Source organism: Methanomassiliicoccales archaeon, assembly GCA_013415695.1.
Classification (GTDB): domain Archaea; phylum Thermoplasmatota; class Thermoplasmata; order Methanomassiliicoccales; family JAAEEP01; genus JAAEEP01.
The window spans coordinates 57,672-114,133 of the sequence record JAAEEP010000011.1 but is presented as its reverse complement, the minus strand read 5'-3'; the positions used below and the strand labels follow the sequence as shown (position 1 = coordinate 114,133).

Here is a 56,462-nt window from a genome sequence, read left to right as displayed (position 1 = left end):
TGAGCACGATCAGGCCCGGTAGAAGTTCTAGGGTGCCGGTCATGTATCCGAGCGTGATACCAGCTAGAAGATCGGCAAGTGAGGATATGGTGAGAGCTGCCAGGCCGAGTCTGAAGACGCTCTTGTTCCTTGAGACGAACTCCCTAACCCGCCTCCTGGCAGCCATCCTTCCACACTCCGTCATGCGGAGAAGGGTTCCCACATATTAGTAGATTGACTGACCCTTCCTGGTGGATATTATTGGTAAAATCAATAAAATCTTTGACCATATCACTCTGTATCATTAGGTTCAATTGTGCTTCTGGAGGGGCACATAGGCAACTGATATATATGCAGGATGAGGATAAAGAGGGTGCCCGTAAGGCTGGCGACCAGGGTTATCGCTTGATGTGGTGGATATCGAATTGAACAGCGATTCTGACGACCCAGGCAATAGAGGTTCTTTCCAATCAGATGGATTATTGTATCCCATGACTAGCACTGATGAGATGATGCCTGCGTCTTTTTCTTACTTTGGAGGAAGGAGATTTGACCGATTCTGGTAGGGAGTACGAATTCGAGAAGATTGAGAACGTTCCTAAGACTGTCCGCGAGCTGTTGACCGAGATGAAGGACATATCGGAGGTAATTGTCGATCTTGCTTATGCCGCTCTCATGTTCGACAGCAAGGAGATTGGCGAGGAGGTCAAGCATCTGGAGAGCACCATGGACACCCTCAATTACGAGATCAGAATCAAGGCGATGCTCGCTTCAAGGACTCCAGATGATGCGATCCAGCTCTCAGGGCTTTTGCAAGTGGCGAGTGCTGCAGAGGCGATCTCCAATGCCGCGGGCGACGTGGTCGATCTACTCAGCACTGAGATAGAGAAGAGGCCATTTCTTACCTTCATTCTTCGAGATGCTGAGGAGAAAATCAGAATGTTGATCCTCTCGGATAGGTCCGACATGGTCTCCAGGACCATCGAGGATCTGAGTGTGGAGTCGGAGACGGGAATGAGGATCATTGCCATCAAGAGAGGAAAGCGCTGGATCTATGACCCCGAGGACGAGACCAAGCTGAAGGGAGGAGATCTCCTGATAGTGAGGGGGACAGAAGATGGTTTCGAGACCCTGAGGCGATACACCAGTGCCAAAGAGAAATGGCCCGCTGAAGAGGAGGGCAGTTGATGGATGAGATCGAGAAGATGCTGCTGGAGGTCAAAGACACCTCCGAACTGATGATCGACCTCGCGTATTCATCACTGTTGTACAACAACCACGAAATTGCTGAAGAGGTCCTCTTCATGGAAGAGATGGTGGACGAGATGGTCCGCAACATACAAGAGAGGGCCATCGGTCGAGTCCTGGAAGATAGGAACGCATCAAAGGCGATGGTGGTAATCTCTCTCGCGAACAGTCTTGAAGCGATTTCCGACGCTGCAATGCAGATAGCGGATGTGGTGTTGAGGGATGTCACCCCCCACCCTGTTTTCCAGATGAGCGTGAGGGACTCTGATTCGATAATATCGACAGCCATAGTGGGCGAGGAGTCAGACCTTGCCAACAAGAGCATCGGAGCGGTGAAGCTCTCGTCCAATTGCGGTATGAGGGCCATTGCCATCAAGCGGGGTAATAGGTTCATATTCGGCCCCGACAAGTTCACGGTAATGGAACCTGGTGATATCCTGATTGTTCGCGGTCCCGAAGATGGAGAGGAATATTTCCGGGACCTGGCATCCGGAAAAGAAAGAATAGAGGATCTAGCCTGATCCTTACACCTATCTCGTTTTCCCAACGAGGGGGCAGAATGGAAGTAGCCCCGGGCAGATTCGAACTGCCGTCGCAGGATCCAGAGTCCCACATGATTGACCGCTACACTACGGGGCTGTCAGGTCTCGGTAAAATGTTCACTCTTCTTAATAGTTTACGCTCTACTCTTCCCACTTCCGAGCGTCATTGCAGAGGGTGCTGGAGATTTACATCATGGGCTCAAGGGCTTTCATGATCGAGTAGAACACCTCGCCGATGTCCTTGCCACCATCGATATTGAGAAGATTCCCCTTCGATTGATAGTACTCAACAAGGGGCAGGGTGCTCTTTCTGTAGGTCCTGAGCCTCTCCTTAACAGTCACCTCGGTATCGTCACTCCTTTGATAGAGTTCACCTCCACACCTGTCGCACTTTCCATCTTCCTTTGGAGGGTTGAACAGTAGGTGATAAACTCCGCCACAGTCCTTGCAAGACCTTCTCTTCGTAAGCCTTTCAACCAGAATATCTTCGTCCACCTCGAGGTTGATGACGGTATCAATCTCGGATATCTCCTCGAGCTTCTTGGCCTGCTCGATGGTCCGGGGGAATCCATCAAGCAGAAATCCGCCTTCCAGTGAGGAAATCTTCTCCCGAACCAGGGCTATCACCAAATCATCTGGGACAAGTTTACCGGCGTTCATGAACTCTTTTGCCTTCTTTCCCAACTCCGATTGGGCCTTCACCGCTTCCCGGAGAAGGTCGCCAGTTGAGATATGAGCGACCTTCAGCTCCTCCATAAGGCGCTTAGCCTGGGTACCTTTCCCTGAACCAGGCGGACCCAGGAGTACTATCCTAAGGTACATGGGTGTAGGAATATGATCGTCATTTATACCCTTTTTCACCAATGATTCAAAGGCAATGTTCTTCCATTGGCAGCCAGGGAAAACGATATCAGCCCCTAGCTATCATAATTACATACAGGAGGGGCGTCTTTGAAGATTAAGATAGGACCCAAGAATTGTCTATATCCCATGCCTACCACGGTAGTGGGGACCAAGGTCGATGGTAAACCGAACTACATAACCATCGCTCACGTGGGAATTCTAGACTTCGAGACGGTATCGCTTGGATCTGCCAAGAGTCATTACTCCAACAAGGGCATCAAGGACAACTGCACCTTCAGTATTAACATCCCTTCCGCCGAGCAGGTTGAAAAGACCGATTATGTGGGAATAGTGTCAGGGAAGAAAGTGGACAAATCCTCCATATTTCGTGCCTTCTACGGCAAATTGAGGACCGCGCCAATGATCGAGGAGTTCCCGATCAACATGGAATGTGAGTTGATCCAAACGCTGGATCTTCCGAAGCATGATATCTTCATTGGGAGAATAGTTGAAACCTACTGTGATGATAGCGTGATGACTGAGGGAACACTGGATTTCGAGAAGCTTGACCCAATACTATACACCCATTTCGACCGGGGGTACTGGAGACTGGGTGACAAGCTGGCAAATGCCTGGAACGTAGGTAAAAGATTAGAGGAGAAGCGATCGTGAAGGGTCGACCCTGATCGAATGAGAAGATTTGTGGCTCAATAATTGAGGGTTTGCTGATGGGAGCCCGAAAGGAGGAGAACTACCTGGGGGGACAGAAAAGGTAAAGTGGCTCGCGGGCCCCCATCTTTGCTCCGGAATGTGGTTATTATATTTAAAACAAACCCTTTTTTCGTTCCGAATACCTACGATTCTTAGCACTTTTTTTCGTTAAATAGAGCATTTTGCTAGTTTTTTGGGATATAATCAGCTAATTTGATAGCCAAACCAGTTACTTAGTGAATCGGGCAATCTCAGTTCTGACGGTTCCGGGTCGCGTAGCATTATTCCATCATAAAGACGATCTTTTACTCCAGCGGGAAGGGGGAAGTGCCATGCATTCATCTTGCTTCACATTCCAGGATGATAAAGGTATCGAAATCTTTGTCTACAGATGGTTGCCCGATGAATGGCGATCACCGAAGGCCAATGTTCAGATCTCGCATGGCACTGGAGAACACGCAGCAATGTGTTCGAGATTCGCAGGATTCACGTCAGAGAATGGATATTTCGTCCACGCGAATGACTATAGGGGTCATGGCAGGACATTAAGGGAGCTCTGCAACTCGGGTCTCCTTGGTCCAGGGGGTTGGAATGCGGCGGCGAAAGACCTTAGTAACCTATCTATCATCGTCGAGGGAGAACCCTGCTCCCCCTTTCCCCTTAGATCACAGTTGGGGATCATTCCTTGTCCAGGATTATATCCACAGATGTCATCGGACCATTCAGGTGGTAATAATATCTGGCACTAATGGGAAGGAATCATTGCTGAGTGTGGTTCTCTTCATAGCTACCAGATCTTTTGAGAGACATTCCAGGAGTACCAGCCCATAGGCCATGTAAAACCCGTATTACCAAATGGAATGAGCAGTTCCGGCCGAATTGGACCTAGTTCGATTGGTAAACCAGGGATGAGCATGAGGTGGATAAATGCTTTCAAGACCTAGGTGTGGATGGACTATCCCCAATGAGTTCTACTTCGAACTTGTCAAGTGGTTCAGGCACATATGGGTTGATGCGGATGATGGAGATATTCCATAGGATCTTCGGTTGTTCATATCCTCCGGCTCTTAAGATACCGTGGGTAATAGTACCAAATGGGTAAACGCTCTATCGAAACACTATAAGACACGTGGTATCATGGATCCTGAGTATGAATTCTTCAATGGGGGAAAGCACGAGATGCTGAACGAGGTCAACCGCGATGAGGTACATCGCGATGTTCTTATCTGGCTTGAGTCCCATCTCCCTCAGATGAGGTGAGATTCTGATAATGGGAGAGAGGTTGGGTCTGCGCCCCCTTCAATCGGAGGACGCTCAATTCCTTTTCAAATGGCACAATGATTCGAGGGTGTTGAGACGATTCAGATGCCCTCAGGCCAAATTCTGCATATCGATGGAGGACGAGCGCACGAACGTCATTGAGATGATCGGGCAAAAGGACGCGCAGCACTTCATCGTAGTGGAACTCAAGGGCAACGAGCCCGTCGGACTGGTTGGTCTTTCTAGCATTGACCGAAGAAACGCCTCTAGCGAGATCCAGGTGGTCATGGGAGAGGTGGATCGATGGGGCAATGGATATTGCACGGATGCGTTGAACCTGTTGGTAAAATACGCCTTCAGGGTGCTTAATCTTCACAGGATATATGCGAAGGTACCGGAGCTATGTGAAGAGCTTCTCAGATGCTTCGATGAATGCGGTTTCAACATGGAGGGAAGGCTCCGACACGATCATTTCTCCATGGGAGAATGGAGAGACACTCTGATCATGGCCATACTGGTCCACGAATTCGGAGGTGATTGAATGCTTCAAGGCGAGAAGGTTAGGCTTCGCGCACCGGAACGCATTGACATCCCCGCTTTCCTGAGATGGATAAACGACCAGGAGGTGACCGAATTCCTAGACATCGAACCACCAATGGGAATGGAACAGGAGGAAGCCTGGTTCGAATCACTGCGTAACTCGGATATAGAGGTCTTTTCCATCGAAACCAAGGAAGGCGAGCTCATAGGGAACATAGGGTTGATGAAGTTCGATTGGGTATCCAGAAAGGTCACGATGGGGATAGTCATCGGCGAGAAAGTCCATTGGGGAAGCGGATACGGTTCTGACGCCATCATGACCCTTCTGAGCTATCTGTTCGAGGAGTTGAATATTAATCGCGTCCACCTTGAGGTAGACACCGCGAATCAGAGGGCCGTACACTGCTACGAGAAATGCGGCTTCGTCAAAGAGGGAATCCTCAGGCAGGTAAGGTGGAAACGGGGAAGATTCAAGGATAACTACATAATGTCCATTCTTAGGGAGGAATGGGAGTCCAAACATTCGAATCGGCGTTAATCGTGGACCAATTATTAATTCAGTGCGAATAACATTCTTCCATTTTGGTTATTCACAATTATTATTTGGTACTATTCACATTTCAGAAATGCCCTCCGAATAGCGTCAAATTCTTCCAAGGAAGTTCATCATTTTCGTTGGGTCAATCCATAAGTTTTTTAAACCGCATCCGACAATCGGTGGCTGGTGTGAAAAATGGAAGCTGAGGTGCTAGACCATATTGCCGCTATCGTAGGCAAGGAGAACATGTCGACCAGGATAGCTGATCTTTATACCTACGGATTTGACGCATCAATCCATCACAATTCACCTGACCTAGTGGTGAGGCCCTCCTCCGCGGAGGAGATCTCTGAGATAGTGAAGATCGCTAATGAAAAGGAGATACCCGTCATGCCCCGAGGGGCAGGGACTGGCCTTTGCGGTTCGGCCGTTCCATTAAAGGGTGGAATTCTTCTGGATATGGCCCGGATGAACAATATCAAGGATATCCGTGTGGAAGATCTCAATTGCGCCGTGGAGGCGGGTGTGGTCTATGATCAGCTCAACAAGGCCCTCGCTACTAGGGGTTTCTTCTTCCCCCCCACCCCCGGTAGTGGAGAGGTGTGCACCATCGGTGGAATGATAGCCGCCAATGCCAGCGGGATGAGGGCTATCAAATACGGGGCAACCAGAGATTATGTCCTTGGCCTCAGGGTAGTTCTCGCGAACGGAGACATCATAGATGTGGGAACCAACACTCTCAAGAATTCTTCCGGTTACCAGCTGGAACGACTCTTTGTTGGGAGTGAGGGCACCCTGGGAATAATCACAGATGTTGTCCTCAGAATCTCTCCCAAGCCCAAGAAATCCGCCATGGCGGTGGCCGCCTTCGATGATGTCAGGAAGGCAGGAGAGTGCGTGTCGGCGATCATTGCACATCCCCTGATCCCCTCAGCCATCGAGCTCATGGACAGCATCTGCATAAACGCGGTCAACAAGACCATGAATGTAGGATTTCCAGATTGTGAGGCGCTCTGCCTGGTTGAGGTGGATGGTGACCCCCTAGTGGTTGAGAAGGAGGTCAAGCAGGTCCACGAAATCTGTCAGAAGGTAGGTGCGATCAGCGTGGAGTTCTCTTCAGACCCCAAGCAGATGGCATCATGGACCGCGGGTAGGAAAGCTGTCCTCCCTGCATTGAGCAGGCTGGGCGAGGGGTCGGTCTCTGTTTCCCTGGCTGATGATATGGGGGTGCCAATATCCAAGATACCGGATGCGGTGGTTGCCTTCCAGGAGATAGCTAAGCGCAACGGTGTCCTCGTGGGAACTTACGGTCACGCGGCCGATGGGAACCTGCACACCAAAATGCTTCTTGATGCCGAGGATCCAGAGGCCTGGAGGAATGGCGAGAAGGCCGTGGGAGAGATCTTTGACAAGTGCATAGAGCTCGGTGGAACGGTCACTGGAGAGCATGGGGTAGGCATCTCTAAGGCCCCTTGGATGCAGAAGGAGCGTGCAAGTGCCCTGAATACGATGAAGGCCATTAAGCAGGCTCTCGATCCCAAAAACATACTCAACCCCGGCAAGCTCCAGCAGTGGGAAGGTAGCATCATAACCAAGCTTAGGTACCCCTGCCCTGAATATCGGGATAAGTAATCAGATGGGATAGCCCAAGATAAAGGGAATGGCCACGAATACGATCGAAGTGACGAGGGCACACACATAGATGATCGGGTTCCATCTGAATATCTTGGACCCATCCAATGGCGGTATTGGCAGCATGTTGAAGAATGCCAAGAAGATATTGATGTAGCCCATTAGAAAGATGAAGATTCCTAGGATCCCTCCGATATCGAATAGGAACGCGGCCGCCATGAAGGGAACGCCAAGAATCAGGTTGACGGCTGGTCCGGCAAAGCTGATGATTCCGTTCTGCCTGCTGTCCTTTACCCCCTGAATGTAGACCGCTCCCGGTGCGGCGAAGATCAGGCCCATGAATGAGAATACGAACGCCATAATCAGACCGAGTGGAAACATCCTGAATTCGGCCCACGAGCCCTGTCTTTGGGCTATCAACTTGTGAGCCATTTCATGGGTCAAGAAAGCTGCGGTGACCACTACGAAAGAGATAAGAAGGGCGTACAGGTAGATCGTCACAATATCTCCTTGGATCTTGTCGTCCACCAGTGGTGCCAAGACATTTGTGAAAGCTATGGTGAGGACTGCCAACGCTATTGCGATGTGCCGTATCTCCGTCTTTCCGAATCTTATCTTCCCTTGAGGGACGGGGTTGTAAATGTAGTGGTCCTCGTACATCGGATGCCCCCTTCCACCTTAACTTTCGTATAAAAGCTTTGACCTAGTACTTCCGCTCAATATCGATGAAAACACCTCTCAGTCATTGGATCTCCAACCACCTGTTCAAGTTGCGAAGCAAAGTTTTTCACTAGATCATGTTGTACGTGTTCTAATCGGAGCCTCACCAAAATGTGAGATTCCCTCGGAGATTGAGGATTATGACCTACAAGGGAACTTTGGGCTTGATTGGATGCCCGATTCTAGAGGACGAGATGGCGTATGTACTCACCAAGGACAATGATATCTCCAGCATCTGTTTCGTCGATACCGAGGACTGCAAGAACCTTGTGAAGAAGGTGAAGAGGCTGAACCCAAAAAAGAGCTTGTGCTTTTTGGAAGAGGAAGATATTGATACATACACTTCCGAAAACGGGGGATTCTCAGTCCTTGTATGGATCAAACCATCAGCCCTTCATGAGGACCCTGATAACCTGAGGGATAAGGTCGTCGATACGATGGCCAAGATCGACAACAAATGTGATTCCATACTCCTGTTCTATGGCCTTTGTGGCAATGCCTTCAAGAATATCGACAAGATCTCCGATAGATTCACGAGTCCGGTCACTATCATGAAGGATCTGAAAGGGCAGATTGTTGACGACTGCATAGCCGTTCCCCTGGGGGGGACAGAGGGGTACCTATCGCTGCTCAAGAAGTACCCAGGGGTATTCTACATGACCCCAGCTTGGGCCGAAAATTGGAAGGAACTGATCAGGAAGGCAGAGATGTTCCGCGGGATGGGCGAGGCAAGTTGGGACGATCTCAAATTCATTTTCGAGATGGCCAACTACACCAAGGTGCTCAAGATCCGAACTGGCCTAGGGGATAATCAGATGCAAGATGAGAAGACCAAGGAGTTCGCTGAGATATTCAACTTCGAGGAGTACATCCTGGAGGATGGTTGGTGCTCTCTGGATGTCACGGAGGAATCATACGACAAAGCCAAGGGTTTCTTGTCAGGGGATGAGCCCTGAATCATAGATAGTCCCTGGTCATCTCCTCCAGTTGATCCATTTCGTTTCTGGATAGTACGACTTTCAACGCCCCTATGTTCTCCTGGGCATGCGTGGGTTTCGATGCCCCGGGAATCGCGACCACAGTATCTCCATGGTAGTTGATCAACCAGCTCAGTGCGACCTGCGAGCTGGTGGCCTCGTGCTCTTCCGCAATTTCCTGTATGGCGTCGATGATGGGTCGACTCTTTTCCATCTTACCCTTTCCGAATGAGAACATCCTCTTGCGGATGAAGCCCACTCTGTCGAGAAGAGCTGGGTTCCGGTGGAACTTACCCGTAAGAATGCCTTGCTCAAGAGGGGAGTACGCTATTATCGTGATACCCAGCTCCTTAGCCGATTCCATAATCCCGTTGTTCTCAATTTTCCGTTGGATGAGGTTGTAGTGCACCTGATTCGAGAGCAGTTTCAGACCTCTGGATTCCAGGGCTTCATGGGCCTTGATCATCTGACCGTTTGAGAAATTACTGACGCCTACCCCCTTTATCTTGCCCTTGCCCACAAGATCTGTCATCGCATCCATCTGAGCCTTGATGCTCGATATGGAAAAGGGCTGATGCACTTGATAGAGGTCGATGGGAAATCCCTCCAAGAAGCGCATTCGATCCCCGATGGTCTTTCTAATGTTGGCAGCGGTCTTGAGCAACGGCCACCATTTCGTGGCGATGACCACATCACCAGGCTCCCTTCCGTTCTCCCTAAGAGACCTCACCAGGTTCTTTTCCGAGTTCCCGTTACCATAGACCTGGGCGGTATCGAACCAATTGATGCCGCCCTCCAGGCTGGTGTTAACAATTCGGACCATGCTCTCGAAAGGGATTTCTGGCCAGTATCCTCCAGCGAGACCTCCCCCCTTGTTGGCGAATTGCCATACTCCCAGTCCCAAAGGGCTGATCATTATATTCGATGAACCAAGCCTTCTTGTGTTGGATTCTGACTCCAAATCTATGCTCCCCCTCAAGTATGAAATCAGAATGTAACGTAGTTATACGTGGCGGGTAGAATTCATAGGAATTGAAGCGATCACTCTTTCTTGAGAAAGATGCCTTCAGGATCAACCCTGTCCCTCAGAATGAGGAGCTCCTCTTCTGTGGGCGCAGGGGCCTCTCCAGCTCGGGAGACGTCGATATCAAACCCTGTATTCTCCTTCACCATCTCTCGCGTCACACCCGGATGACAGGCTGAAAGATACATCCTCTTGGTCTGATCATCAAACCTCATGACTCCAAGATCCGTGATCACGACCTCTGGGCCCCCGCCCTGAATTCCAGCAGATTCCCGACCGCCCGGTCCATCTATCCACCCTGGACTGGTAAGGTAATCGCAACGCTCAGGAAAACGCCTCCTCTCATGCCTCGCGATGACTATGGTCCTCTTTGAAAGACAAGCTATATCACAGGCCCCGCCACTTCCTGGGAGTCTCACCTTGGGCTTCTGGTAATCGCCCAAGCATGTTGAGTTAATGTTGCCATAGACATCCACCTGTGCTCCCGAGAGGAAGCCCACATCGATATAGCCCCTCTGCAGCACGGTGGAGAACACGTCAAATAGGCCTGTCAGGGTCGACGCCTTCCTAGCGGCCCGGGAGTCTCCAACGGACATGGGGAGTTGTGATAGCCTGCAGTCTATTGCCCCAGCCTCGAAGACTATCACACAATCTGGGGCGTGGGTTAGTTGTGCCAGCATTGCTGCCAGCATCGGAAGTCCGGTTCCCACGAAGGCAATTTCCTTGTCATGAATCTCCCTGGCGGCGATCACGGTCATGAGCTCCATCAGTGAGTATCTATCTTCCAAGCTAGCACCTCTTGAGTTCCGGCGAGTACCCCAAATGGCTATCTGCCCTGAGCCGCTCTAAGCGTTCCTTGCCAACCTTCTCCAGGTATTCGTCCCACGATCCTACCCCAAGAATATACTCATCCAGGAATTCCCGGAATCCATCGTCCGTCCTTGCCATGGAATGGTACATACGAAGGAACTCGGGATCATAATCATAGCATCGGTGGCATGCGTACGGATGTGAGCCAAAAGGTACCTCGACTATCGCGTCCACGCAGAAGTGCGGTATGCTGTTGTGCTCTGGAAATTCCCTGAGGGCTCCGTGTTCATACACCCGCTCGCAGGTGACTATGAGTTTCTTGGCGCATTTGGCCTGCTCCCTGTCGCCGTAGTTCTGCCCATAGATTCGGATCGTTCCTTCGCGATCCACAACCTGTGCGTGGATGATGGTGAAGTCAGTTTGAATTGCGGGCAGCAGAACCACCTTTTCGTCGGTGAACGGGCACTCCATGACCGCGTACTTGCTGCGAGCTATTTTGGAATCTTCCTTTCTTATCACAGGATCGAAGCCCTCTTCCTTCAGAAGGTCCGATCCCAGCATCGTCCTGGTGGGCATGAAGGGTACGCCCATGGCACCTGCAGCGAACCGCTGGATCATGGCGAAGTTGGTGTAATCCTCCCATTCCACCAATCCTCGCTCGATCGCGTTCCTGAAACGGGGACCAATTGTGGCAAAAGCCTCGTCAGCCTCATAGGCCATCTCCACCCTTCTGACGCAACCCGCGCCGATAAGAAGATCCCAGTCACCTCCGGGGGAGGTGCCGTAGAGGTGAAGATCGCTCTTGCCTTGACGGATCATCTCATGTATGAACGCCATTGGGTGCCTTTGAGTGGTGAATCCTCCTATAGATATGTGGGCTTCATCAGGAACCATCGAGACCGCTTCTTCAATGGTCATCACCTTGTCCACAGTATCGGTTCTCAATAGGACACCTCAACCCGGATACGTCCTCATTATATAAATGGAGGGTCAGAAAAAGGTCGATTTATTTGGGGTTTTTATAATTCTTGAATATTTTCACGCTCAACTAACTAATCGACGAGGAGTAATAGATATCTTATGTCAAAGGAATATATGAAGGGGTGAAGGTCCAGTGACATTTGGCAAGAACGATTCAATCGTGATTTTGATACTGATCGCCTGCGTTTGCGCTATCATCCCATTCATATTTATTTTACCCGGTGACATTGTCTACTTCACATACGCCCTACCTGCAGCCGCTTTCCTGATAATAATCCTGCTACTGGACATCAAAGTCATGAGGTTCCAGGCTCATCCACGATGGGCAATAGATCATGTCTTGCGAGCCGTCGATCCCAATATCTACAAGATCACCCACGAGGGCAGAGATATCAAATTCAAGGTCAACTCAGTTGTTTCACTGAAGTTCCGAGCTGTTTACAGCCGAGGGGCAACTGAACTCATATTCAAACCAGATGTAACCGATGAGGGATTGATCGCCATCATCGCACTCTATATCTTAACATTATCTAGCTTCCTCATTTTTCCACTGGCGATCTTCGTTTACTGGAAATCCAGCAGGTTCTTGAGAGATGTCATCGAACCGGGTATGGTTCAACCACAAACGAAGGAGGTTTCAGAGGAGAAAGACTTACATTCCTTGATCGTCGACACTCTACATGATGGATACGAGCTGACGGATAAGGCGTTCAAGCTCCAAAGATCGTCCTATCAGGACATCATACTGCTGGGCGTAGCAACTTGGTTCATCGCAAGCGGTATTTTGATTCTCTTGGAATATAGTAAGATGGATATCCCCATTGTTCTGGCCTCATCTTTCCTGTACACCGCCATTCTCGTCATCCCTTTCATCCTCTACTCGGTCATCAAGCTCAGGCCTATGATGATCGAGTATGTCTCATGGAGAGACCGTCTCTGGAACTTATGGCAGATGGAACTAAATGGTCAGGTCGATCCGGAGACAAGCATAATCGATACCCTGCTCGAACTTAAATCGAAGATACCAAAGTGGATAGAGTCTCTGTGGCCAAGATATGACATTCGGGGATTGATAACATGGCTCTCGATGTTCACCCTCATCTACATTGCCTTCATGATACTTTTTTCAATGGACTGGGGCGCCAACATACAGGACGTCCTTGGATGGATTCCTTTCATCATGGCCATATTGATGGTAGTAGTGGCCTCACTTCTTCTCATTTGGTGGATGTTGAACGAGGTAGCGGAGAAGGAGAATGCCCTTATTGAGTTGAACGAACACACGGCACGTCTCGAGCGTGAGATGGATACCTTCTTTGATTGAGGGAGACGCATGGATAGGCCTGATTTGTATGTGGTATCCCGTCTTCTCGAAAGGCTATGGAGGGAGGATAGACCAATGATAAGGACCAGATTGCAGGTGGCAGCAGGTCTCAACTACGACGTCTTCCTGAAGTACCTAGAGTGGATGATCTCAAAGGATCTGGTCCTAATGGTCTCGGGGGAGGATGGTCATGAGAGAGTCCTGCTCACGCAGAAAGGCATTGATTCATATACGAAATTGGTGCGTTGGATAAACGATTTTGTCCGAGAGGTTGAGATCCCTCGATAAATAGTCGCCCCGCAAGTATTGAAATACCAACCACCGATTAACACCCGTGGCCCGGCCCAAGCACGGAAAGGAGATCTTCCGGTGGTGTGATGAATGCGGCTCGCTGATACTGGGCGAAGGATGTTCTACTTGTGCTCCTTCCAGAGAGTTCAGCGTTTCGCTCCCCGCGGACATCAGGCCTTGCACGGGAACTGGCGTGGACACAGTAAAAGAGGTTTTCGAGCGTAAATTCGGGACCTCATCCTTCCTCGATGGAAGATTGATCTTCCTCAACAGGATCGCGGGCGAGGACAGGACCGACGAGATCGTGGTCGAGGGAGAGGTCATTGGAACGCTAAGATTCGAGATAGTATCAAAGCAGTTCAACCTTGACCTAAAGCTGGCTGGAGCAAGGATGCTTGCCCCACTGGCGACCAAGGGCCTAGTGAAGGTAAAACAACCATCCGGTCATTTGAAGGGGAGGAGCCTACCTGGAACCGAGATAGTGGAGATCAATGGAGACTTCGAGATTGGCGATCCCCTCATTGTACACTCTGGAAATCTCATATGCGCTGGAGTCGCTAGGGCCTCCAGCAAGGATGCGGTCCGATCGAAAAAGGCGTTGGGCATAAGGGACGCGGGAAAAGGTCGTATCAAATTGCCTGAAAGAGATCTTACTTGGATGGATTTCGTGAGATGCAATGAGACCCATCTCCGAAAACTGGAGTCTAAAGCTGTTTCGGACATCAGATCATTTCTGGGGAACAGGAAGGAAAATGAGATCACGGTTTCCTTCAGCGGTGGCAAGGACTCATTGGCATGCTACGCTCTGGCCAGAAAGGCGGTTGGAGATGTCACGCTTCTCTTCGCCAACACTGGCCTGGAGTTCCCAGAGACGGTGGAATATATCAGGAGCTTCGCCTCAAAGAACGGAGTCAGGCTCATTGAGGGTTCCCCACCCACAACCTTCTGGGATCAGTTCCCGACCTTTGGGCCGCCGGCCAAGGACTTCAGGTGGTGCTGCAAGGTCTGCAAGCTTGCACCAATAACCAGCATCATAGAGGACAACTACTCCGAGGGGGTGATCACCCTGGAGGGGAACCGCATCTTCGAATCCTTCGCCAGATCACGGATAGGATTCGTGGAGAGGAATCCTTTCGTTCCTGGGCAAATCAACCTCAATCCGGTCAGGGAATGGAGGGCGATAGAGGTTTGGGGATACATCTGGCTCAAGGGATTGGAGTACAACCCTCTGTACGATAAGGACTTCCAGCGAATAGGCTGCTACCTCTGCCCCGCCTGCCTCGCCAGCGAGTGGGAGACGACACGAAGAACACACCCCGAGCTATGGAGAAGATGGAACGATGATCTTCTTCAATGGTCCAAGGAGGTGTGTGTTGACGATGAATTCGTCGAGCATGGCTTCTGGCGTTGGAAGAACTTGCCTCCAAAGATGAGGAACTTGGCCGAGACGCTGGAGCTGAGAATGCCTCAGGTAAGGACTGAGCAAGCTCAGATGAAGATGATAAAGGGGGCGAGCCCCTGCACGGCGGGTGGTTTCTCGATCGAGGGGGTGATATCACTGCCGGTGAAGAGGGATTTCTCAAGGGTCGCCGAGGTGCTCAAAGTACTCGGAAAGGTCAGATACTCTGACGAGTACCAGATTGCCCTAGTTAGGAAAGGAGATGCCACTCTCAAGGTGTTTGGAGGGGGACAGGTCACCGCTATCGCTTCAACACGTGAGGAAGCGGAGGATCTGTTCGATCTAGGTGTGAAGTCGTTACTCAGGGCTCAGATGTGCTCCGAGTGCGGTATTTGCGTGAAGTCATGTCCCCGGGAGGCGTTGGAGATCTCAGGGGGTCTCAAGGTGGACGAGTCCAGGTGCACCCACTGTGGGAAATGCATCGAATCATGCGTGGTTGCGCATTATTTTGACAAATTGGTCGCCTGAAGTCTTATCTTCTGACACCAGACGATCGATCATCCCCATCCGGATATGTTTAATAATGCACCTTTCATTCCTTCCTTCGAATGAACACCGACATGTTCATCGCTGGAGCAGCCGGCTTCGCACCCGCCGTGGTATTGATGTACTACACGCTTAAGGACTACACATATCCCGCGGTCGAGAAGCCCTTCTTCGACGATCGCAAGGCGTTCGGTATATTTGCCATCGGTCTTGTCATTGGAACAATCATCTATGCGATCCAGTCGTGGTTTCCCTTAGGGCTACTCCTGATTGCTCTGGTCTTTGCGGTACTGGAGGAGCTTATCAAGTTAGTGATACTCAATCTCCCCCGATTCCAGGGAAAGCTGGACACCCCATTCTACGGTATCACTTTGGGGCTTGGTATCGGAGCCACCATGGGTTTTGGGGCATTCTATCTAACCATAGGTCAGCTGGGCGATCTGACCGCCTTCTCGTGGGTCGTATTGATCGTGATCGCAATCCAGTTCGTCCTTCTCCACGGTGCGACGGGTGGAATGATCGGTATGGGAGTGGCCCGGAAGATGCCCTGGCCCTACTTCGCTCAAGCGACCCTGATCCACCTAGCGTACAACCTGCTTATGATACCTTTTTTCACCGCGGACGAGCTCCTTGGCTACCCACTGTTCGCGGTGGCCACAGTCATGCTGGTGTTCTTCTACTATCAGTTATGGAGGATGGCACTGCCCGAACTGATCAATAAGCAGATATCAAAGCTCGAAAAAAGGGCGAAAGATTGATGACCCTCTCTTTCATGCAATAGAATGTTGGCCAATAAGAAGAGGACACTGGGAAAGGTCATCGCTATCATTGCGGTGATAGTCATCGTGATAATCCTGCTGCTGAATCCGGGAGTCCAGAGCGTACTCAAGAGCATATTCATAGATCCATTCCAGAAGAGCTATCCAGAGTACACGACCTTCACGGTTGAGAGGACCCTTACCATCGAAGCCAACGGGGGTACGGTCTACAATTATACCATCGACATCCCCGTTCCAGAAGATATATCCGAGAACGGCAACGAACTGCAGGAACTCATCGCGATCTCGGCCCAACCAAATCCAACCATCGAGGACCGTTATACATTGGATTGGATGGAATGGGAGGGCTATGGGCCCGTAGGTCAGAGCACTCGAACTATCACAATAACATATCAGATGAGGATATCAACATTCATCTGGAACATCGGGACGAATGAAGTTGGGAACATCTCAGACATCCCCACATCGCTTAGGAACTCATACCTAGGTGACGAATGGAGGATCATCGTTGATAATCCTGATATCATCCAGAGATCGGAGGCCATAGTGGGAGACAGGACCAATGTCAAGGAAGCCCTGAACGCGATCTATGACTGGATCACCGATAACATCGACTACTCATATTCAAGTCCGACGCTTCCAAAGACAAGCGTGGAGACTCTCAGCTCAGAAAGTGGAGACTGCGATGAACAGGCCATCCTGTTCTGCGCCTTGGCAAGAGCAGCGGGAATTCCCGCATGGCTTCAGCTAGGGGTTCTTTACGATCCATTCATGGAAGCGTGGGGTGGCCATGGCTGGATCCAGACCTATCTTCCACTTGGAATTGACGAGGGCGTGAATGTCACTATAGATACTGTTAACCGAGATTTCCTGGTCTGGCGCCCCAACAGGTTCGCGGACTTCACCGATGACGGTAACGGAAGTCATCTTGATGATTACTACTTCTCGTTCTACTGCTCATACGACCCCAGCTCATATTCAGCAGGGGAGACACCATCCTTCAGTCAGGAATTCAATGCGGTTGACTACCAAGAATCAGAAGATAGGGTACGTCCAGATGATTTCACAATGTCATCCATAGTCCCCCTATCGCTCATATTGCCCGGTACCTTCCAGGCTCGGGTTCGTAGATAAGACCCTCGAGGAGCATCTTTTCCAACAAATGGTTGATGTTCTCTTCATCCTCAAGCCTGAGCTCTTTAATCAGCTCTTCTTTCGAGAATTCGCCCGTCTCCTTGGAGAGCCGGAGAGCCACCATCAGCAATCCCTGTTCATCGAGCTTAGGAATTGCGGTGATATCTTTCTCAGCCCCCACAGACCAGGATTCCGTATCATTCTCATCCAACTTGGGGGCTATCTCCTTGGCCTTCAATCTGACTGCCTCGGCGAGCTCCCTCCTGTCCTCCGTCTCAAAGTAGATCTTGGCCTTCGAAACGTCCATGGAGTGACCACAACCCGGACACACGGTTCTTTTGGTGTGTAGGTCAATGCCTCTCACCCTGTGGCATCTGGAGCAGACGATAACACCAAGCATCAGTACTCAACGAACACCAGGGCAGCTACACAAGCCCCGTAGTGGTCCATCGGGATCGACATCTCTTCGATCTTGTAGAAGACCTTCTTGAACTCTAACCCCCTGAGCTTGGACATCTCCTCCATCTTCCAGGCGAGGACCTCCCTCAGGGCTTTTTTAGTTCCATGTAGATGTCCCTCAGCGACGTAACCACCTTTACCATCCGATCTATGTCCATAAGCGATGCCTGCTGATATCATCTCACCTTCACCTCCTCTCATCTGGGCGAGGACGCAGTGCGTCACTGCTCCCATGGGCAATTCTCTGATGGGTACCTGTTTGGCACCTACCGGAAGGACGGACGAAACTGAAACAAGGTTCTGCTCCCCGATTCTAGCCTCGATCAACGCCTTATCGAAGGCGTTCAGGTCTGATACCATACTCATGGCACAGCCAGAGGTCACGAAGAACTTCTTCGGAACAAGATACATTGAAGGGGCATAAGAAAAGTACTGTTCTTAAGGATTTCTACTTCTATCAATCGAGTTGTAGTACCCTCAGTTCCCTCTCGAGCATTTTGACCTCTTTGTCCTCCAGGGCCTCAGGACTAAGCGGCAGGATAAGTAGAGAATCACGTACCGCGACGTTCTCGTTGAGGAGCTGGACGAACTTGAGTATCTTGATGAAATTGCTCTGCGAGATCATGTACTCGAGACCGCTGATCAGGACCACCGCCTCCTGGTCATCATCGAGAAAGTTCTTCACCTCGGAGTAGATGAGAGGGATGTTAGTGGGCTCCCTGGCATAGGGAATATCGCGGTCGTACGATAGCCAAAGCATGGTGGCGGATTCCAGGTCGTAAGCCTTCTTCAACTTCTCCGGGTACTCCCTGCTTATGCACATGCCGCTGGTCCCGTGCCGAAGGTAGTCCTGGAACAGATTGAAAGCGCTGTCAGGGTTATCGGTCTCGATGAGGTAGGAGTATCCCCGCTCGAGGTCCAGCTTGGGTCTTCCCTTCTGTTTCTTCGCTGGCTTGTGTTCCATCTCCTCCGCCGGCTTGAGGACGTTTCGGCAGATGCTCCTATCATCGGAGCACTCGCTTTCAACCACAGCGTATCTCCTCTGCAGTAGATAGGATACTATTCCCATGAGATAGCCCCTAGCAAAATCACAACCCCTGCCATGGCTGGCTTCCACAGAGTCATTGAAGCAGGCTACTATCTCGTCCTCAGATACCTTGAGGTCGATTCCGCTCAATCCCGCCTCGTACCAGAGCTGAGGAACCATATCTTCGAGTTCCTCAAAGGTGCACTCTATACCCAGCTCCTTGACTAGGTTCACCCCAGCTCTATAGCCAAAGCGTTCTATAGTGCCTCCAGCCTCCTCGCCCTCTATGATCTCCAGCTCTTCCCTCAGATCGATAAGGGCCTGACCCGGCAGAACGATGAACGGTCTCACTCCACTTCCTCCATCATCTTCCTCCCCAATTCGTGGAAGGCATCATCGACTCCCTCACCAGATTTTGCACTGGTGATGGTGAAATCCTGACCAAGTGATCCAGCCACCTCGATCAGGATATCTTCAGTTACACCTCGTTCCAGGTCGCTCTTGTTGGCAACAATCACCAAAGGCTTTTCGCCAATGACCTGATAGAGATCATCACGCCAGCGTTCAAGGGATCGGACGGTCTCCTCCCTGGTTAGATCACATACCAGAAGAGCACCGTAGGCTCCCTTGTAGTACGCTTCGTGCAGGGTACTAACTTTCTGTCCCAGCACGTCCCAGATCATGAGAGTGAGTTCCACCTCGCCCAGGTCAAGGACTTTCTTACTTACCTTTGTTCCAAAGGTCTTAATGTACTCATCGCTAAACATGTCAAGTACGTACCTTCGGACGAGGCTCGTCTTGCCCACTCCACCGTCTCCCAGAAGGCAGATCTTCCTGATGAATTTCCTCTTTGCCATCGCGACGCCAGATGTAATGAAGCCTGCGTATATAAGATTGAGCGAACCTGCTCCACATCGTGAAAAAGCCAGTGCTTTTTCTAAACCTTCCGATCTTATCCATATATCATCGATGACGCATCCGAGATAGGCCTGGGCTCCTGCTGCATCCCCTCCATCGCAATCTTCATCTGCCGCTCGATCTCCTCCGCCTCTTTATAGAGCGGGTCAGGGTCCAGTTTGAGCTCGGGCAGCATCTTGCCTACGATCTCAAGGAGCCTTGCCGCTCCCCGAGCATCAGGTATATTCACCTTTGCAGGGCCAAGCAGACACATGACCTCCCCGCCGAGTCTATCTGCCTCGTAGAGCAGAACACCCGAGATGCCACTTACCATTCCCTCTTTCATCTCCTCAAGGCCGTAGTTTTCCACCATCGAATGACACCTCTCTCCTGAGGCAATGCAAAGCGTCTTGGCCTCCGCTGGGTCCATTCCAGTGTTCATACCTTCCATTGTAATTATGGTCTCGATCCCTTTGGATCTACACCAATCCAAGATGATGTCCACGACAGGCTTTATGAGTTCTGGCTTGGGCATAAACTCAGCTGTGATGACCACGATCTGCTCACATTTCTCCCCCTCCTCGTTGCACATCCTCTCCCCAGCGTATATCCTGACCGGGGGGGAAGGGATTCCCTCGTACACCAAGGTGTAAGGCGGAAAATCTGGAGAGATCATGCTTGCCACCCTTTCGAGTTTAAGCGTCTTTACGATGAAACTGGATGCAATCGAACTTATCAAGCCCACCGAAGGGAAACCCACCAGGGCGATCGCCCCTCTGAAATCCTTGTCGGTGTACTCGTGAAGAACGATATCCGCGCTCATGATTCATCCTCCTGGCTTATTATTATCCAGCGGGATACTTAACCCTTTCTCGGTGTGACTGGACCCCAATTATACGAAAAGGATAAATGCGAGGGAGATGTACGACGGCCCGTGAGAAAAGGCGAGATATCCATATCCCGCACTGAGGGCGGTATTCCGGTCGTGGTTGAAACGGTGCCCTCATCAAGCTCGGTGGCCTTGGCAGTCTATGTCAATGCTGGGTCTAGGAACGAGCCTACTGGGAAGGCAGGAATGGCCCATCTCCTGGAACACATGGTCTTCAGAGGCACGAAGAACTTCACCTCCCGTCAGATCTCCGAGAGGATCGAGGACGCGGGAGGCGAGCTCAACGGGTTCACTGGCAAGGAGTTCACATGTTTCTATAGCTCGATCCTCAAGGAGACCTTCGAGAACGCCGGCGAGATACTTGGGGAAATTGTCGCTAGCCCTATCCTGGCCGAGGATAGCTTCAGCCTCGAAAAGCAGATAGTCACCCAGGAGGTTAGCATGCTCCTCAACGAGCCGGAGAGCTACATACACTATCTTTTCACCCAGGCGATTTGGGATGGACATCCAATGTCGATACCTGAGGCCGGTGACTTTGACACGATTGGATCCATCTCGCTTGTTGATCTGAAGAATTTCTATGCCTCCAATTACTCGCCCGAGAAACTTATCGTGGTGGCGTCGGGTGGAGTTGAGGAGAAAAAGGTCGAGGAATGGGCAACGTGTCTCGATTCCATGCCAAGAGTGGCTCGGATCAATGACCAGCTGCCCCCATCATCAAAAGCAGACATCAGGTTCTTCCCCAGGGAGGGGGACCAGGCATACGTAGGACTAGGATTCCCGGGGGTTGCAGCGGGCGATCCAGCGAGACAGATCCAGCGCATGTTGGGCGCGTTGATAGGAGCGGGAATGAGCTCCAGGCTCTTCCAGAAGGTGAGGGAGGAGGAGGGGCTGGTGTACTCCATATACAGCATATCCAAGCACTACAGTGACTGTGGCAACATGGGGATATACTTCTCCTGCTCCAAGGATAAACTCGCCCGTGTGCTCGAATCCATATCCTCAGAGTTCTCCCTACTCAAACGGGAAGGTCTAGAACTAGGAGAACTCGATAGGGTCAAGAGGCTTATAAAGGGAGCAACTGTCCGACGGCTGGAGTCCACGGAGAACAGGATGTTCAGAATCGGCGAGGCGTTTGCGATGACCGGTAAGGTCAAGACCATCGAGGAGATGATCCAGGAAATGGAAGAGATCACCCAGGACCAGATCCTTGCCATCGCGGAGGAGATGATCAGACCGCAGAAGATGTGCGTGGCGATTCATGGGCCGGTGGTCGATCTGGACCGTGATGCTCTGGATTTCTGAGAATTTTCATTTGCGATCCTGGGTTGCGAGGCTTCTGACCTTCTCTACGATGCTTGGAATGGCCCGTTCAACTTCGGGACTCATATCCTCGCTAACCGTCATCACGTCAGCAACCTCGACCGCCACGAGAATGATCTCCTTTGGCATCCTTCCCGGATGGACACTTCTTCCAAGCTCGATTGCGGTGAAGATGTTGATCTCATGAGGACTGCCTGATGAAACGGTGTGACTGAAGTCTGCGGTAGTGAGGATCCTTGAAGTACCAGGCGGAAATCTCCGGGTAATGATCGCGTCCACGACGATCACCCTTTCGTAGTCCAGTACTATCTCGATGACATCCAGTCCACTGGTGCTATGGTCCTGGACGTCCACTTCTTCCAGCCCCAATGTCCTGATCTCCTCTGCTACCCTCAGTCCAATCGAGTCGTCGCTCATGATAGGGCTACCGATTCCCAGAACTAGGGTTCTCATCATCTCGTCGATGGAAGGATCATTATTTAACATTTAGTCGGCAGCCAAGCTCATTATCGCGGTGAAACTAGAAATATGGATAGGGAGATGCCAGTGTGTGCAGATTGAGCCCTCTGTCTCCTTGATGATAGGTGGTAAGAAGATAACCACCAGACAGCTTGAGGTTCTGGTAGCCGTCTACGAGGAGGGAAGCCAGAACCGTGCCGCGAGGAGGTTGGGAATTGCCACCCCCGTTCTTCACCGCTACCTGACACAGCTTGAGGAAAAAGCAGGGGCCCCTCTTACCATTACTTCGAAAAGGGGGACGAGGCTGACTCGAGAAGGAAGGGCCGTGGTCAGAGAGTTCATGGCGCTCAAAGGGAGAGCCCGTTCAGGAGAATCCGTGAGGGTTGGATGTTCAATAATAACCGAGGATCTTCTTCTAAATGTACTCTCAAAGATCGATGCCATGGGTCCTTATGATCTGATCATTTCAGATGATGAAAGAAATATCAAGGACTTCAGGGCAGGATTGATGGACGTGGTCATACTGGATGACCCTATTTATGCCTTCGAGTTCGAGGACGCCAAATGGGAAGAGATTGCGGAAGACTACCTTCTTCACATCAAACGGGGCGAAAAGTACATGCGCTTTCGTTACGGGGCACAGCGCATTGGCTTTCTCCATCTGGAAAGTGTCGGGAAGGAGTACGAGATCTTGGGGACGGTAAGGTCCCTTCCCCTGCTCCTCCGCCCCAAGGTTTCATTCTTCCTGAACCAGAGTTACGCCGCCAAGAAAGGCCTTGAGCTCAAGACATTCACCCACCCCCAGCTCCTAATGCACAAGATCATTGCCATGTACTCGGATGAGTCCCGGGAGGTCGAGAGACTCATCAACGAGATGCGACGGAAGAGACTTTGAAGATTTACCAAAATAGGTAAAACTAAGCCCATTTTCCAGGTTGTTTTATATATCTACATCAAGCTAACCTTTCTGGTGCGATTTACATGTGTGCAAAGGTACCCAATCCAGAATTCGCTAACCAAGTCATCGAGAGGGGCGGCGAGACGCTGAACCTCTGCTTCCAGTGCGGCACCTGCACCGCAAGCTGCCCCTCTGGAAGGAACACCGTGTTCAAGACTAGGCAGTTGATCAGGAAGGCGCAACTAGGTCTGAAGGAGGACATCATGGACTCCGATGACCTGTGGATGTGCACGACCTGTTACACCTGCACCGAGAGGTGCCCAAGAGGTGTGGAGATAGTCGACATCATCATTGCCCTCAGGAACATCGCTTCCGAGGAAGGTCACATGTTGGACGATCACAAGAAAGTTTCCAACTCTCTGATCAAGAATGGGCATACCGTCCCCCTGACTGACGAATACGCGAAGCTCAGGGCGTCCATGGGTCTTCCCGAGAAGCCACCCACAGTCCTATCCGACCCCAAAGCGCTGGAGGATTTCCAGACAATAATCAAGAAGGTCGGCTTCGACAAGCTGGTAGGAGGGAACTGAGATGGCGGACAAGTATGGATTCTTCCTTGGATGCATTGCTCCACTCAGATACCCCGGCATCGAGAAGGCCACCCGTGAGGTTTGCCAGGCCTTGGGAGTTGACCTAGTGGATCTCCAGGGTGCTGGCTGCTGCCCTGCGCCCGGTGTCATCAAGTCCTTCGATAAGGCCACCTGGTTGGCTGCGGCCGCTAGGAACCTGGCCCTTGCCGAGAAGCAGGGCGTGGACATATTGACCATCTGCAACGGCTGCTACGGTTCATTGTTCGATGCGAACCACGAGCTAAAGGAGGACGAAGCCCTTCTCAAGGACGTCAACAAGATCCTCAAGGAGATCGGTCTGCAGTACAATGGTGGTGTCAAGGTGCGCCACTTCGCAGAGATGTTCTACAACGACATCGGAGTGGAAGAGATCAGGACAAAGGTTACCAATCCTGTCGACTTCAAGATCGCCGTCCACTACGGCTGCCACTTTGCCAAGCCCAGCAACATCAAGAAACTTGATGACCCCGAGAGACCACACATCCTGGATGATCTCGTGGAGGCTACCGGAGCAACCAGTGTCAACTACAAGGACAAGCAGATGTGCTGCGGTGCGGGCGGCGGCGTTCGCTCAGGTAATGCGAACGTGGCTCTCATGATGACCGAGGAGAAGCTCAAGAACATCAAGGCTGTCGGCGCCGACTTCATCCTTGATGTCTGTCCGTTCTGCCACCTTCAGTTCGACAGAGGTCAGAAGGATCTCTCTGGGTACGACATTCCGGTCATTCACCTGGCTCAGCTCTACGGCATCGCCATTGGCCTCCCCAAGGAGGACCTGGGGCTCTCTGCCCACGTCGTCCCTGTGAACCTCTGAGGTCCGCTGGATGCACCCCGTAGACCTGGTGGGCATCTTCGGTGTCGATGCCGTGCCCCCGGAGCTCAGAGGCTTCGTGTACTTCCAGGCCAATTTGGAGGACCGAGTGCTCACGGGCAAGGAGCAGGTGGCTATACTAGTGGTCCGGAACACCGAGAGCCATATCACGGCGTTCATGGACAAGCTGGAGAGCATAAAGGATCTGGAAGTCCGCCTCGAGACCCAGCAAGCATTCCTCTCAGAGGATGCTAGGGCTGCCATGCTTCGGGCCATAGGCCAATGAACCAAAGGGTGCGAGGCACCCACCTTTAACATTTTTCATCTAATACCGTTCCAGGATGCTGGAGGGTCAGTTGGTCCATGGCAAACATATTAATATAGATACACATTTCCGATTCTGCCTAGACGGAGGCTATTGATGGCAAAGAAAGGTAAGACTGCATCCAGAAAGGTCAAGGACAAGTGGAAGGCAAAGGAATGGTACAAAGTCTATGCTCCTTCCATGTTCAACCAAGTGCTTCTAGGGGAAACGCCTAGCGCCGAACCGACCAACCTTATGGGTCGCACTGCTGAGGCCACAGTTCATGATCTGACTGGTGACTTCTCCAAGATGCATGTTAAGATACAATTCCGAATCCAGGACGTCAGGGGTTTTGACGCCCATACAGTATTCACAGGTCATGATCTGACCAGCGATTATGTAAGAAGACTCACTCGGAGGAAGAGGAGCAAGACCGATCATGTGGTAGATGTGAGGACCATGGATGGATACCTGGTCCGCATCAAGCCGATGAGCGTGGCCGAGAAGAGGATTCAATCCTCTCAGGAATCGGCAATCCGCGCGATCATGGGCGAGGAGGTCAATAAGGCCGTTACCGAGATGACCATCTCTGATCTGGTCAAGTCCATCATTTCTGGGGATCTGGCCAAGAATATTGCCAGATCCTGCAAGACAATCGTTCCGATCAAGAGGGTAGAGATCCGCAAGACCGAGGTCCTCGAGATGGGAGAGCCCCTCCCGATCATAGAGGAGATCGAGGTTGAGGCCGAGTCCGAGCAGGAAGCCGAGGAGACCGAGGCCGTCGAGGAGGAGATCTCCGAGGAGACCCCTGAGGAATTGATGGAGGAATCAGCCGAATCCACGGATGAGGCTGAGGAAGTGGACATTTCCGAGGAGACGGAAGATAGCTGATCTACCAATGCCGGGGTGGCTCAGCCTGGTGGAGCGTCGGACTCATAGGGTATAGAATCAAAGATTCTCACCAGGGACATCCGAAGGTCACGGGTTCGAACCCCGTCCCCGGCACACTCCTCAACCCCATCAATTTTCTTTAATTCCGTACAATTAAAGTAGTTGCAGCTTTGTTGGTGTCCCGGTGAATCAGTGAGGATCATCATTTACACCGGGAAGGGTGGCGTGGGTAAGACTTCGGTTGCAGCTGCAACCGCCCTTAAATCAGCCCGTTTGGGACACAGGACCCTTGTCATGAGCACAGATGCCGCCCATTCACTTTCGGATTCATTGGATATCAAGCTCTCCAGCGAGATAGTTAATATCGATGAGAACCTGGACGCCATCGAGGTCGATGTCCTTTTCGAACTGGAGAATCGATGGAAGGAGATTGAGAAATACATAACGGACTTCTTGGTCGCGCAGGGCCTAGACGACATCAGCGCCAAGGAGATGGCCATATGGCCCGGGATGGAGCTGATGTCAGCTCTCTTCTACATCTGGGACTTCTACCGCTCTGACGAGTACGACGTGATCGTACTGGACACCGCTCCGACGGCCGAGACCCTGAGACTTCTCAGCTTCCCCGATGTCTCGGACTGGTATTTTGACAAGGTCTACAAGGTCTTTCAGCGGATGGTACGCCTGGCCCGCGTTACCGTAGGAAGGTTCATGGACACCCCTCTTCCCACTAAGGAGTTCATGAAGGATCTGGAACACCTCAAGGAGAGGATGAAAGTGGTTCGTCATGTGCTCACTTCACCCGAGATCACTTCTGTTCGCCTTGTGGTCAACCCCGAGAAGATGGTGATCAACGAGACCAAGAGGGCCTACACCTACCTCTGCCTCTACAACCTTACGGTGGAATCTCTCGTTGTCAACAGGCTCCTTCCCGAGGACACCGAGGGGTACTTCAAGGAGAAACTGAAGGAACAGGAGCACTACATGGAAGTGATCAACGAAAGCTTCAATCCTCTCAAGATATTCACTTCGGAGTTGTTCCAGACGGAGCTCGTGGGAATCCCCATGCTGGAGAGGCTTTCTGAGAGACTTTTCGGAGAAGAGGACCCAACCCAGGTCTATTCTACAGACAAGCCCATGGACATCTACGATGACGGCGAGAACGCTATACTCTCTCTCAAGCTGCCATTCTCCATGAAGAAGGAAGTAGAGTTATATAGGTCTGAAGACGCATTATTGATACAGGTCGGTTCCTACAAGCGTTCTGTCTCTCTCCCATATACACTGGTGAAGAGGGAGATACTGAAGGCAGAGTTCGATGAGGGCCGACTTCTCATCAAGTTCGCCAAGGAGGTTGAAGATGACTGAGGTGGAGGGGTCTAAGGAGAAGGTGGAAAAAGAAGAGGAAGCTCCCGAATTTTCCCGAAAAGATGCTATGAGGAAAGAGGCGGAGGAGATGATGAAAGTAGTGTTCTCCGAGGAGGCAAGACAGCACCTGATCAAGGCAGGCAGCGAGCTGCTGCTGGCGTTCGAGGTCATGATGCCCAAGTCACGATTCCCAGAGGACACCAAGCGCCACTACCAGCAAATGAGGAGGGAATTCCTCCTCACGGCCAAGAGCATCATAGATTCCAGGCTGGAAGTGGTCGAGGGAAAGGAAGCGAGTCAGGGGCTGAAGAAAATCGAGATCGACTGATGCCCAGCTTCGAAGCGTGGCGTTTCATCACACTCTCAATTCTACGATTTCCGTTCTTCACCATCATATCCAATCAAAAGATTGGAATACCAGTCCGCCGGATACTTCCACGGTCAACATCCATACTTGAGGTTTGAACATGGTTGCTGTCTTGGTCTCGTATCCCGAGAATTGCACCGGATGCCGCTTCTGCGAGATGATCTGCTCCCTGTATCACGAGGGGGCGGTAAACACCAAGAAGGCCCGGCTGAGGGTGCAGAAGCCCGATATAATGAACGACATTCCTTTGGTGTGCACCCAATGCATCACATGTGGGGACAGATGCTGCATCGATTCCTGCCCAGAGGATGCCATATCGGTGGTAGATGGCGTTGTCACCATCGATGGAGGGCTCTGCACTGCCTGTGGGAACTGCAAGAAGGCCTGTCCATATGGCGTGATCTGGATTGACAAGACGGCTCACAAGTGCGATCTCTGCGGCGGAGATCCAATGTGCGTGAAGTTCTGTCCAAGTGGCGCTCTGCGCTTCGAGGAGGCGGATAAGGATAGCTACGCCTCCCTGCTCACCGCCTGGAGGGATGACTGATGCACGCGGTTGGGGGCAAGATCCTGTATGTGGACCTGACCACAGGGGAGATGAGAACGGAGGAGACAACACCAGATCTGGTCAAGGAATATCTAGGCGGGGATGGACTGGCCGTGAAGCTCTTCACGGATAATATGGATCCCTCTGTCCAGCCGTTGGATGCCTCGAATGTGCTGGTATTCGCGCCTGGTCTTTTCACAGGTCTACCAGTTCCTACTGGGGGGAAGTGCCTCTTCCTTTCACGTTCGCCTCTCACGGGCACTATAGCGGAGTCGGTCATGGGCGGAAACATAGGAGCCGAGTTCAAGATGGCAGGCTACGATGCTCTGGTAATCACGGGGAGGTCTGAGTTCCCTTGCGTCCTTCGAGTATGGGATGATGTTATCGATATAAAGGGAGGCTCTCCATATTGGGGGATGGTCACTAGAGATGCTCAGGAGGCCATCCGAAGGGATCTGAGAGTGAGTTCGGTGGCCTGCATTGGCCCTGCTGGCGAGAAGCTGGTCAGATACGCTACCATAGACTGTGAAGACCGACAGTGCGGACGGGCTGGTCTGGGAACGGTGATGGGCTCGAAGAACCTGAAGGCAATCGCTGTCAGGGGAACAAAGGATCTTACGATTGCTGACCCAGAGGAACTGATCAGGCTCGATCTAGAACTTCAGAACACCATGGAGAACAGCGGAGCCTTCATGGATGACACCAAGTACGGCACTGGTGAGTTCCTAAACTGGGTGAATGAGGAGAGAGGGGTCTTCCCCACGAGGAACTGGCAGGAGAGCGTTTTCGAGGACAGAAAGGAGATAGATCCGTACTACTGGGCTCCAAGATACACCCTGAGAAGCAAAGGTTGCTTCGGATGCACAAAGGCCTGCGGCAAGCTGTTCGTCGTCCAGGAAGGGAAGTACTCGGGCACGAAACTCGATGGGATCGAGTACGAGACCCTTTACTCACTGGGGGGCGAGTGCTCCAACCCGGATATCGAGGCCCTTGCCAGGGCCAACGAGGTATGCGACCTGTTGGGCATAGACACGATCTCTGCAGGGGTCTGCATAGGCTTCACAATGGAGCTCGTGGAGCGTGGCATCCTGTCCACCGATGACTTGGGAATGGAATGTCGTTTCGGAAACCCAGACGCAGTTGTCGAGATGTCGGAGATGATTGGCAGGCGCGAAGGATTCGGGAAGCTTCTTGGCGAGGGCGTCATGAGGGCCGCGAGTGAGATCGGGAACGATGTGGAGAGATATGCGATGCATGTGAAGGGAATGGAGCCACCCGCCTATGACGTTCGAGGGATCAAGGGTATGGGCCTAGGATTCATGACATCTCCTAGAGGGGCTTGCCACCTAAGGTCAGGCGTTTACGCGCTCAACCTCGTTGGCAAATTCTGGAGATGGGACAACGTCGACCGCTTTGCCGCTGAAGGAAAGGGGGAGCAAGTCAAGGCAATGGAGGACTTCATGACCGTATACGATTCACTTGGAGTCTGCAAGTTCTCTCGAGGGTTCTTCCTTATAGAAGGTTACATCCCATTCATCCGGGCGATACTGGACGAGGAGATGTCCGAGGAAGAGATACTTCAGGTGGGCGAGAGGGTCAACAACCTCAAGCAGCTTTTCAACTACTCCGTGGGCGTAAGACGGGAGGATTTCTATCTCCCCAGGAGGCTGACCGAAGAGCCGATCAAGGATGGCGTGGCAAAGGGTGCCATCATTACCGAAAAGGAAATGCATCGAATGCTCGATGACTACCTGGATGCTCGGGGTTGGGACAATGATGGGAAACCCGGAGAGAGTAAACTCAGGGAGCTTAGGCTAGCTTGATTATGAATTGGAATATGGTGCCCTGAGAAGTGTCTATTGATGGATCACTTCTCCATCTCGAGGCAGTCGGAGCAGAGAAGTCTTCCATCTAGATGCATCAGCATGTCAGAGTAGCTACCGCAGATCTCGCAGTATCCAACACTTATTCCAACCGATTCAGTCTCAAGACCTGACGAGTTGATCCTCGCCCATTCTCTCGTGATCTCGATCAATGATGGAGATATCCGAAGGATATCATTCTCGGTGAGTATGCCAACCAAGCTACCTTCGTCAACCACAGGAAGTCGCCTCAGCTTCAGATGCGCCATCCTCTCGGCAGCATCGACCACGCTGTCTCCGGGGGAAGCGATAACTAGTGGGGTTGACATGATATTCTCAACGATCACCTTGGAAGGCAGGAGGTTCTCTGAGACCACCTTCTCCACGAGATCCTTCTCGGTCAGTATTCCCATTGGCTGGTTATTCTCGACGATCACTAGGCTGCCCACCTCCTTATTCTTCATGAGTTGGGCGGCCTCTCGGGCTGTCATCCCGGGATCGCCGATTACTGGTGAACGGGTCATTACCTCATCCACGTAGATGTCCCTAGCGATCTCGGCCATGATTAATCATAGGTTGGCCAGACTAGAAATACTTATTCATATGCGATGATGGGAACTCCGGAGAAAGACAATCGACAGGATTAAATCGAAGCTGCTGGATAGTCTCTCGAGGGAGACATCTGACATGAATGACAGCGAAGGAGAGCTGGCCGTCATGATTGCCAGGAAGGCAGTCGAGGCTGAGACTCTAGATAATGAGCCATCAAAGTTCGATATGCCAGAAGGATTTAGGGTGAAGATGGGAGTCTTCGTCACCCTAAGCACCTACCCAGATAGGGATCTAAGGGGGTGCATTGGATACCCAGAACCTGTCTACACCCTAGGAGGCGCGCTGATCCGTGCGGCCCAGGGTGCCTGTCACGACCCAAGGTTCCCGCCGCTCAGGGGAGATGAAGTGGAAGCTGTGACGGTGGAGGTGACCATTCTAACGCCTCCCGAAGAAGTAATGGTAGATAGAAAGGAGCTTCCCGCTGCTATCTTTGTCGGAAAGGATGGTCTCATCGTGGAGAGGGGGCCTTTTAAAGGATTACTGCTCCCCCAGGTCCCGGTTGAATGGGAGTGGGACGAGGAGACTTTCCTGTGTCATACCTGCATGAAGGCCGGTTTGACCCCTGATTGCTGGCTTGATCCCCAGACCAAGATTTTCAAGTTCCAGGGTGAGGTATTCACCGAGGACCGACCTAGGGGTAGAGTCTCCCGCAAACCCCTGGAGTGATCTGATGGAACTGACCTTGGAGGGCAGAGTTCTAATAGGCGATCAGTTGGTGAAATGCTGTATCGGCGTGAAGGACGGAAAGATCGTCGAGATCAAGAAGATAATGAGGTGGGAGGAGCATCTAGATTTCAAAGACATGCTCATTCTTCCGGGCGGTGTGGATATCCACGTTCACATGCGCGAACCCGGTCTCACAGCGAAGGAGGATTTCTCATCAGGGACCAAGGCGGCCGCCTTCGGGGGCATCACATGTGTGATGGACATGCCGAACACCATTCCCCCGACCACCACCATTAGGGCGGTGGAAGACAAGCTGGACATCGCGTCAAGGAAGGCATGGGTGGACTTCGGTATATTCGCGGGGTGCACTCCGGGGGTGGATCCGACCCGTTTGGACAAAGGTGTGGTGGGATACAAGCTATACATGGGATCCACGACAGGCGATCTTCTCGTCACCGAAGATGACGATATCAAGAAAGTACTGGAATCGATCAAGGAGAGCGGGAGCGTGCTCTCGGTCCACGCTGAGGACCAGGCCTGGTTGAGAAATGAGCCGACTTGGGATTTGGAAGGACACGCCTCGAATCGGCCTTATCAGGCAGAGACCACGGCCATCGAGAGATTGTCCTCATTTTCGCAGTACGAGAAGATCAACATCTGCCACATTTCCTCCAAGCAGGGACTGGAGCTACTCTCAAATTTACCTTTCACAAAGGAGGTGACACCTCACCACCTGCTGCTGAGCAGCAAGAAGGACCTCGGTGCAATGGGTAAGGCGAATCCCCCTCTCAGGAGCGAAGCCAACAGAAAGGAGCTCTTCGAGGCGTTCAAGGAAGGGAGTTTCGATATCCTGGCCTCGGATCATGCCCCCCATACATTCGCCGAGAAGGAGGACGAATTCGATTACGCTCCTTCCGGAATACCTGGTGTGGAGACGTCTCTCCCTCTCATGCTACTCTTGGTCAAAAAGGGCATTATTGACCTTCCAATGCTGGTCAGAATGGCCTCTTACCGACCCGCCCTTCTCTTCAATCTTAATAAGGGGTATATCGACGTTGGCATGGACGCTGATCTCATGGTAGTGGATCCAAGGATAGTATCTACCATCAAGGGCGACAGGCTCCACAGTAGATGTGGCTGGACGCCTTATGAGGGGTGGGAGTCGATATTCCCCTATTCAGTAATGGTAAGGGGCAGAATGGTGGTCGATGAAGGAGTATTCATGGGAGAGAGGGTAGGCAGGAATGTCGTCGGAGTTTGAGGTGGACCTGTCCGAGCTGGAAGGAAGGAGATTCGATTGCATCGACGGATGTGAGCTGTGTTGTCTATGCCAGCCCGAGGTGATGGCCGAGGAGGCTCCTTTCTTCAGGAAGAATCATCCTGAAAGATTGGTATGGATCGATGATCCATACGAGCACCTGACCATAGCTACCAAGGAGGTTGGTGGACCTTGCACATTCCTAGAGAGCGGAAGGTGTAAGGTGTACGACCACAGGCCCAGATTCTGCCGCCAGTATCCGTTCCACTTGTATCTGGGGGAAAGATTGCAGGTGGAGCTGGACCTTTCATGCAGGGGTGTCTGGTTGGACAGAGGAGAAGAGGCGATCGCCATTGCCCGAGATCTGATTTCCACCAGGGAGAAGCAGCTTCTGCAATTTCTTTCCCAGACAGGAGATGTCTATGCTGAGTTCTGGACAAACTGTGATATCGCTGGAGTGGTCACAGACATCACTCACATAAGAGACACTATCGAGAATGAGATCGGAAAGGGATTAGAAATATCAATCCTGGCCAGGATGCTTGAATCATCTGCAGACGAAGGGGAGGTTGAGCTACCTCTCAATGCAAAGGCTCTGTTGAATAATGAGAAACTTGACCTGGAGATAGCGGTCATGGAGAGCGCGCTTGCCTCCTTGGAGTCCGATTCACCCTATTCAGCCCCTGTATACTGCGATCCCACTGGAAAGTGGCATATTTTCGTCGTGAGGGAGGACGGGATCCACTGGCAGGTGATGGACAGGGATGGCGACCTCCACTATATGGATTCAATAGATCCCATGAGCGTCAGCATTGTGGATTCCAAATTGACAAGAACATCTGTATTGCGAGATTACCTTCGGACCCTGAACCGCAGGGACAGCTTCCTCGGGTACGTCTGTTACCTTGAGGACCTATACGGGTACGAAGACTACCTTTCGAACACTTATCTCGGAGCCTTCTCCACCACAGCATTAGACCTTCTTTGGAGGACCACACTTCTAGGGAATGTCTTCGGGATCATCGGTGAGGATCTCATGAGGGAAGGGGTGATCTACTACGATATGGATAGGCTGGGTGCCCCCACTATCGGTGCTTTCTACTGACTCCAAAATGTCCAGGAATAACAAACTTCAAATACTGTACGGTCAATCGGGCAACCGGTGTTTATTGCATGCAGAAGCCTCTTTCGGTTCTTAACCAGGCGATTACCAAACATGTGATCGTTGAGCTCAAGGCGGGCAGGGAATATAGAGGTATACTTGACGGATATGATCCTCATATGAACCTTGTCCTGAAAAACGCCGAAGAGTTCGTCAGGAACGAACCAATCAGAAAGCTCGACATCGCCATCGTTAGAGGCGACAACGTGATTTACATTTCACCTTAGGAGTTGTGATTCATGGGAAAAGGGACCCCCTCGATGGGAAAGCGAGCTAGCAAGAAGACCCACGCTCCTTGCAGGCGCTGCGGGAAGCATTCGTACAATCTAAGGAAGGGTTTCTGCGCCTCGTGCGGTTACGGAAAGACCGCGAAAATGCGCTCCTATAATTGGGCGAAGACTCATTAGTCATGGAGGTGAGGGCGATGGACGACCGGCCCAAGCACAGTTGCGGGGTTGTTGCCATGGCACTCAACTCCGACGTCAATCTATTTCTAAAGAAAGGCTTAAGAGCCATCCAACACCGTGGCCAGGAAAGCACAGGCATCGCCGTTTTCAACGGAGGCATCAAGTATATCAGAGGGATGGGACTGGTGCACGAAGTGCTGTGCGGTAGGGAGTTCTCCATGCTCAAGGGAAATGTGGGCATCGGTCATGTCCGGTACTCAACTTCCGGAACTTCCTCCGTCCAGAATTGCCAGCCTATGGTGGTCACTACCTCCGCAGGTGAGTTGGCGATCGCTCATAATGGGGACATAGTCAATTCTGAAAAGCTCAGGAAGAAGCTGCAGGCAGATGGATGGGCGTTCCTGACGGATACCGACTCCGAGATCATCATAAGAATTCTAGCCAACGAACTCGTGGAGGCTGGCGAACCCTTCAAAGCCATCAAGAACACCATGCGCAAGCTGGATGGGGCCTACTCAATCACCCTCATGATAGAGAATCGGGTGTTTGGAGTAAGGGATCCCATGGGCTTTCGTCCCCTAGCGATCGGCTCGCTATCCGATGGCTATGGCATCGCATCGGAGGATTCAGCCTTCGACATTCTCAAAGGCAATTTCATCCGGGACGTCGCACCGGGTGAGATCGTAGAGATCACCTCAGAGGGATTTAGTTCAGCTAAGTCACCAGGCACCGCAAATGCGGCGACCTGCATGTTCGAGTGGGTATACTTCGCTCGCCCTGATTCCACCATCGACGGCCTAGAAGTATTCCAGGCCAGGAAGAATGTCGGAAGGCAGCTGGCGAGAGAACAGCCCGCCGAAGCCGACGTGGTCATTTCAGTTCCCGACTCTGGAAGAGGTCACGCTGTCGGGTACTCAGAGGAGTCCGGCATCAAGTACGACGAGGGATTGATGAAGAACCGGTACGTTGAACGGACCTTCATACTTCCTGACCAAGCGGATAGGGAGGAGAGCGTTGCCCTGAAGCTCAATCCCATCAAGAGCACGGTCAAGGGCAAGAGAGTGGTGCTGGTAGACGACTCTATAGTAAGGGGTACGACGCTTCGTAAGATTGTCCAGATGGTACGGAGGGCAGGCGCGAAGGAGATCCATGTCCGGATCGGCTGCCCGCCAATAAGGGCTCCCTGCTACTATGGTGTGGACATGAAGACTCGTGATCAGTTCGTCGCCACCAACAAGAGCGTGGATGAGATCGCCCGAGAGATTACCGCTGACACGCTCGGCTACACGAGCATCGAGGGTCTGGTGAAAGCGCTTGGAAAGCCCCAGAGCGATCTGTGTCTTGCTTGTCTCACTGGAGAGTATCCCACCAATATCCCTGGAGAGAAGATGCGCTTCCAGCAGCGTCTCGACATTGATTACTAAAATCGATGCATTGTATCGGTTGAAGTAACGACCAGTCGAAGGCTGGGGATGGTAAGGTTTAATTATCGGAACCCCTTTGCCCAGTTCTCAAGGGCCGGTAGATCAGCTGGAAGATCGCTACCTTGGCATGGTAGAGGCCGCGAGTTCAAATCTCGCCCGGTCCACTTCCATAACATCCAGACATTAATTCTTCTATTTCAATAAAATTGTTTTTGCTTTTTTCGGCCTGGAAACCTATCCAGGCGGTTTCGATCCTGTGAAGGGCCGTGCCGCGACGTATCCGTGCGTAATACTTCTGCGTTGTGGCGATGTTCGTATGCCCCAAGACCGAGGAAACATCCGGTAGGGGGGAGGGATCCCTATCAATAATCCTCTGGGCGAATGTCGGCCTGAAATCCTTGGTGCGGAATTCTATGCCCGAGATCTCCTACACGTTCTTCTTCAGCTTTCTGAGATGGTTGGAGCTGAAGAACCTGGGTTCTCCCTTGTAATGGAGGTTCGGGATCAACGGTTTCGCCTTCTTGATCCCCTTGGACTCAAGATAATCCCCCCGGATGATCTTCCTAGCCCGATCCTCGATATCAGTAAAAGATACTTGTCCATCCAACCTCGCATCTCTCAGGACGCGAAACCGCCTTTTATATGAGGAGAGTTCATTCTTCATCTTACCAGTGGCTACAAGGCGGTAGAATATCTTACGAACGGTCAGCTTCATATCTGGATACTGTCTGATCACCGATTGGGCATCGTTGAGAAGGGTGAGAGTCTTCCTTTTATCTAATCAGAGCCTCCCCTCCTGAGTCGAGGACACCGCCTTGGGTCACAAATCCTCATCTCGTTCCCATCTTGAGACAAGAGTCAGTGTCTCGAGCTATGATGTGTGTAGAGGTATCGCCATCAGAGAAATGATGTCAAAGGTAACTATTTCTCAAGGAATTCGAGATCCTCCCTCCTCGTCACCCATCTCCAGGCATCTCACCACGTCCTTTCTTGACACCATCCCGACTAGCTTGCCATTATCCACCACGGGAAGGCTCCGCAGACTGAACTCGACCATGTATTCAATCGCCCTCTTCACTGTGTCATCGACCTCAAGTGATATTGTCGCCTTCCTCATGACGTCCCCTACATTCTCAGCGTAGATCATGTCCAAGTAAGCGGTTCTGCGGAACTCAAGACCTAGGCTGAAGGCCTTGAGAAGATTGAGCTTCGTGACTATGCCTATGAGCCTACCGTTCTCCTCGACCGGGAAGGAGTTGAAATCGTACTTCTCAAACATATCTACGAGTTCCCTGATGCTCTGATCCTTGCTGACAGAGATGACCTCCCTGGTCATTATCTCTGCCACTCTGGAGTCACATATCCATCTCTCTACCATTCTATCCCTCGGCATTTTGAGTGTGATCCAAATAGCGATCGACATAAATATGTATATGTTGTATGAAAAGATGGGCCCTGGTTCATTAATGCGGTTCATATGATGGGAATCAATTCTGATGCAGGTCACTGGTTGGCGATAATGAATAATTTTTATATATCAAGGGATGAAATATTTATCGCCTTCATCTGTGATTGTACCGCCTTCGGAGAATCAGCGGATGACGGCTATCGGTTTCAAATGGAGTTGCTTATTTGGAAGAGGGGCTGACGTGGCATGATCGATCAGTCGAAGAATCACTAGATAAGCTGGGCACAAGCAGGCTGGGCCTGACTAACAAGGAAAGAGAGAGACGCCTGAAAGAATACGGTCCAAATGAGCTGGAAGAGAAGGATAGGGTACGCAAGATCGACATACTTCTGGCCCAGCTCAAGAACCCTCTGAACCTGGTTCTGGTCGTGGCCGCGGTAGTGTCATACCTTGGCGGGAAGACGATCGATACTATCGTCATAGCGGTGATCATTGCCTTCAATGCCATCATGGGCTTCGTACAGGAGTACAAGGCGGAGAGGGCAGTCGAGTCACTCAGATCCATGGTTTCTCAAGAGGTGGATGTGATAAGGATATGTGATGAAGATACACATCAGGAGTGCCATGAGATCAGGATGAAGGCCAGCAATCTGGTCCCGGGAGATCTCATCCTGATTGAGGCGGGGGACAAGGTCCAGGCGGATTGCCGCCTGCTTGAGGCCATGAACCTGGAGGTGGACGAAGCATTCCTCACAGGTGAGTCCACCACCGTGAGGAAATCAACAGAGCCACTTGACAAGGACACTCCGGTGGCTGAGCGGAAGAACATCATTTTCTCGGGCAGCAGCATCACTCAGGGCAGAGGGAAGGCGGTGGTCTTCGCCACTGGAATGAGAACGGAGATTGGGATGATCGCAGGGCTCATCCGGGAGTCCGAGAGGGGCGAAGCCCCCATTCAGAGAAGGACCAAGGACCTTAGCATCAAGCTGGGTTCATTAGCCGTTCTGGCAAGCGTTTTGACGCTCACCATTGGTCTCCTCCGTGGCTTTGAATTCTTCGAGATACTGGCATTCTCCCTTGCCGCTGCCGTCTCCGCCATACCTGAGGGGCTGCTGGTGGTCATGACGATCGCCCTGTCCATCGGGGCATACAGAATGGTTCGTCGAAATGCCCTGATCAGAAGGCTCAACGCGGTGGAGACCCTAGGTTCGGTGACGGCGATATGCAGTGACAAGACTGGCACACTCACGACCAATCAGATGACCGCTAGGCGCGTGCTCGCCGACGGAAAGGAGATAGAGATTACCGGGGTTGGCTTCGCCTCAGAGGGCTCGTTTCAGGTGAACGGTAAGATGATCGAGGTGGAGGGAAACTCGGCCCTCATCACGCTGCTCAGGGGGGTCGTTCTATGCAACGATGCCCGTCTCAGGCAGCATGAGGTTGAGGGTGAGATCAGATGGGAAGTGATAGGGGACCCAACAGAGGGTGCCTTGATCGTGGCCGCCGAGAAGGCCTCCATGCACCAGGATGAGATCAGGGAAGATTATCACAGGATCGATGAGATTCCATTCAATCCAGCCAAGCGGTTCATGGTGACCTTTCATCAATCCTCTGATGAGATAATCTCCTTTGCCAAGGGGGCCCCTGAGGCGATTCTGGATATTTGCTCTTCCATCCTCTTGAACGGCCAGATCCAGGATTTCAGCGATGACATGAAGGAGGAGGTGATAGAGAAGGGGCAGGATATGGCCTCCAGCGCCTTGAGGGTTCTGGGGGTGGCCTATCGAGATCTCGACAGAAAGGATCTGGAGGATTGCAAGGACATAATCAACGAAGGAAAGGGGGACATGATATTCTTGGGCCTTATCGGAATGATTGACCCTCCAAGGAGGGAGGCCCGGGAGTCGGTCAGGCTTTGCAGGACGGCCGGCATCAGGGTCATCATGTCTACCGGAGATCATAAGAATACCGCAGAGGCGATTGCCAAGGAGATAGGCATTCTGGATCCAGGGGACGAGGCGGTCACTGGTGCAGAGCTCGATTCCCTCACTGACGATGAGCTCGATATTATTGAAAGAACCACAGTCTTTGCCAGGGTCTCACCCGAGCACAAGAACAGAATTGTCAACGCTCTCAAGGCCAAAGGCCATGTGGTGGCCATGACCGGCGATGGTGTGAACGACGCACCCGCACTGAAATCATCCAATATCGCGATCGCGATGGGGATCACCGGCACCGATGTCACGAAGGAGGTGGCGGACATGATACTCACCGATGATAACTTCGCAAGCATCGTGAACGCCGTGGAGGAGGGGCGGGTGGTATTCGAGAACATCAGGAAGGTCGTCAAGTACCTGATCACCACCAACACGGCGGAGATCATTACCATTCTCAGTGCGCTGATTCTGTTTCCCGATCATCCCCTTATACTGACCCCCATCATGATCTTATGGATCAATCTGGTCACCGACGGATTACTGGACAAGACACTGGTTCTGGAGGCCAAGGAGGCGGACATCATGGAGCAGCCGCCCAGGGACCCTCGGGAGAAGATAATCGATCGCCTCATGGTCCGAAATGTGATCATCCTGGGGGTGCTGATGACTGCGATCACCCTCTTCTTCTTCGACAGGGAGATTATGAATGGTGATATTCAAAGGGCGCGAACCTTCGCTTTCGTCACCATGGCGATGTTCCAGGTGTTCAATGGTCTCAATTGCAGGTCCAGGGACAGATCTGCCTTCACTCTGGGGTTCAGGACCAACAAATACCTATTCGTAGCCATGGGAGCGTCCGTCTGCCTGCTGTATCTGGCTACCACCATCCCGATACTGCAGGTTGGTCTTGGGACGGTGGAGCTTCGCCCGATAGATTGGGCAACCATCATCGCCTCCACCAGCACCGTGTTCATTCTGGATGAGATCCGTAAGTTATTCACCAGAAGGAAGGGCAAGACTGAGATGAAAGCGGCTGCAGCACACTGAATCGATCCGATCGCTTCTAGGACCGATCGTGATCACTCATATTGTAATATATTCCGTGTAACGCACCACTGAACATTTGGCTTAATAGCGAAGGCTTCTACAAAGACCAACCTATGCTTACCATGTGATTAAGACAGATAGTGCATATGGAATCTCCAGCCATTCTGGCCGTTCTCAAAAAGGGCTTATGGATGGGGATTCTTTAGGGTGAGCGACAAGCGGGCGAATGAGGGATTCATGGATTTCATTCTGGGGTGGAGTCTCCGCGTTCTTTTTCGACATCAGATGGACGATGCTGTCCTTCGTTTCAGGTGGTTTCCTATTAGCTATGTCCGAGGTCCTCTACAGGAAATATCGAGATGGAATGAGAAAACGCAGGATCATGGGCTAGTGAATTCGGAAGAAGAGTTTGAGTCACGCAGGTCGAATTCCTGAGATCCTTCTTAAAACTCGATATAGATATCTCCGTTCTCCAAGGAGACATCATATGCCTGGAGATTCTTCGCCTTTCCTATCAGGGGCAATTTGACATTCTTCATGACTTCCCCGGTTCTGATGTCGAATTCCGAGCCATGTACGGGACAACAAACGATGAATCCCTCCAAAGTGCCTTTTGAAAGATCTCCTTTCTTGTGAGAGCAGAGCCCCTGTATCGCGTAGAATACATTGTCCATATGGATCAAGAGAATTGTATGGCCTTCGACCTCGATCCGCCTCATACCCGTGCCCTTGAAGTCTTCGGTTCTCCCGATCCGGTTCTTTCCCAAGCGATTCCTCCAGACTTATTAGGTATCTTCAATGATTTCATTTTACCCATTGACGAGATTGAACATGGACAATCGTTCCTAACATCCAAATTTACTATCCATTCAGGAGCAGGTCAGCACGTAATGGATAAATAATCGCACTTCCCTCCCCCGGATGGTCCTCATGATCATCGATTCCCACGTTCACATGTACATCAGGGACATGCAGCCAGATTCAATCGTCGAAGCCTATCTAGCTCCCCTCAAGGCACTTGAGGCGATAATGGACATGGGCGTGGAGGAGGAATTCATCTGGCCCGAGTTCAGAGCGGATGACAACGAGCTGATCAAGGGTATGGATATGGCGGGAGTTGATAAATCCATTATTCTCCCACTTGATCATGGCCTTGTGGAGAAACCCAAGATCGATTTTGAGGAGATGAATCAATGGGTATTCGAACGATCTGAGATTCACCCAGATAGACTCATTCCGTTTGTGGGCATAGACCCTAACCGGGGGGCAAGGGCAATAGAGTTCGTGGAGGAATGTGTTAGAAAGTGGGATGCAAAGGGGGTGAAGGTCTATCCTGCAAACGGCTTCTACCCTCAGGACGAGAATCTTGACGATTTCTGGACCGCCATGGAGGACATGGAACTTGTCGTGATAACACATTCAGGTGCTGCCTGGGGACCGTTGAAGGAAGAGTACTGCCATCCTGCGTTTTATGAGACTGTCCTTGAAAGGCATCCATCGCTTAAGATTGTGATTGCTCACTTGGGCGGAAAGTGGAGAGATGAATCTTACGATCTTCTTGAAAGGTATGACAACGCTTTCGCGGACTGCTCGGCCTTGCAAGGTTGGCTTCCCTCTCAGCCAGATATGGCAATGGAAAGGCTCAAAGAGGTTGCCGAGAAAGCGCCCGATAAGGTGTTCTTCGGGAGCGACTGGCCCGTGTTCGAGCTCTCCTATACTACGAAACAATGGGTGGAGTTCGTCCTTGAGAATAATTGGGCAAATGAAGACGTCAAGGAGAAGCTAATGCATTTGAATGTCCGCAAGATTCTGGACATTTGAGTTTAGTCGAATGCACATCATAGTCTCAGTGGATTTTCCCATTCTCCGTGAAAGAAGATCTCACTAAATGGCTTTCTCTCAGGTCTGACCTCTTCTGAAATCAATTGTTTCTCTGAGAGAAGGGAAGTATCATCGCTTGGGTATCCACATATCACTAGGGCGATGATTACATACTCATCCGGGATCGATAGCGCTTCCCTGATTATCTCTGGTTTATATCCAGCAATAGGATGGGCAATAATGCCCATCTCAGTGGCGGCAAGTAGCATCTGGCCAACTGCGAGGCCACAGTCAAAAAGGAAGTAATTTCTTCTGTCTGACAGTCTGCAATCATCCTCGGGATTGGCAGTGATCACCATGATCAAAGGTGCCCTTGTTGCCCAGAGGTTTCCCCTGCTGAGTGCTCCTCGCACCTTTTCCAATGGTTCCTCTTCATCCACGAGCAGCACCCTCCATGGCTGATTGTTGAAGCATGAGGCCGAAAGCCTCAACGCCTTCATCAGAGACTCAATTGAATTGGAGTCTATTGAACCTCCATCCAGAGATCTCCTAGCCCTTCTGGTCTCTATTGCCCTCTCAACATCCATGTTATCTCTATCTATTATGGAGGTGGGAGCAAGAAAATTCTTTCCTGTAGCTAGAATGGAATTGGCGAACAAGGATTAAGTACGAAGAGTCGCGATGCAGACCCATGGCCATCGAGGAACTGATCGCCAGTCCTATGCCAGAGATAGCATTGCTCGCGGGTGGGTTGCTCGCCATCATCATTGCCATCTTGGGAAGTAGCAAGAAAACGCGCCTCGACGAGGTCGCCATCGTACTCGCGTTCTTTGTCGGCATATTCATGATAGCTCTCGCCATACTCGAGATCGCATACGGTGATGTTCCGATCTCAACAGTCATCGTGCTCGGTATTTTAGGCTTCTCACTGTTCTCCAGAGGTTTCAAGAAGATCAAATGGGCCTTCATCATCAGCATCTTGATAGCAGGAGGGATCGGCCTATTGCTCAATCATCTGGCAACGACCTTCTCCCTGGAATTCCTAAGCCTAACAGTGATATTGATCATTGTTTTCGTGATCTTCATCGTCCTATTCCTGATCCTGAAAGCAATTGAAACGACGGTAAGATTCACGGGGGCGGTTGTAAGCTTCCGTCCCATAATGTTAGTTGGCGGTTTGCTAGCTGTCTTGGAAGCAGTACTATTGTTCATGGGAACCTCAATATCAGGGCTGCTGGGCTAGGTTGAAATGGGATATATTTAAATTGGATAAGGAACATGGCAGGCAAGCGGGCTCGTGGCTTAGCCTGGACATAGCGCTGGCCTTCTATCGTGCCTTGGCACGGAAGCGAGCCAGACGTCTCGGGTTCGAAACTCTCTTTGGAGAGCGAAATTCCCGACGGGCCCGCCAAACCATGAAAAGTTTGATAAACGACTATATATTCACCGCATTGTATCATTGAGGAATCAAGATGAAGAGAAGCTCACGTGCCTGGAAGAAGCGAGGCAAGCAGCGTTGGAAGTGGCGTAAGAAGAAGATGCGCCGCCGTAAGAGACAGCAGAAGATGCGTAAGAGGTGACGATGATTTGATGGGGGTATGGGGTAACACGGCATCCTCGCGGGCTCCAGTTAATTAGGGATGAATGGAATCGGGTTTGCTGACGGTTGATGAGTAACTGGAGCACTGACCTGATTGATTCACGCGGGGTAGCTCCCTGCGTGGTGGAAACCCGCTGATCTGGGTTCAAATCCCAGTGCCCCCATCTTCCTTCATTAATTATTTTTTCCTAGATATGTTCTATTTCAGTGCTATTGATCAAGCATCCGAAGAACAGACGGGTTTGCGAAGAATGAATGAAAGAATATTCTCTTAAAGGAAATTATGGATTTCATTCTGCAGCGATCCCGCCCTGAGGATTCTCAATCTCGATCTATATGGTAATCTTCTGTCCATGTTATTGTGCATTCTTCACATCGGTCTACCACTGGTAGCAATTCCTAATGGAGTTCAAGCCAATGGAAAAGTTTGCCAGAACTCTCGGATTGGATATTTGAAAAGTGTAGATTCGATAAATATCGATTATCATTTTATATTTAGTTGTAGATTAGTCGGAAGTGGCTTTGATCGTTCACCCATTTCAATAAAGGGTACTATCAAATTCAACCGAATCCCTTGAAAACTCGCAACCTTTCTACACTGCATCAAGAATATCCTTTCGATTATAGTCTTTAATATAAAAATGAAGAATTTGCGGCCTTCATTAAATGTTGATTATAGCAAAAATATATTTTAAGGGGGTTTGCATTTACACTATGGGGAGTCCCCGTGGACCTTCTCCAACTTCCCCACCACTAGTTTTTCGGGGGCTCCTCACACTTTGTGCTGAATACTGTAAGGTCCACGATGAACTACGATGCATCGTTTTGACTTTGCTAGAAGTATTTAATCTCTAATCTACGAAAAAGGTATCCCTAGGTTCTTCGCACAATTGTGAAGGATTTACCTAAATGATATGCTTTAGGTCAACCGCTTGACTGATCTTGCACAAAACATCATGATCCTTTTTGATATCTTTTGAAATATCGGAACCCCCCTCAACTGAGAAACACATCCTCTCCCTCGAATACTCTTCGATGGATTTTCCAGCCCAAGTTCCCTGAAACCTTATACCCAGTCCCTTCAGGGAGATTATTGCGAAATTGATTGATAGATCGTATAGCAGTTCAACAAGCAGCCAAGGATCGAAATCCATGCTCTTGGGTAGATCATATGGATATCTCAGACCCACTGAGGGAATCCTGAATGCCCTGCAGTGTGCTCTTGCTTTGTCATCTGCGGTGACGAAGAGCACATCATTGTCCTGAGCCCTGCAATACTCGGCAACACTCATTACGATGTCTCTGTCCCTCTCTTCCTTGTCATCCTTGAATTTCCCCCCAGATACGCTTATCGAACTGTATTTTTCCTCAATGATCTTGATCTCCGCCTGGGCATTTGCCGCCTTGCGGCCCTTCTTACCAAGGCAGTTGATCAGGTTGCCAGGCAGTCTTTTACCAAGAGCCCTTTCGATGGTGTCAATATCCCTCGAGGTGTACTTGGCTCCGACAGATTTGGAGATCTCTTCTTCCACCAGCGACGGTATCAGCATGGGTATGAGGGACGAATCGAGTCCGCCTTTCCTGCACATCTCGTCCATGAGTGTCAATCTTGAGAAGAGCCTATTGTAGGCGATATTGGTGTCTATGGCAAGCAGCATCTGTCTAGGGAATCGATATGGATCCATTTTCCGTTCCTCGATATTCTTCATTTCCTCTATGAGTTGCATGAACTCTGATGGCTTGATCATAAGAGAGCTTTGGAAAGCGTCCCTTAGGTCGAAGAAGTTCGGTAAGTCGTCTTCCAACCAGTGATTCCCTAACTTCAGTTTGATCTCCGAGACCACCGGGTCGAAGTCCTTTGGCTCTGCAATCCAGGCGATCCTGTTAGTCTCTAGATCCAATTTCAATATCTCCATGTCTAGAAGGTCCGACCGTACTGAAATTCGGGTTCTTCCATGAATCAGAGCCTCGTTCAGAATGGCCATTATGAAGTTCTTCGAAGCCTCAAGCAGCATCATTAGGCCTCCTGTTCTCCTTAGCGATGTCGTGGCAGTGTTGAATGGATAGGGGAATCAGAATGAAAGGACGCGATGCGTTACGAAGCGATTCGATGTATAGATAGAAAATATGGTCGAAAAGACCGATCTTGCCTTCTCGCCATCCTGCAAGCATTGAACCCAGCACAGCTGCCTTTCTGCCAGGAGTCACATCCAAAGCCACTTCGGACCCTTCTTTCCGTTCCGCATCCACCATCTTCTTTACCTTATCGAAGACATCCTCCACATTCCCTCCTTCTACTGCCTCATAGGAAACGTTGGCCTTGGAACCATACTCTTTGAGAAGGGGGATCATCATCTTCCGGACGATCTCGAAGTCCCCTTTGTCCTGTTCCCTCCCCAAGATGTATATCGTATCAGGCACGAATCCGTGGAAGCGGATCATTCCCCAAAGAGAGTTGAATAGCCCCCAGTTGCTGGGGCCCATGAGCGTAATCAGGATTTTCATTTTGAATTCTCCCCGTGATCCTTTGATCGATTATGGATGAATTGACCTGTATACCTAACTTGCGAACCCGATTCATCTGGAGGAATTCATTTCAGTGTAACTCAGAGAACGGCCTTCATGAACTCCTCAAGCCCCATGGTCTCTATGAACCGACCAAGACGTTTTTTCTCTCCACTTTCAATGTAGAAATCGATGATCCGGTCCACTAGTTTCATGGCATCCTCATCCGAAAGATCTTCCGCGATCTGATCGCCTATTCTGGCTCTACCAGAAGCTGAGCCGCCAACGAAAACCTTCCAACCTTTCTTTGTCCCCATCAGGCCGATGTCGCGGACCTTCGACTCGGCGCAGCAGTTGGGACACCCCGATACCGCCATCTTTAGCTTCTGCGGCATCTCCATGCCGTGATACTTCTCATCCAACTTCAACCCGACACCCACGGAATCCTGCATGCCTCTCTTGCAGAAGGTCGTCCCTGGACATATTCTCACGCTACGGACACAAAGGCCAATGGCAGCTCCTGGTTCCATGTCCAGATCACTCCAGGCACCGTCAATGTCATCAGGGTCGATACCCACGATAGCGATTCTCTCCGCAGAGGTTATCTTCAGAGCCTTGGCGTTGTACTTCTCGGCCACGTCAGCGATCTTCCTGAGCTGCTCTGGGCTCACGATCCCCCCAGGTATATGAGGTGCAATTGCGAAGGTCTCCTTGTCCCTCTGGAGGATCGCCCCCTTTTCTGGAATATCATCATCCATTCAATCATCCCCTCTTGAAATTTGAGACGATAGTAGAAATCTCTGCCGATTTCTACTCCATCTTCAATGCTTCCTTCCTGATGGCCGCTTGGGTCTCCTCCGGGCTGAGCACGGTGTTGACCATGTGGATGCTGCACTTCTCCAGCAGCCTCCGGAAGAATCTCTTCCTCAGACCAATCTTCCTCTTGTTCCTGACAAGTTGGTGTGGGTTGCAGAAATCGTGAATCTCAAGGTAGTCCAGAGCCTCCTCTGGGGTCATCTCTACGATCACCTTTGTGTCATTCTTGTCCCTCTTGAGAAGGATGATGTTGTAAATGGTGGTCATGGGTATGACGCTACCTGGGCCGGTCACCCATCTAACGTTCACCACCGCTCTCTCCTGAGCGTCGAATTGGGCTTTGTCCACCAAGCCCTGGAAGTCCTTCCATATCTTCCCTATGTCGGCATCGATGTAGCAATTCTTCTCCGAACCAAAGGCTAGGGGACGCCTTGTGGATAACCTTACAAAGTACCAGTCATCGGTGATGAGGCGGGCTTCCTCCTCGCGAAGCAGGCCCCAAGCATGTGTGGTCTTCCCCGTCTTGGAGGGAGCGATCAAGGAGACCCCTTTCCCTCCAATGTCCACCATGGCTCCGTGCACGGAATATATGTGATGGTTGTCTTCCAGGACATCCCCAGCTATAGCCAGTGCAATGCTCTTTATCCATCCATAGTAATCGAAGTTGAACAGGAAAGCAGTGTTGGTCATGGGATCATATTTCACTCTTGACCCCTCTCCTTCGTCATCCAGGACGACGATCCTGCCATGGGAACGAAGGTTCTCACTCATGGTGTAGAAGTTATCCTCCCATCTGTTCTTTATGTACTCCCTGTCTGTCAGTAGTTTGATGCAAGTGCCATATATCTCCGACTTGGCTGTGTAGAGAAAGCGGTCTCCATAGAGGTCAAAGAGACAATCCTTTTCCTCCGTGGTCATTATCTCAACCGAGTAGACCATTTGAACCCCCAGTATTCAATGCCCCTATCGATAGATAAACGCTACCCTATTGAATCTCCCCTTCCCGTTGACTTCTGAGGAGAATGTACTCGATGGAGTCGATAAGGGCCATCAAACTTGCCTCTATGATGTTGGTGGAGACGCCCACGGTTGTCCACGAGTCATGACCATCGGTGGAACGTATCAACACTCGGACCCTGGCAGCCGTCGCGTCCTTGGCATCGATGACCCTGACCTTGTAATCCATGAGACGGACATATTTTAGGACAGGATAGAATCGTTCCAGAGCCTTTCTCAGCGCTCTATCGAGGGCGTTCACGGGACCGTTCCCGTCGGCTGCGGTGTGCTCAATATCTCCATTGGGATCTATCACCTTGATGCTGGCGTCGGATCTGACCTCGTCTCCTGAAACGTCCACAACGATTCGGAACCCTTCTATTGTGAAGTGTGGCTTGTGTTGCTCCCTGAATCGACGTACAAGGAGTTCGAAGCTGGCGTCCGCCCCTTCGAACTGGAACCCTTCTGATTCCAGTTGCTTCAGGTGATCGAGGATGCTTCTCCCGTTATGCTTCTCCTCCTCGATTCCGAACTCCTTGAGTTTTGCCAGAATGCTCGAGGTCCCTGAGAGTTCAGAAATCAAGACACGCCTGGTATTTCCAACCAGCTTAGGATCGATGTGCTCGTAGGTCCGGGTGTCCCGATTGATCGCGCTCACATGGACCCCGCCCTTGTGAGCGAAAGCACTCTTCCCCACGTAAGGAAGCTTTGAATCGGCAATGACGTTCGCAACTTCCGCGATAAATGAAGAGAGGGATGCCAGACCTTCGAGTCTATCAGCTTTCAATTCTCTCCCCATCTTAATGGCGAGATTGGGCATTATGGAGCAAAGGTTGGCGTTTCCGCATCTTTCACCAAGACCGTTGATGGTTCCCTGCACCATGACTGCCCCCGCATCTACTGCCGCAAGCGAGTTTGCCACGGCGAGTTCACCATCATTGTGTGCGTGTATACCGACAGGAAGCTCGAATCGGGATGAGACCTCATTCACGGCCTTCCTCACCTCCCAAGGAAGAGATCCACCGTTAGTATCACAAAGAACCAGGAATTCCGCCCCACCTCTAACGGCAGCATCAATGACCGACAAGGCATAGGCCTGATTCTTCTTCCAACCGTCCAGGAAATGTTCTGCATCGAATATGACGTGCTTTCCATTAATCTTCAGGTATCGAATCGATTCCTCCACCATACGGAGATTCTCCTTCAGGGTGGTTTGAAGAGCGCTTGTAACCTGCATATCCCAGCTCTTTCCGAAGATCGTCAGCCAGTCCGCTCCAGATTCAAGGAGCGCCAGAATGTTGATATCCTCTTCCGGAGAGGATTCGACCCGCATGGTACTCCCGAAAGCGGTCAGTCTGGTGTGTTTCAGTTCTTCCTTACAGGCTAGCTTGAAGAACACATTATCTTTAGGATTTGATCCTGGCCATCCTCCCTCAACGAAATCTATCCCGAATGAATCGAGTCGTCTGAGAATGTCCAACTTGTCTTCAGTGGAAAAAGAAACTCCTTCTGCCTGGGCGCCGTCCCTCAGTGTGGTATCGTAAATAAGTGTCCCCTTAGGGGGCAATAAATAAATCCCTGCCTTTGTCATTTTTCATCTTCATACCCTCCGGCACGGCAGGCTGCGATATGCTGACCAGATTATTTAACCTTGTTTGTTTCCCTTCATCAGGGCAATCAGATCGCTCAAGACGGCACTAGCAGTCTCCATTTTACCTGCTCCTCGCCCAGCTACTGTTATCTCCCCAGCGATGTCGGTCTTCATCTGCACCATGTTGAGCGTTCCTCCTATGCTCAAGGGATGCCCTATTGGCACCAGTCTGGGTGAGACCTCCAACCTTTCCGCAGAGATCTCGCCTATCAAGCGGATGACCTTCCTCTGACCATTGGAGAGGGAAATGGCTTCCTCGTTGATCCCTCTGATCCCTGTGACCTCAACATCGCTGTATGTCACGTCCATCCCCATGATGGCGTTGGCAAGGATGGCGACCTTGCAGGCGCTGTCGATTCCGTCGATGTCATATGTTGGATCTGATTCAGCGTATCCAAGCTGTTGCGCTTCCTTCAATGCTTGATTGAGCGGGAGCCCTTCCTCCCCCATCCTGCTGAGGATGAAGTTACAGGTTCCATTCAGTATGCCTCGGATCTTGGAGATGCTCTCACCCATTAGTATCTCCCTTGCTACGTTGATGACGGGCATGGCCCCCCCTACCGCTCCCTCGAATCTCAACCTGGAGCCATTTTGCTCCGCGATGTCCGATAGCTCCTTGAACCTCAATGCCAGTGGACCTTTATTGCAGGTTATCACATCCCTACCAGCGGACAATGAAGCACTCATATGACTGAAGGCCGGCTCTCCACTTTCAATATCGGTGGGGGTGACCTCTATGAGCACATCGTGCTCCACTTCATCAACAATTCCAACGGTGTTCCCGCCATGCTTCTCAGAACCGACCATACCCGTAGAGGATTTGATGCGGATGAGCTTTAATGGATCGAGTCCTTCTTTCGAGAGGGCGATTGATCTGGAGTCAAAGACACCAATGATTCTGACACTCTCACCCAGTTCGGATTCCAGATGGTCCCTTTTTGAGGCCAGAACTTCAGCGACGCCCTGTCCCACAACACCAAAACCAGCTATCAGGAGGTCCATGTCAATCCCCCAGTCCCCGAATTACGATGAAACCGGCCCGATTGCCACGTTCCCTGAGGATTGACTCCATCTTCTTCAACCCTTTTCTTGTCCTCATCTTGCCGAAGACCAAAGCCGCCCTTTCATCCTTGGTTGAAGATCCAGCCAGGCGAATGTCCATGGAGTCCATATCTTCAAGTGATTCAAGTCCGTGAGCAATGCTACTCAGCTCGCTGGGAGGTATATTTCCAACCAGCAGGAATTCCATGGGATAGGTCTCGAAAAGGGGTCCCAGGCTGACAATATCTATACCCTTCTTTTCCCAAATCTCCTTCAGCGTTTCCAGCCTAGATTGTGAGCTTATCTCGAAAGTAACATTGACAATGATCCTTCCTCCCAGTACCTTGTCGTGGTGATGGACCACACCCACGATGTTCCCATCCAACGATGAAATGGGTTCAAGCGCTCCCACCAATGTCCCGGGTACGTCCTTTAATCCCAGATCCACATTGACCTTCAAATCAAGGCCTCCAATCCTACGATTCCAGGCCCTTATTGCACTATTGACATTATGGAGCTTTCCCCTCCAGTTCATCAAACAATGATGTAATGGTTTTCATAGGAGTACGGAAAATCTCAAGCATCAACAGCCCCATTCCAATCGTGGAGGTAAGGTCCCTTGGTCGAATTGAGCTTCTTCGGTGGGGTGGGGGAGATCGGAGGTAACAAGATACGTGTTATCTCTTCTGAGAGCCAGATATTTCTTGACTTCGGCAAGAATTTCGCCAGAGAGAAGGAGTATTTCGAGGAACCCTTTCTTAGCCCACGCGAACTTAGGCATCTGATCCACCTCGGAATCCTACCTGACCTACCGGGTATATACAAGGGAGATGACAGTGCCCCTCCCCCCGATGCTGTTGTGGTTTCTCACGCTCACACTGATCACTACGACCCTATTCGCTTCCTGAAGGATGAGATACCGATCATGGGTAGCAAGATGACCAATAACCTTATTCTGGCAAGAGAGTACTGCGGTCTACCCCAGGCCGGGGAATTCATTGCCAAGTTCACCAAGGGCAACGGTAGGCAATGCTGCAAGACTTTCGATGAGATAGGCTCCAAACCCGTGAGAGTGGGAAATTTTGAGATCACCCAATATCCAGTGGATCATTCGATCCCTGGGGCTCGTGGAACCGCCCTGGATGATGGTGAGACCAGAGTTGTGTATACCGGTGACATAAGATTCCACGGTCCAAGAGCGAAGGACTCCATGGATTTTCTGGAATTCACTAGCTCAATGGAGCCGGATGTGCTTATCGTCGAGGGCACTGGTATGCAGGGCTCTCGCATGAACAGGGAAGAGGACGTCCATGCAAAGGCAATGGAAGTCGTCGATCACACAAATGGGTTGGTCCTGGCTGGGTATCCAGTTTTTGACTTCGACCGAATGTCAACCTTTGCCAGTATCGCTGAGGATACGGGAAGGAAGCTTGCAGTTTCAATGAAGCAGGCATTCGCCCTGCTTCATCTCGAGTCCCAGGGCATTCGTCTCCCATTCGACCTGGGGGATCTCGCGGTCTTCGAGCGCTTCAAGCAAGTCCGCTATGCTCATGAGGATGAGGTAGTGAATGCTTGTTCCGATGTGTTGACGGCTGAGGACGTCAACAGGAGACAAGAGGAGATGATAATCACCTTCACTCTCTTCGACATGAACGAATCGATCGACATCGACCCCAAACCCGGAAGTGCATACATTCTTTCCTCGAGCGAGCCTTTCAGTGAGGAGATGTGGATAAGTTACGATCGCCTGCGAAACTGGCTCAAGTACTTAGGCATACCCCTTTACCAGGTGCATGCTTCCGGTCATGCGAGACCTCATGATATCAAGGAGATGGTGAAGAGGGTCTCTCCGAAGGTCGTTGTCCCCATTCACACAGAATGTCCTGAACTCTTCAACCGTTACCTGAGTGATCTTGACGTGGAAGTGTCGATTCCCTCCTACGAGAACAAGATGAGATTCTGATTATTTGCTTTTAGAAAGCGCCGAGGGGGAGATTCGAACTCCCGAGGGGAAGAACCCCACGAGCTTGCTGTCCCGTGAAGGGCTCCAGGCTCGCGCCTTACCAGGCTGGGCTACCTCGGCCTAGCCGCCACCAACTGCATGAATGGATTTAATATTTACCATTCAGTCAGCTGGTGTAGACCAATATGCTCAAGGGAGCCTCGTAGAACATTCGCTTGAGTACATCCCTCTTCAGAATGGTGCTATCCCAGTTGATGACAGCAAGATCGAAATCACCTGAGATGACCTTGCTCACGAACTCGATGGTAGGATTGCCCTCCACGACCTCTTCCTTCACATCGATTCCGTACATTCTTCCCAGGCGCTTGATCTGTAGAATCCTTTCTTGTTCCAGGTCTTCTGGATCACGAAAATTCATCACGTGGAGGTCCGCACCGGTCAGCATCGCGACCTTCAAAGCGAAGTTTGCGCTCTTCTGGCAGGTATCCTCGAAACCCATCATGGTAAGAATCTTCCTGTAGGGGCATGTACCCCGGCTGATCAGTACTGGGATATTCAATGACTTGATGAAGCGCACGATCTCCTTGGTTTCCACTTTGGAGCCCCTGGTATGCTTGCCATTGGGGGCAAAGACCACACAATCCACATAGTTGAGGTCTTTCTTGCACAACCATCCCAACTCGCCAAGACCCTCGGAATTGATTACGTGGGTCCGTATACCAAGACCAGTATTCTTCGCTCGAGACACTGCTTTTTCAATGAGATCTGGAATGTGAGATGCCACCGTGAGCTCGATATCAAAGCTTCCAGCCAGGCAGAGGGTTTCCTTGAGAACAATGTCCAAATCGTTATCCCCTCTGAGCACTGCTAATATATTGTCGAAAGGTCGGAGCTTCTTCTCACCACCTGATATAATGTCTTCGGCCCCTGGAACTGTACTGCCAGTTGAGCAGACAATGAGATGATCTCCTCTCTCCATCATCAGGTCCTCACCCGGCTTCATGAAGTGATGACCTCTAAGGACAGCTGCCACCATTGCATTCTGAGGTAGACCGATGTCTTTGATGCACTTGCCCCGGAGTGGCGAGTCCTCGAATACATGGATTTCCGAGATCTCCCTGGCATCTGGATAAAGGGTGCTGTTGATCATTTTGGCGGCGATGATAGCTGGACAGATGACAGTTTCAATACCGATCTGATAGAATATTTCAACATTCTCCGGGTTGTCCACCCTGACGATGACCTTCGGCACCTTGTATCTATCAGCTATCAGCGCCACGATGTAGTTGGTATGATCGCTGTTGGTAGCAATCACGATTGCACTGGCTTCCTCAATTCCAGCCGCCTTGAGTATCTCCTCACTGGTGCCTGTGCCTTCAATAACCCTATCCCTTCCATACAAGGTCCGGAGAAGGGCGGTTTTTTCCTTCTCGTATTCTACAATTACTGAATCGGGAATGGCGTTAGCCAGTTGCTTTCCTAGCCTCCCACCCCCGATTATGATTACCTTCATGCTGCCTCCCCCTCTAGGTTGAACTTACGATACATGTATTTGAAGACTATGGGCGAAACGATAGCGAAGACGATGGCGACCAGAATCAGCACGCCATGCAGGGTAGAATCTAGTATACCTAGCCGTAGACCGATCTCTGCTGCTGCGATCATTAGTGATAGGCCTCCCGTCAGGATGATACCTGTAGTCAGGTTCTTTTTAGGGTTCCACTTCCCCGCAAATAGAACAGAGGGTGCGATCTTTGCAGCCAACGCGATTAGCAACAGTGAGGGAAGCAGGATGAGAGCCTGAACGTTCAGGATCGCGTCGAAGTCGAAGTTGATGCCAATGGTTATGAAGAAGAGGGGCACCAGGAAACCGTACCCTATGCCGTAGAGCTTCTTCTCCAGGATAGCGCCTTCTTGGAACAGTAGGGAGATTACCGCGCCCGCTAGGAAAGCACCGAGAACTGCCAGGGCCTCTGATTCGATGAATGCTGACACAGCGACGAAGACGAAGATGATGGCAAGTGACGCTCTGACGCCTATCTCATGCGGGTCGTCTGAGCGGAAGAACTTCTTCAGTATATCCGGGTAGTACCATATTGCCCAGGACCCAATCTTGTAGATAGCAAAGAAGAAAAAAAAGATCATCACGAACAGGAGTATAGCGATGAATCCGAATATTGGATCCCCAGTCTGGAACACCTGTAGTGAGATAGCATACACCGTGATCAGTATCATGGTGGCCATATCGGCAATCAGTGCCGCAATGATGATCTGCTGGCCGTACTTCTTCCTCGAAATGCGCATTTCCCTGACCACGGATAGGACGATGGCTACGCTCGTGGTGGAGAGGACGAGGGTCATGTAGGCAGCGTCAATGGGAGTGTCGCTCGCCCTGCCCAGTAATCCAGTGAGGGGATAGGCGATCATCATGGTTCCCAGGAGGATCAAGGCACCTCTGAAAATGGCTTTTCTACCTATACCTTCAAGCCTGGCAAAATCAAGCTCCAGTCCTGATAAGAACATTAGAAATATGAAACCGATGGTGGCAAGGAATAGGACAGACTCCCCAACGAGCAGAAGAGATTGTCCAGTCATCGAATTATATATCCAGATTATGAAGCCCACGGCTAGACCGAGAAGTATTTCCCCCACCACCACTGGAACCCCTATTCTGGTGAAGATCAGGGGAGTGATGAACGCAAGAGTGACGATTATGAGAAGCGTGAAGTACTCCTCTACCATGAGCAAGTCTCCAAAGGACCTAGGCATGACCGCATTTCTATTCGGCCCCCAGCCATGTCCAATAATCCGAGCACCAGCTTGAAGCCTGGGTGTTTCGGAGGGTTGGTCTCAGTTTACGGGCGATCTCCAGCTCCTTCCGATCTATCTCGATTACCTTAAGATCCTCGGTGAAGTAATCACACCTGGTCATCTCCGTTCCTCTTGGGGAGAATGCCTGGCTGCCTCCATGAAAGATCTGGTTGAGCTGGGTGCCGACTTGATTGACATAGATGGAGAATATCGTGTCCTCAATAGCCCTAGCTGGAATGATCCGCTCGAATAGAGATCTCGATGTATTTGGTGCCGCAGATATGCATATGAGGGCGTCCGCCCCGGTCATCGCATAGTGCTTGGCCAGTTCAGGGAAGAACAGGTCATAGCAGATGCATACTCCGAACTTCATTCCCCCGATCTCGAATATGTTGGGTGAGGCACCTTGCTCGAAGTAGATCTTTTCCTCGAAGGGGCCGAAGTTCGCCAGGAACAACTTGTCGTATCTCTGCATCTCTCCCTTGGGCGATACTGATAATGCACTATTCCGCAAGATGCCGGGAATATGCTCATCCCACATGGGGGCCCCGAACAGGATGTGGCAATCGTTCTCCTCAGCGATCGATTCCACTCTAGTTATACTCTCCCCGTCTGAGGTCTCGGCCAGGTTGAAGAACCTATCCCTCACCATATATCCAGTAAGAAATGTCTCGGCGAACACGAATAGGTCTGCTTCGTTGTCTCCAACGATTCTCTCCATGCTCTCCAGATTCCTCTCTTTTTCCCCCAGGTGGCAGGGGACCTGTGCAAGAGCGATCCTCATGTCAATCAGTTTGAAAGAAGGTATCCTCCTATTTTATTTTTGCAGGCGGTGTGGAGTAATTCTTATAGTGTGTTGAGGAATACACAGCTCGATGCGCCCGACGCTCAAGGACGATACGGAACTCATAATCAAGGAGTTCATCCGGCAGAAGGTCGTGGAAAGCGGGGGCAAAGGCGTGGTCGTTGGTCTGAGCGGTGGCTTAGACTCCGCCGTAGTTGCCGTTCTCTCATCCCAAGCCATTGGACCAGAGAAAGTACTGGCCATATACATGCCATCCGATACCTCGTCGGCGAAGGACCTCGAGGACGCCAAAGAGCTGGCTGAAATCTTCGGCATGGAATTCAAGGTGGTCCGAATATCCAGTACCGTGTCCGCATTCTCTGAATTCCTGCCATCCGCTGAGCGTAAGGATCTCATGGGAAATGTAATGACAAGGTGCAGAATGATCGTACTTTTCCACCATGCCAATCTCATGGGCAGGGTGGTGATGGGAACAGGCAACAAGAGTGAGCTTCTCGTTGGATATTTCACCAAGTTTGGTGAT

62 protein-coding genes and 6 tRNA genes (2 of these 68 cut by a window edge) are annotated in these 56,462 nt (G+C 51.1%); 39 read left to right on the top strand and 29 right to left on the bottom strand.

The genetic code is table 11. The annotated features are described in order from the left end of the window. Nucleotides 1–184, bottom strand: the 5' portion of a protein-coding gene (locus tag GKC03_06995; GenBank protein ID NYT12277.1) for an Mg/Co/Ni transporter MgtE. The gene continues 1,070 nt to the left of window position 1, outside the view; 184 of the gene's 1,254 nt are visible here — the first part of the coding sequence; its start codon is at nucleotides 182–184; its stop codon lies off the left edge, out of view. A 422-nt stretch (nucleotides 185–606) separates the two neighbouring features. On the opposite strand from GKC03_06995, the gene GKC03_06990 reads away from it, so the two are divergent. Together GKC03_06990 and GKC03_06985 are read left to right on the top strand one after the other, a co-directional pair. Further along, nucleotides 607–1,167 (top strand): potassium transporter TrkA, encoded by a 561-nt coding sequence (locus GKC03_06990; protein NYT12276.1) that lies wholly within the window; start codon nucleotides 607–609, stop codon nucleotides 1,165–1,167. Then, a complete protein-coding gene (locus GKC03_06985) occupies nucleotides 1,167–1,748 on the top strand; it encodes a PhoU family transcriptional regulator (GenBank protein ID NYT12275.1) in 582 nt (193 codons plus the stop codon). The genes GKC03_06990 and GKC03_06985 overlap by 1 nt, the downstream gene beginning before the upstream one ends. A gap of 45 nt (nucleotides 1,749–1,793) precedes the next feature. On the opposite strand, the gene GKC03_06980 is transcribed toward GKC03_06985, so the two are convergent. Both GKC03_06980 and GKC03_06975 read right to left on the bottom strand, forming a co-directional pair. Further along, a tRNA-Gln gene (locus GKC03_06980) sits at nucleotides 1,794–1,866 on the bottom strand. Nucleotides 1,867–1,955: 89 nt separating this feature from the next. After that, nucleotides 1,956–2,591 (bottom strand): adenylate kinase, encoded by a 636-nt coding sequence (locus tag GKC03_06975; protein ID NYT12274.1) that lies wholly within the window; start codon nucleotides 2,589–2,591, stop codon nucleotides 1,956–1,958. Nucleotides 2,592–2,759: 168 nt separating this feature from the next. Here GKC03_06975 and GKC03_06970 point away from each other — a divergent pair, with 168 nt between their 5' ends. From GKC03_06970 to GKC03_06950, 5 genes are all read left to right on the top strand, one after another. Then, nucleotides 2,760–3,284, top strand: coding sequence for a flavin reductase family protein (locus tag GKC03_06970; protein ID NYT12273.1), 525 nt, complete (start codon nucleotides 2,760–2,762; stop codon nucleotides 3,282–3,284). A 371-nt stretch (nucleotides 3,285–3,655) separates the two neighbouring features. Next, nucleotides 3,656–4,072 carry a hypothetical protein gene (locus GKC03_06965; protein NYT12272.1) on the top strand — a complete coding sequence of 139 codons (417 nt, stop codon included), beginning with the start codon at nucleotides 3,656–3,658 and terminating at the stop codon, nucleotides 4,070–4,072. Nucleotides 4,073–4,593: 521 nt separating this feature from the next. Continuing rightward, a complete protein-coding gene (locus tag GKC03_06960; protein ID NYT12271.1) occupies nucleotides 4,594–5,124 on the top strand; it encodes a GNAT family N-acetyltransferase in 531 nt (176 codons plus the stop codon). Next, nucleotides 5,125–5,661 carry a GNAT family N-acetyltransferase gene (locus GKC03_06955; GenBank protein NYT12270.1) on the top strand — a complete coding sequence of 179 codons (537 nt, stop codon included), beginning with the start codon at nucleotides 5,125–5,127 and terminating at the stop codon, nucleotides 5,659–5,661. It abuts the gene before it with no gap. 195 nt (nucleotides 5,662–5,856) lie between these two features. Continuing rightward, complete coding sequence (locus GKC03_06950) at nucleotides 5,857–7,293, top strand: FAD-binding protein (protein ID NYT12269.1); 1,437 nt, start codon at nucleotides 5,857–5,859, stop codon at nucleotides 7,291–7,293. On the opposite strand, the gene GKC03_06945 is transcribed toward GKC03_06950, so the two are convergent. Then, entirely contained in the window at nucleotides 7,294–7,953 is a 660-nt protein-coding gene (locus GKC03_06945; GenBank protein NYT12268.1) for a site-2 protease family protein, read from the bottom strand. It lies immediately after the preceding gene. A gap of 200 nt (nucleotides 7,954–8,153) precedes the next feature. On the opposite strand from GKC03_06945, the gene GKC03_06940 reads away from it, so the two are divergent. Beyond that, nucleotides 8,154–8,969: a DUF1638 domain-containing protein gene (locus GKC03_06940; protein ID NYT12267.1), complete on the top strand. Its 816-nt coding sequence runs from the start codon at nucleotides 8,154–8,156 to the stop codon at nucleotides 8,967–8,969. 1 nt (nucleotide 8,970) lies between these two features. Here GKC03_06940 and GKC03_06935 read toward each other — a convergent pair whose 3' ends face one another. The 3 genes from GKC03_06935 to GKC03_06925 all read right to left on the bottom strand — a co-directional run bounded on the left by GKC03_06935 (nucleotide 8,971) and on the right by GKC03_06925 (nucleotide 11,769). Beyond that, on the bottom strand, nucleotides 8,971–9,906 hold the full coding sequence (locus GKC03_06935) for an aldo/keto reductase (protein ID NYT12266.1): 936 nt from the start codon (nucleotides 9,904–9,906) through the stop codon (nucleotides 8,971–8,973). Nucleotides 9,907–10,031: 125 nt separating this feature from the next. After that, nucleotides 10,032–10,781 (bottom strand): ketoacid-CoA transferase, encoded by a 750-nt coding sequence (locus GKC03_06930; GenBank protein NYT12265.1) that lies wholly within the window; start codon nucleotides 10,779–10,781, stop codon nucleotides 10,032–10,034. Nucleotides 10,782–10,803: 22 nt separating this feature from the next. Next, on the bottom strand, nucleotides 10,804–11,769 hold the full coding sequence (locus GKC03_06925) for a CoA transferase subunit A (GenBank protein NYT12264.1): 966 nt from the start codon (nucleotides 11,767–11,769) through the stop codon (nucleotides 10,804–10,806). Nucleotides 11,770–11,938: 169 nt separating this feature from the next. Here GKC03_06925 and GKC03_06920 point away from each other — a divergent pair, with 169 nt between their 5' ends. From GKC03_06920 to GKC03_06900, 5 genes are all read left to right on the top strand, one after another. Then, complete coding sequence (locus GKC03_06920; GenBank protein ID NYT12263.1) at nucleotides 11,939–13,129, top strand: hypothetical protein; 1,191 nt, start codon at nucleotides 11,939–11,941, stop codon at nucleotides 13,127–13,129. 75 nt (nucleotides 13,130–13,204) lie between these two features. Continuing rightward, a complete protein-coding gene (locus GKC03_06915; GenBank protein NYT12262.1) occupies nucleotides 13,205–13,417 on the top strand; it encodes a hypothetical protein in 213 nt (70 codons plus the stop codon). Between the two features lie 46 nt (nucleotides 13,418–13,463). Then, nucleotides 13,464–15,347 (top strand): phosphoadenosine phosphosulfate reductase family protein, encoded by a 1,884-nt coding sequence (locus tag GKC03_06910; protein NYT12261.1) that lies wholly within the window; start codon nucleotides 13,464–13,466, stop codon nucleotides 15,345–15,347. 80 nt (nucleotides 15,348–15,427) lie between these two features. Beyond that, nucleotides 15,428–16,123 carry a hypothetical protein gene (locus GKC03_06905; protein NYT12260.1) on the top strand — a complete coding sequence of 232 codons (696 nt, stop codon included), beginning with the start codon at nucleotides 15,428–15,430 and terminating at the stop codon, nucleotides 16,121–16,123. 27 nt (nucleotides 16,124–16,150) lie between these two features. Further along, a complete protein-coding gene (locus tag GKC03_06900) occupies nucleotides 16,151–17,278 on the top strand; it encodes a transglutaminase domain-containing protein (GenBank protein NYT12259.1) in 1,128 nt (375 codons plus the stop codon). Here the strand turns inward: GKC03_06900 and GKC03_06895 are convergent. From GKC03_06895 to GKC03_06875, 5 genes are all read right to left on the bottom strand, one after another. After that, entirely contained in the window at nucleotides 17,238–17,678 is a 441-nt protein-coding gene (locus GKC03_06895; protein ID NYT12258.1) for a hypothetical protein, read from the bottom strand. The two genes, GKC03_06900 and GKC03_06895, sit on opposite strands and share 41 nt — an antisense overlap. Then, on the bottom strand, nucleotides 17,678–18,148 hold the full coding sequence (locus tag GKC03_06890) for a pyruvoyl-dependent arginine decarboxylase (GenBank protein ID NYT12257.1): 471 nt from the start codon (nucleotides 18,146–18,148) through the stop codon (nucleotides 17,678–17,680). The genes GKC03_06895 and GKC03_06890 overlap by 1 nt, the downstream gene beginning before the upstream one ends. A gap of 46 nt (nucleotides 18,149–18,194) precedes the next feature. After that, nucleotides 18,195–19,115, bottom strand: coding sequence for a DUF835 domain-containing protein (locus GKC03_06885; GenBank protein ID NYT12256.1), 921 nt, complete (start codon nucleotides 19,113–19,115; stop codon nucleotides 18,195–18,197). Next, on the bottom strand, nucleotides 19,112–19,621 hold the full coding sequence (locus GKC03_06880) for a GTP-binding protein (protein NYT12255.1): 510 nt from the start codon (nucleotides 19,619–19,621) through the stop codon (nucleotides 19,112–19,114). The genes GKC03_06885 and GKC03_06880 overlap by 4 nt, the downstream gene beginning before the upstream one ends. Nucleotides 19,622–19,716: 95 nt before the next feature. Further along, the gene (locus GKC03_06875) at nucleotides 19,717–20,484 is read right to left on the bottom strand and encodes a proteasome assembly chaperone family protein (GenBank protein NYT12254.1); all 768 of its coding nucleotides are present in this window, start codon (nucleotides 20,482–20,484) and stop codon (nucleotides 19,717–19,719) included. A 111-nt stretch (nucleotides 20,485–20,595) separates the two neighbouring features. On the opposite strand from GKC03_06875, the gene GKC03_06870 reads away from it, so the two are divergent. After that, nucleotides 20,596–21,855, top strand: a complete 1,260-nt coding sequence (locus GKC03_06870) for an insulinase family protein (protein NYT12253.1) — start codon at nucleotides 20,596–20,598, stop codon at nucleotides 21,853–21,855. Between the two features lie 6 nt (nucleotides 21,856–21,861). On the opposite strand, the gene GKC03_06865 is transcribed toward GKC03_06870, so the two are convergent. After that, nucleotides 21,862–22,326: a hydrogenase maturation protease gene (locus tag GKC03_06865; GenBank protein ID NYT12252.1), complete on the bottom strand. Its 465-nt coding sequence runs from the start codon at nucleotides 22,324–22,326 to the stop codon at nucleotides 21,862–21,864. 97 nt (nucleotides 22,327–22,423) lie between these two features. On the opposite strand from GKC03_06865, the gene GKC03_06860 reads away from it, so the two are divergent. From GKC03_06860 to GKC03_06815, 10 genes are all read left to right on the top strand, one after another. After that, entirely contained in the window at nucleotides 22,424–23,227 is an 804-nt protein-coding gene (locus tag GKC03_06860; GenBank protein ID NYT12251.1) for a LysR family transcriptional regulator, read from the top strand. 86 nt (nucleotides 23,228–23,313) lie between these two features. Further along, complete coding sequence (gene hdrC / locus GKC03_06855) at nucleotides 23,314–23,820, top strand: CoB--CoM heterodisulfide reductase subunit C (protein NYT12250.1); 507 nt, start codon at nucleotides 23,314–23,316, stop codon at nucleotides 23,818–23,820. A gap of 1 nt (nucleotide 23,821) precedes the next feature. Next, nucleotides 23,822–24,673, top strand: a complete 852-nt coding sequence (hdrB, locus tag GKC03_06850; protein ID NYT12249.1) for a CoB--CoM heterodisulfide reductase subunit B — start codon at nucleotides 23,822–23,824, stop codon at nucleotides 24,671–24,673. 10 nt (nucleotides 24,674–24,683) lie between these two features. Further along, entirely contained in the window at nucleotides 24,684–24,956 is a 273-nt protein-coding gene (locus tag GKC03_06845) for a DUF749 domain-containing protein (GenBank protein ID NYT12248.1), read from the top strand. Between the two features lie 132 nt (nucleotides 24,957–25,088). Then, entirely contained in the window at nucleotides 25,089–25,865 is a 777-nt protein-coding gene (locus GKC03_06840) for a 30S ribosomal protein S3ae (protein NYT12247.1), read from the top strand. Nucleotides 25,866–25,874: 9 nt separating this feature from the next. Continuing rightward, nucleotides 25,875–25,979 (top strand) — tRNA-Met (locus tag GKC03_06835). Nucleotides 25,980–26,057: 78 nt separating this feature from the next. Next, a complete protein-coding gene (locus tag GKC03_06830; GenBank protein NYT12246.1) occupies nucleotides 26,058–27,233 on the top strand; it encodes a TRC40/GET3/ArsA family transport-energizing ATPase in 1,176 nt (391 codons plus the stop codon). Then, on the top strand, nucleotides 27,226–27,561 hold the full coding sequence (locus GKC03_06825) for a hypothetical protein (protein NYT12245.1): 336 nt from the start codon (nucleotides 27,226–27,228) through the stop codon (nucleotides 27,559–27,561). The genes GKC03_06830 and GKC03_06825 overlap by 8 nt, the downstream gene beginning before the upstream one ends. Nucleotides 27,562–27,700: 139 nt before the next feature. Then, nucleotides 27,701–28,147: a 4Fe-4S dicluster domain-containing protein gene (locus GKC03_06820; protein ID NYT12244.1), complete on the top strand. Its 447-nt coding sequence runs from the start codon at nucleotides 27,701–27,703 to the stop codon at nucleotides 28,145–28,147. After that, entirely contained in the window at nucleotides 28,147–29,970 is a 1,824-nt protein-coding gene (locus tag GKC03_06815; protein NYT12243.1) for an aldehyde ferredoxin oxidoreductase family protein, read from the top strand. Before GKC03_06820 ends, GKC03_06815 begins: the two co-directional genes overlap by 1 nt. 44 nt (nucleotides 29,971–30,014) lie before the next feature. Here the strand turns inward: GKC03_06815 and GKC03_06810 are convergent, their stop codons facing one another. Next, nucleotides 30,015–30,572: a CBS domain-containing protein gene (locus GKC03_06810; GenBank protein ID NYT12242.1), complete on the bottom strand. Its 558-nt coding sequence runs from the start codon at nucleotides 30,570–30,572 to the stop codon at nucleotides 30,015–30,017. Between the two features lie 124 nt (nucleotides 30,573–30,696). On the opposite strand from GKC03_06810, the gene GKC03_06805 reads away from it, so the two are divergent. The 7 genes from GKC03_06805 (at nucleotide 30,697) to GKC03_06775 (ending at nucleotide 35,702) form a co-directional block, all read left to right on the top strand. Beyond that, nucleotides 30,697–31,287: a TIGR00296 family protein gene (locus tag GKC03_06805; GenBank protein ID NYT12241.1), complete on the top strand. Its 591-nt coding sequence runs from the start codon at nucleotides 30,697–30,699 to the stop codon at nucleotides 31,285–31,287. Nucleotides 31,288–31,291: 4 nt separating this feature from the next. Beyond that, nucleotides 31,292–32,548, top strand: a complete 1,257-nt coding sequence (locus GKC03_06800; GenBank protein NYT12240.1) for an amidohydrolase family protein — start codon at nucleotides 31,292–31,294, stop codon at nucleotides 32,546–32,548. Continuing rightward, nucleotides 32,532–33,650 (top strand): YkgJ family cysteine cluster protein, encoded by a 1,119-nt coding sequence (locus tag GKC03_06795; protein ID NYT12239.1) that lies wholly within the window; start codon nucleotides 32,532–32,534, stop codon nucleotides 33,648–33,650. The genes GKC03_06800 and GKC03_06795 overlap by 17 nt, the downstream gene beginning before the upstream one ends. 68 nt (nucleotides 33,651–33,718) lie before the next feature. Then, complete coding sequence (locus GKC03_06790; protein NYT12238.1) at nucleotides 33,719–33,934, top strand: small nuclear ribonucleoprotein; 216 nt, start codon at nucleotides 33,719–33,721, stop codon at nucleotides 33,932–33,934. Nucleotides 33,935–33,946: 12 nt separating this feature from the next. Next, a complete protein-coding gene (locus GKC03_06785; GenBank protein ID NYT12237.1) occupies nucleotides 33,947–34,114 on the top strand; it encodes a 50S ribosomal protein L37e in 168 nt (55 codons plus the stop codon). A gap of 17 nt (nucleotides 34,115–34,131) precedes the next feature. Beyond that, complete coding sequence (purF, locus tag GKC03_06780) at nucleotides 34,132–35,538, top strand: amidophosphoribosyltransferase (GenBank protein NYT12236.1); 1,407 nt, start codon at nucleotides 34,132–34,134, stop codon at nucleotides 35,536–35,538. Between the two features lie 91 nt (nucleotides 35,539–35,629). Then, nucleotides 35,630–35,702: transfer RNA gene (locus GKC03_06775), tRNA-Ala, on the top strand. A 263-nt stretch (nucleotides 35,703–35,965) separates the two neighbouring features. Here the strand turns inward: GKC03_06775 and GKC03_06770 are convergent. Continuing rightward, complete coding sequence (locus tag GKC03_06770; GenBank protein NYT12235.1) at nucleotides 35,966–36,274, bottom strand: hypothetical protein; 309 nt, start codon at nucleotides 36,272–36,274, stop codon at nucleotides 35,966–35,968. 192 nt (nucleotides 36,275–36,466) lie between these two features. After that, nucleotides 36,467–36,916 (bottom strand): CBS domain-containing protein, encoded by a 450-nt coding sequence (locus GKC03_06765; GenBank protein NYT12234.1) that lies wholly within the window; start codon nucleotides 36,914–36,916, stop codon nucleotides 36,467–36,469. A gap of 254 nt (nucleotides 36,917–37,170) precedes the next feature. Between GKC03_06765 and GKC03_06760 the strand changes: the two genes are divergently transcribed. Further along, nucleotides 37,171–39,930, top strand: coding sequence for an HAD-IC family P-type ATPase (locus GKC03_06760; GenBank protein ID NYT12233.1), 2,760 nt, complete (start codon nucleotides 37,171–37,173; stop codon nucleotides 39,928–39,930). A 226-nt stretch (nucleotides 39,931–40,156) separates the two neighbouring features. Then, nucleotides 40,157–40,321 (top strand): hypothetical protein, encoded by a 165-nt coding sequence (locus GKC03_06755; protein ID NYT12232.1) that lies wholly within the window; start codon nucleotides 40,157–40,159, stop codon nucleotides 40,319–40,321. A 52-nt stretch (nucleotides 40,322–40,373) separates the two neighbouring features. Here GKC03_06755 and GKC03_06750 read toward each other — a convergent pair whose 3' ends face one another. Then, nucleotides 40,374–40,649, bottom strand: a complete 276-nt coding sequence (locus GKC03_06750) for a Rieske 2Fe-2S domain-containing protein (protein NYT12231.1) — start codon at nucleotides 40,647–40,649, stop codon at nucleotides 40,374–40,376. A 202-nt stretch (nucleotides 40,650–40,851) separates the two neighbouring features. On the opposite strand from GKC03_06750, the gene GKC03_06745 reads away from it, so the two are divergent. Then, entirely contained in the window at nucleotides 40,852–41,751 is a 900-nt protein-coding gene (locus GKC03_06745; GenBank protein NYT12230.1) for an amidohydrolase, read from the top strand. 17 nt (nucleotides 41,752–41,768) lie between these two features. Here the strand turns inward: GKC03_06745 and GKC03_06740 are convergent, their stop codons facing one another. Then, entirely contained in the window at nucleotides 41,769–42,338 is a 570-nt protein-coding gene (locus GKC03_06740; GenBank protein NYT12229.1) for a nitroreductase, read from the bottom strand. A 104-nt stretch (nucleotides 42,339–42,442) separates the two neighbouring features. On the opposite strand from GKC03_06740, the gene GKC03_06735 reads away from it, so the two are divergent. The 3 genes from GKC03_06735 to GKC03_06725 all read left to right on the top strand — a co-directional run bounded on the left by GKC03_06735 (nucleotide 42,443) and on the right by GKC03_06725 (nucleotide 43,515). Continuing rightward, a complete protein-coding gene (locus GKC03_06735; GenBank protein ID NYT12228.1) occupies nucleotides 42,443–42,994 on the top strand; it encodes a hypothetical protein in 552 nt (183 codons plus the stop codon). Nucleotides 42,995–43,042: 48 nt separating this feature from the next. After that, nucleotides 43,043–43,162 (top strand) — tRNA-Arg (locus GKC03_06730). A 181-nt stretch (nucleotides 43,163–43,343) separates the two neighbouring features. Beyond that, a tRNA-Trp gene (locus GKC03_06725) sits at nucleotides 43,344–43,515 on the top strand. A 741-nt stretch (nucleotides 43,516–44,256) separates the two neighbouring features. On the opposite strand, the gene GKC03_06720 is transcribed toward GKC03_06725, so the two are convergent. From GKC03_06720 to GKC03_06690, 7 genes are all read right to left on the bottom strand, one after another. Beyond that, nucleotides 44,257–45,369: a hypothetical protein gene (locus tag GKC03_06720; GenBank protein ID NYT12227.1), complete on the bottom strand. Its 1,113-nt coding sequence runs from the start codon at nucleotides 45,367–45,369 to the stop codon at nucleotides 44,257–44,259. After that, nucleotides 45,356–45,856 (bottom strand): hypothetical protein, encoded by a 501-nt coding sequence (locus tag GKC03_06715; GenBank protein ID NYT12226.1) that lies wholly within the window; start codon nucleotides 45,854–45,856, stop codon nucleotides 45,356–45,358. The genes GKC03_06720 and GKC03_06715 overlap by 14 nt, the downstream gene beginning before the upstream one ends. Before the next feature lie 101 nt (nucleotides 45,857–45,957). Continuing rightward, on the bottom strand, nucleotides 45,958–46,614 hold the full coding sequence (locus GKC03_06710; protein NYT12225.1) for an NAD(P)/FAD-dependent oxidoreductase: 657 nt from the start codon (nucleotides 46,612–46,614) through the stop codon (nucleotides 45,958–45,960). Between the two features lie 52 nt (nucleotides 46,615–46,666). Continuing rightward, on the bottom strand, nucleotides 46,667–47,611 hold the full coding sequence (locus GKC03_06705; GenBank protein ID NYT12224.1) for a hypothetical protein: 945 nt from the start codon (nucleotides 47,609–47,611) through the stop codon (nucleotides 46,667–46,669). Nucleotides 47,612–47,657: 46 nt separating this feature from the next. Then, nucleotides 47,658–49,259, bottom strand: a complete 1,602-nt coding sequence (locus GKC03_06700) for a citramalate synthase (protein NYT12223.1) — start codon at nucleotides 49,257–49,259, stop codon at nucleotides 47,658–47,660. A gap of 54 nt (nucleotides 49,260–49,313) precedes the next feature. After that, nucleotides 49,314–50,321, bottom strand: a complete 1,008-nt coding sequence (locus GKC03_06695) for a homoserine dehydrogenase (GenBank protein ID NYT12222.1) — start codon at nucleotides 50,319–50,321, stop codon at nucleotides 49,314–49,316. 1 nt (nucleotide 50,322) lies between these two features. Then, on the bottom strand, nucleotides 50,323–50,895 hold the full coding sequence (locus tag GKC03_06690; protein NYT12221.1) for a hypothetical protein: 573 nt from the start codon (nucleotides 50,893–50,895) through the stop codon (nucleotides 50,323–50,325). Nucleotides 50,896–50,979: 84 nt separating this feature from the next. Between GKC03_06690 and GKC03_06685 the strand changes: the two genes are divergently transcribed. Next, nucleotides 50,980–52,323: a hypothetical protein gene (locus tag GKC03_06685; GenBank protein NYT12220.1), complete on the top strand. Its 1,344-nt coding sequence runs from the start codon at nucleotides 50,980–50,982 to the stop codon at nucleotides 52,321–52,323. Between the two features lie 18 nt (nucleotides 52,324–52,341). Here GKC03_06685 and GKC03_06680 read toward each other — a convergent pair. The 4 genes from GKC03_06680 to GKC03_06665 all read right to left on the bottom strand — a co-directional run bounded on the left by GKC03_06680 (nucleotide 52,342) and on the right by GKC03_06665 (nucleotide 55,918). Continuing rightward, nucleotides 52,342–52,443 (bottom strand) — tRNA-Ser (locus tag GKC03_06680). A 46-nt stretch (nucleotides 52,444–52,489) separates the two neighbouring features. Further along, complete coding sequence (locus GKC03_06675) at nucleotides 52,490–53,836, bottom strand: hypothetical protein (GenBank protein ID NYT12219.1); 1,347 nt, start codon at nucleotides 53,834–53,836, stop codon at nucleotides 52,490–52,492. After that, nucleotides 53,833–55,065: a cation:proton antiporter gene (locus GKC03_06670; protein ID NYT12218.1), complete on the bottom strand. Its 1,233-nt coding sequence runs from the start codon at nucleotides 55,063–55,065 to the stop codon at nucleotides 53,833–53,835. Before GKC03_06670 ends, GKC03_06675 begins: the two co-directional genes overlap by 4 nt. 37 nt (nucleotides 55,066–55,102) lie before the next feature. After that, nucleotides 55,103–55,918, bottom strand: a complete 816-nt coding sequence (locus GKC03_06665) for a carbon-nitrogen hydrolase family protein (GenBank protein NYT12217.1) — start codon at nucleotides 55,916–55,918, stop codon at nucleotides 55,103–55,105. Nucleotides 55,919–56,009: 91 nt separating this feature from the next. Between GKC03_06665 and GKC03_06660 the strand changes: the two genes are divergently transcribed. After that, nucleotides 56,010–56,462 carry the 5' portion of an NAD+ synthase gene (locus GKC03_06660; GenBank protein NYT12216.1) on the top strand. 348 nt of this gene lie beyond the right edge of the window, so 453 of the gene's 801 nt are visible here — the first part of the coding sequence; the start codon lies at nucleotides 56,010–56,012; its stop codon lies off the right edge, out of view.

Coding starts and splice junctions, on each gene's coding strand:
- GKC03_06950 (NYT12269.1), top strand. CDS start 5,857: ATGGAAGCTGAGGTGCTAGACCATATTGCCGCTATCGTAGGCAAGGAG.
- GKC03_06985 (NYT12275.1), top strand. CDS start 1,167: ATGGATGAGATCGAGAAGATGCTGCTGGAGGTCAAAGACACCTCCGAA.
- GKC03_06975 (NYT12274.1), bottom strand. CDS start 2,591: ATGTACCTTAGGATAGTACTCCTGGGTCCGCCTGGTTCAGGGAAAGGT.
- hdrB (NYT12249.1), top strand. CDS start 23,822: ATGGCGGACAAGTATGGATTCTTCCTTGGATGCATTGCTCCACTCAGA.
- GKC03_06880 (NYT12255.1), bottom strand. CDS start 19,621: ATGGCAAAGAGGAAATTCATCAGGAAGATCTGCCTTCTGGGAGACGGT.
- GKC03_06930 (NYT12265.1), bottom strand. CDS start 10,781: ATGGAGCTCATGACCGTGATCGCCGCCAGGGAGATTCATGACAAGGAA.
- GKC03_06960 (NYT12271.1), top strand. CDS start 4,594: ATGGGAGAGAGGTTGGGTCTGCGCCCCCTTCAATCGGAGGACGCTCAA.
- GKC03_06825 (NYT12245.1), top strand. CDS start 27,226: ATGACTGAGGTGGAGGGGTCTAAGGAGAAGGTGGAAAAAGAAGAGGAA.
- GKC03_06820 (NYT12244.1), top strand. CDS start 27,701: ATGGTTGCTGTCTTGGTCTCGTATCCCGAGAATTGCACCGGATGCCGC.
- GKC03_06815 (NYT12243.1), top strand. CDS start 28,147: ATGCACGCGGTTGGGGGCAAGATCCTGTATGTGGACCTGACCACAGGG.
- GKC03_06665 (NYT12217.1), bottom strand. CDS start 55,918: ATGAGGATCGCTCTTGCACAGGTCCCCTGCCACCTGGGGGAAAAAGAG.
- GKC03_06955 (NYT12270.1), top strand. CDS start 5,125: ATGCTTCAAGGCGAGAAGGTTAGGCTTCGCGCACCGGAACGCATTGAC.
- GKC03_06720 (NYT12227.1), bottom strand. CDS start 45,369: ATGATGCTGCTTGAGGCTTCGAAGAACTTCATAATGGCCATTCTGAAC.
- GKC03_06905 (NYT12260.1), top strand. CDS start 15,428: ATGAACACCGACATGTTCATCGCTGGAGCAGCCGGCTTCGCACCCGCC.
- GKC03_06970 (NYT12273.1), top strand. CDS start 2,760: ATGCCTACCACGGTAGTGGGGACCAAGGTCGATGGTAAACCGAACTAC.
- GKC03_06745 (NYT12230.1), top strand. CDS start 40,852: ATGGTCCTCATGATCATCGATTCCCACGTTCACATGTACATCAGGGAC.
- GKC03_06750 (NYT12231.1), bottom strand. CDS start 40,649: ATGAGGCGGATCGAGGTCGAAGGCCATACAATTCTCTTGATCCATATG.
- GKC03_06935 (NYT12266.1), bottom strand. CDS start 9,906: ATGATCAGCCCTTTGGGACTGGGAGTATGGCAATTCGCCAACAAGGGG.
- GKC03_06790 (NYT12238.1), top strand. CDS start 33,719: ATGCAGAAGCCTCTTTCGGTTCTTAACCAGGCGATTACCAAACATGTG.
- GKC03_06695 (NYT12222.1), bottom strand. CDS start 50,321: ATGGACCTCCTGATAGCTGGTTTTGGTGTTGTGGGACAGGGCGTCGCT.
- hdrC (NYT12250.1), top strand. CDS start 23,314: ATGTGTGCAAAGGTACCCAATCCAGAATTCGCTAACCAAGTCATCGAG.
- GKC03_06845 (NYT12248.1), top strand. CDS start 24,684: ATGCACCCCGTAGACCTGGTGGGCATCTTCGGTGTCGATGCCGTGCCC.
- GKC03_06990 (NYT12276.1), top strand. CDS start 607: ATGAAGGACATATCGGAGGTAATTGTCGATCTTGCTTATGCCGCTCTC.
- GKC03_06945 (NYT12268.1), bottom strand. CDS start 7,953: ATGTACGAGGACCACTACATTTACAACCCCGTCCCTCAAGGGAAGATA.
- GKC03_06675 (NYT12219.1), bottom strand. CDS start 53,836: ATGAAGGTAATCATAATCGGGGGTGGGAGGCTAGGAAAGCAACTGGCT.
- GKC03_06805 (NYT12241.1), top strand. CDS start 30,697: ATGAATGACAGCGAAGGAGAGCTGGCCGTCATGATTGCCAGGAAGGCA.
- GKC03_06965 (NYT12272.1), top strand. CDS start 3,656: ATGCATTCATCTTGCTTCACATTCCAGGATGATAAAGGTATCGAAATC.
- GKC03_06705 (NYT12224.1), bottom strand. CDS start 47,611: ATGGTCTACTCGGTTGAGATAATGACCACGGAGGAAAAGGATTGTCTC.
- GKC03_06715 (NYT12226.1), bottom strand. CDS start 45,856: ATGAAAATCCTGATTACGCTCATGGGCCCCAGCAACTGGGGGCTATTC.
- GKC03_06690 (NYT12221.1), bottom strand. CDS start 50,895: ATGAACTGGAGGGGAAAGCTCCATAATGTCAATAGTGCAATAAGGGCC.
- GKC03_06800 (NYT12240.1), top strand. CDS start 31,292: ATGGAACTGACCTTGGAGGGCAGAGTTCTAATAGGCGATCAGTTGGTG.
- GKC03_06735 (NYT12228.1), top strand. CDS start 42,443: ATGGCCATCGAGGAACTGATCGCCAGTCCTATGCCAGAGATAGCATTG.
- GKC03_06940 (NYT12267.1), top strand. CDS start 8,154: ATGACCTACAAGGGAACTTTGGGCTTGATTGGATGCCCGATTCTAGAG.
- GKC03_06755 (NYT12232.1), top strand. CDS start 40,157: ATGAGGGATTCATGGATTTCATTCTGGGGTGGAGTCTCCGCGTTCTTT.
- GKC03_06915 (NYT12262.1), top strand. CDS start 13,205: ATGATAAGGACCAGATTGCAGGTGGCAGCAGGTCTCAACTACGACGTC.
- GKC03_06710 (NYT12225.1), bottom strand. CDS start 46,614: ATGGATGATGATATTCCAGAAAAGGGGGCGATCCTCCAGAGGGACAAG.
- GKC03_06670 (NYT12218.1), bottom strand. CDS start 55,065: ATGGTAGAGGAGTACTTCACGCTTCTCATAATCGTCACTCTTGCGTTC.
- GKC03_06700 (NYT12223.1), bottom strand. CDS start 49,259: ATGACAAAGGCAGGGATTTATTTATTGCCCCCTAAGGGGACACTTATT.
- GKC03_06765 (NYT12234.1), bottom strand. CDS start 36,916: ATGGTAGAGAGATGGATATGTGACTCCAGAGTGGCAGAGATAATGACC.
- GKC03_06890 (NYT12257.1), bottom strand. CDS start 18,148: ATGTATCTTGTTCCGAAGAAGTTCTTCGTGACCTCTGGCTGTGCCATG.
- GKC03_06865 (NYT12252.1), bottom strand. CDS start 22,326: ATGAGAACCCTAGTTCTGGGAATCGGTAGCCCTATCATGAGCGACGAC.
- GKC03_06875 (NYT12254.1), bottom strand. CDS start 20,484: ATGAGCGCGGATATCGTTCTTCACGAGTACACCGACAAGGATTTCAGA.
- purF (NYT12236.1), top strand. CDS start 34,132: ATGGACGACCGGCCCAAGCACAGTTGCGGGGTTGTTGCCATGGCACTC.
- GKC03_06895 (NYT12258.1), bottom strand. CDS start 17,678: ATGCTTGGTGTTATCGTCTGCTCCAGATGCCACAGGGTGAGAGGCATT.
- GKC03_06785 (NYT12237.1), top strand. CDS start 33,947: ATGGGAAAAGGGACCCCCTCGATGGGAAAGCGAGCTAGCAAGAAGACC.
- GKC03_06795 (NYT12239.1), top strand. CDS start 32,532: ATGTCGTCGGAGTTTGAGGTGGACCTGTCCGAGCTGGAAGGAAGGAGA.
- GKC03_06810 (NYT12242.1), bottom strand. CDS start 30,572: ATGGCCGAGATCGCTAGGGACATCTACGTGGATGAGGTAATGACCCGT.
- GKC03_06740 (NYT12229.1), bottom strand. CDS start 42,338: ATGGATGTTGAGAGGGCAATAGAGACCAGAAGGGCTAGGAGATCTCTG.